The sequence below is a fragment of the Mycobacterium sp. UNC410CL29Cvi84 genome (assembly GCF_000686745.1).
Taxonomy (GTDB): domain Bacteria; phylum Actinomycetota; class Actinomycetes; order Mycobacteriales; family Mycobacteriaceae; genus Mycobacterium; species Mycobacterium mucogenicum_B.
The window spans coordinates 370556-427168 of sequence record NZ_KK366011.1 but is presented as its reverse complement, the minus strand read 5'-3'; the positions used below and the strand labels follow the sequence as shown (position 1 = coordinate 427168).

General features: G+C 68.0%; 55 protein-coding genes (1 of these 55 running past the window's edge). 25 read left to right on the top strand and 30 right to left on the bottom strand.

From position 1 onward, the window contains the following. Positions 1-74: 74 nt before the first annotated feature. Genes BR47_RS0129165 through BR47_RS0129155 form a run of 3 tightly spaced genes read right to left on the bottom strand, consistent with a single transcriptional unit; the run spans position 75 to position 3234 of the window. Positions 75-1355: a GAF domain-containing protein gene (locus BR47_RS0129165; protein ID WP_029121640.1), complete on the bottom strand. Its 1281-nt coding sequence runs from the start codon at positions 1353-1355 to the stop codon at positions 75-77. 23 nt (positions 1356-1378) lie between these two features. Then, positions 1379-2173 carry an acetoin reductase gene (locus BR47_RS0129160; RefSeq protein ID WP_020099337.1) on the bottom strand — a complete coding sequence of 265 codons (795 nt, stop codon included), beginning with the start codon at positions 2171-2173 and terminating at the stop codon, positions 1379-1381. Positions 2174-2187: 14 nt separating this feature from the next. Further along, on the bottom strand, positions 2188-3234 hold the full coding sequence (locus BR47_RS0129155; protein ID WP_029121639.1) for a 2,3-butanediol dehydrogenase: 1047 nt from the start codon (positions 3232-3234) through the stop codon (positions 2188-2190). Positions 3235-3348: 114 nt separating this feature from the next. Here BR47_RS0129155 and BR47_RS0129150 point away from each other — a divergent pair, with 114 nt between their 5' ends. Both BR47_RS0129150 and dapD read left to right on the top strand, forming a co-directional pair. Next, a complete protein-coding gene (locus tag BR47_RS0129150; RefSeq protein ID WP_029121638.1) occupies positions 3349-5163 on the top strand; it encodes an NAD(P)/FAD-dependent oxidoreductase in 1815 nt (604 codons plus the stop codon). Between the two features lie 123 nt (positions 5164-5286). Then, a complete protein-coding gene (gene dapD, locus BR47_RS0129145) occupies positions 5287-6210 on the top strand; it encodes a 2,3,4,5-tetrahydropyridine-2,6-dicarboxylate N-succinyltransferase (protein ID WP_020099334.1) in 924 nt (307 codons plus the stop codon). Positions 6211-6258: 48 nt separating this feature from the next. Here dapD and BR47_RS0129140 read toward each other — a convergent pair whose 3' ends face one another. Beyond that, entirely contained in the window at positions 6259-6672 is a 414-nt protein-coding gene (locus BR47_RS0129140) for a PPOX class F420-dependent oxidoreductase (RefSeq protein ID WP_029121637.1), read from the bottom strand. A 158-nt stretch (positions 6673-6830) separates the two neighbouring features. Here BR47_RS0129140 and BR47_RS0129135 point away from each other — a divergent pair, with 158 nt between their 5' ends. After that, on the top strand, positions 6831-8174 hold the full coding sequence (locus BR47_RS0129135) for a hypothetical protein (protein ID WP_502685837.1): 1344 nt from the start codon (positions 6831-6833) through the stop codon (positions 8172-8174). On the opposite strand, the gene BR47_RS0129130 is transcribed toward BR47_RS0129135, so the two are convergent. Beyond that, positions 8171-9568 (bottom strand): acyl-CoA synthetase, encoded by a 1398-nt coding sequence (locus BR47_RS0129130; protein WP_029121635.1) that lies wholly within the window; start codon positions 9566-9568, stop codon positions 8171-8173. The genes BR47_RS0129135 and BR47_RS0129130 overlap by 4 nt on opposite strands. Positions 9569-9709: 141 nt before the next feature. Here BR47_RS0129130 and BR47_RS0129125 point away from each other — a divergent pair, with 141 nt between their 5' ends. The 4 genes from BR47_RS0129125 (at position 9710) to BR47_RS0129110 (ending at position 12705) form a co-directional block, all read left to right on the top strand. Further along, complete coding sequence (locus BR47_RS0129125) at positions 9710-10693, top strand: NAD-dependent epimerase/dehydratase family protein (RefSeq protein WP_029121634.1); 984 nt, start codon at positions 9710-9712, stop codon at positions 10691-10693. A 23-nt stretch (positions 10694-10716) separates the two neighbouring features. Beyond that, a complete protein-coding gene (locus BR47_RS0129120) occupies positions 10717-11259 on the top strand; it encodes an NUDIX domain-containing protein (protein ID WP_029121633.1) in 543 nt (180 codons plus the stop codon). Between the two features lie 106 nt (positions 11260-11365). Then, a complete protein-coding gene (locus BR47_RS31805; RefSeq protein WP_138158331.1) occupies positions 11366-11602 on the top strand; it encodes a hypothetical protein in 237 nt (78 codons plus the stop codon). Positions 11603-11685: 83 nt separating this feature from the next. Then, on the top strand, positions 11686-12705 hold the full coding sequence (locus tag BR47_RS0129110) for an isopenicillin N synthase family dioxygenase (protein ID WP_051128366.1): 1020 nt from the start codon (positions 11686-11688) through the stop codon (positions 12703-12705). Here BR47_RS0129110 and BR47_RS0129105 read toward each other — a convergent pair. Further along, positions 12693-16148: a bifunctional proline dehydrogenase/L-glutamate gamma-semialdehyde dehydrogenase gene (locus tag BR47_RS0129105; RefSeq protein WP_029121632.1), complete on the bottom strand. Its 3456-nt coding sequence runs from the start codon at positions 16146-16148 to the stop codon at positions 12693-12695. The genes BR47_RS0129110 and BR47_RS0129105 overlap by 13 nt on opposite strands. A 69-nt stretch (positions 16149-16217) precedes the next feature. Here BR47_RS0129105 and BR47_RS0129100 point away from each other — a divergent pair, with 69 nt between their 5' ends. Then, on the top strand, positions 16218-17144 hold the full coding sequence (locus BR47_RS0129100) for a LysR family transcriptional regulator (protein ID WP_029121631.1): 927 nt from the start codon (positions 16218-16220) through the stop codon (positions 17142-17144). A gap of 8 nt (positions 17145-17152) precedes the next feature. Here BR47_RS0129100 and BR47_RS0129095 read toward each other — a convergent pair whose 3' ends face one another. From BR47_RS0129095 to fdxA, 3 genes are read right to left on the bottom strand one after another with little or no spacing between them, the layout of a single operon-like run. Further along, on the bottom strand, positions 17153-18193 hold the full coding sequence (locus tag BR47_RS0129095; RefSeq protein ID WP_029121630.1) for a TIGR03617 family F420-dependent LLM class oxidoreductase: 1041 nt from the start codon (positions 18191-18193) through the stop codon (positions 17153-17155). Positions 18194-18218: 25 nt separating this feature from the next. After that, positions 18219-19322 carry a succinyldiaminopimelate transaminase gene (gene dapC / locus BR47_RS0129090; protein ID WP_036428080.1) on the bottom strand — a complete coding sequence of 368 codons (1104 nt, stop codon included), beginning with the start codon at positions 19320-19322 and terminating at the stop codon, positions 18219-18221. Positions 19323-19324: 2 nt separating this feature from the next. After that, positions 19325-19645, bottom strand: coding sequence for a ferredoxin (gene fdxA / locus BR47_RS0129085; RefSeq protein WP_029121628.1), 321 nt, complete (start codon positions 19643-19645; stop codon positions 19325-19327). Positions 19646-19902: 257 nt separating this feature from the next. On the opposite strand from fdxA, the gene BR47_RS0129080 reads away from it, so the two are divergent. Both BR47_RS0129080 and BR47_RS0129075 read left to right on the top strand, forming a co-directional pair. Then, entirely contained in the window at positions 19903-20469 is a 567-nt protein-coding gene (locus tag BR47_RS0129080) for a PadR family transcriptional regulator (protein ID WP_029121627.1), read from the top strand. Next, positions 20466-22481 (top strand): NADPH-dependent 2,4-dienoyl-CoA reductase, encoded by a 2016-nt coding sequence (locus BR47_RS0129075; RefSeq protein ID WP_029121626.1) that lies wholly within the window; start codon positions 20466-20468, stop codon positions 22479-22481. The genes BR47_RS0129080 and BR47_RS0129075 overlap by 4 nt, the downstream gene beginning before the upstream one ends. Positions 22482-22600: 119 nt before the next feature. Here BR47_RS0129075 and BR47_RS0129070 read toward each other — a convergent pair whose 3' ends face one another. Further along, on the bottom strand, positions 22601-23062 hold the full coding sequence (locus BR47_RS0129070; RefSeq protein ID WP_029121625.1) for a DUF2231 domain-containing protein: 462 nt from the start codon (positions 23060-23062) through the stop codon (positions 22601-22603). 95 nt (positions 23063-23157) lie between these two features. After that, the gene (locus BR47_RS0129065) at positions 23158-25737 is read right to left on the bottom strand and encodes a bifunctional FO biosynthesis protein CofGH (protein WP_029121624.1); all 2580 of its coding nucleotides are present in this window, start codon (positions 25735-25737) and stop codon (positions 23158-23160) included. A 213-nt stretch (positions 25738-25950) separates the two neighbouring features. Here BR47_RS0129065 and BR47_RS32355 point away from each other — a divergent pair, with 213 nt between their 5' ends. Then, a complete protein-coding gene (locus tag BR47_RS32355) occupies positions 25951-27336 on the top strand; it encodes a prolipoprotein diacylglyceryl transferase (protein WP_141772207.1) in 1386 nt (461 codons plus the stop codon). 114 nt (positions 27337-27450) lie between these two features. Here the strand turns inward: BR47_RS32355 and BR47_RS0129055 are convergent, their stop codons facing one another. Beyond that, the gene (locus tag BR47_RS0129055) at positions 27451-27903 is read right to left on the bottom strand and encodes a hypothetical protein (protein ID WP_081633287.1); all 453 of its coding nucleotides are present in this window, start codon (positions 27901-27903) and stop codon (positions 27451-27453) included. A gap of 90 nt (positions 27904-27993) precedes the next feature. Then, positions 27994-28872 (bottom strand): N-acetyl-1-D-myo-inositol-2-amino-2-deoxy-alpha-D-glucopyranoside deacetylase, encoded by an 879-nt coding sequence (gene mshB, locus BR47_RS0129045; protein WP_029121623.1) that lies wholly within the window; start codon positions 28870-28872, stop codon positions 27994-27996. 28 nt (positions 28873-28900) lie between these two features. Here mshB and BR47_RS0129040 point away from each other — a divergent pair, with 28 nt between their 5' ends. Next, positions 28901-30199, top strand: coding sequence for a chloride channel protein (locus BR47_RS0129040; protein ID WP_029121622.1), 1299 nt, complete (start codon positions 28901-28903; stop codon positions 30197-30199). On the opposite strand, the gene BR47_RS0129035 is transcribed toward BR47_RS0129040, so the two are convergent. Next, entirely contained in the window at positions 30186-32108 is a 1923-nt protein-coding gene (locus tag BR47_RS0129035) for an ABC transporter family substrate-binding protein (RefSeq protein WP_090562620.1), read from the bottom strand. The two genes, BR47_RS0129040 and BR47_RS0129035, sit on opposite strands and share 14 nt — an antisense overlap. 64 nt (positions 32109-32172) lie before the next feature. On the opposite strand from BR47_RS0129035, the gene BR47_RS31795 reads away from it, so the two are divergent. After that, complete coding sequence (locus BR47_RS31795; protein WP_051635073.1) at positions 32173-33060, top strand: hypothetical protein; 888 nt, start codon at positions 32173-32175, stop codon at positions 33058-33060. Between the two features lie 46 nt (positions 33061-33106). Here BR47_RS31795 and typA read toward each other — a convergent pair whose 3' ends face one another. After that, positions 33107-35011, bottom strand: coding sequence for a translational GTPase TypA (typA, locus tag BR47_RS0129025; protein ID WP_020099310.1), 1905 nt, complete (start codon positions 35009-35011; stop codon positions 33107-33109). 68 nt (positions 35012-35079) lie between these two features. Here typA and BR47_RS33410 point away from each other — a divergent pair, with 68 nt between their 5' ends. Together BR47_RS33410 and BR47_RS0129015 are read left to right on the top strand one after the other, a co-directional pair. Then, positions 35080-35247 carry a hypothetical protein gene (locus BR47_RS33410; RefSeq protein ID WP_020099309.1) on the top strand — a complete coding sequence of 56 codons (168 nt, stop codon included), beginning with the start codon at positions 35080-35082 and terminating at the stop codon, positions 35245-35247. A 93-nt stretch (positions 35248-35340) separates the two neighbouring features. After that, on the top strand, positions 35341-35613 hold the full coding sequence (locus BR47_RS0129015; protein WP_020099308.1) for a hypothetical protein: 273 nt from the start codon (positions 35341-35343) through the stop codon (positions 35611-35613). On the opposite strand, the gene BR47_RS0129010 is transcribed toward BR47_RS0129015, so the two are convergent. Together BR47_RS0129010 and BR47_RS31790 are read right to left on the bottom strand one after the other, a co-directional pair. After that, positions 35607-36005 carry a (deoxy)nucleoside triphosphate pyrophosphohydrolase gene (locus BR47_RS0129010; protein WP_231506801.1) on the bottom strand — a complete coding sequence of 133 codons (399 nt, stop codon included), beginning with the start codon at positions 36003-36005 and terminating at the stop codon, positions 35607-35609. The two genes, BR47_RS0129015 and BR47_RS0129010, sit on opposite strands and share 7 nt — an antisense overlap. 52 nt (positions 36006-36057) lie before the next feature. After that, entirely contained in the window at positions 36058-36945 is an 888-nt protein-coding gene (locus BR47_RS31790; protein ID WP_020099306.1) for a hypothetical protein, read from the bottom strand. A 196-nt stretch (positions 36946-37141) separates the two neighbouring features. Here BR47_RS31790 and BR47_RS0129000 point away from each other — a divergent pair, with 196 nt between their 5' ends. Continuing rightward, a complete protein-coding gene (locus tag BR47_RS0129000; protein WP_020099305.1) occupies positions 37142-37417 on the top strand; it encodes a 4a-hydroxytetrahydrobiopterin dehydratase in 276 nt (91 codons plus the stop codon). Here BR47_RS0129000 and BR47_RS0128995 read toward each other — a convergent pair. Continuing rightward, positions 37398-38531, bottom strand: a complete 1134-nt coding sequence (locus BR47_RS0128995) for a mannosyltransferase (RefSeq protein ID WP_036427990.1) — start codon at positions 38529-38531, stop codon at positions 37398-37400. The two genes, BR47_RS0129000 and BR47_RS0128995, sit on opposite strands and share 20 nt — an antisense overlap. Positions 38532-38715: 184 nt before the next feature. Here BR47_RS0128995 and BR47_RS0128990 point away from each other — a divergent pair, with 184 nt between their 5' ends. Together BR47_RS0128990 and BR47_RS0128985 are read left to right on the top strand one after the other, a co-directional pair. Further along, positions 38716-39501, top strand: a complete 786-nt coding sequence (locus BR47_RS0128990; RefSeq protein ID WP_353583010.1) for a hypothetical protein — start codon at positions 38716-38718, stop codon at positions 39499-39501. Positions 39502-39546: 45 nt separating this feature from the next. After that, positions 39547-40575, top strand: coding sequence for an Rv1157c family protein (locus BR47_RS0128985; RefSeq protein ID WP_029121618.1), 1029 nt, complete (start codon positions 39547-39549; stop codon positions 40573-40575). Here BR47_RS0128985 and BR47_RS0128980 read toward each other — a convergent pair whose 3' ends face one another. From BR47_RS0128980 to BR47_RS32890, 5 genes are all read right to left on the bottom strand, one after another. Continuing rightward, the gene (locus BR47_RS0128980) at positions 40576-42000 is read right to left on the bottom strand and encodes a CYTH and CHAD domain-containing protein (protein WP_029121617.1); all 1425 of its coding nucleotides are present in this window, start codon (positions 41998-42000) and stop codon (positions 40576-40578) included. A gap of 98 nt (positions 42001-42098) precedes the next feature. Continuing rightward, positions 42099-42839, bottom strand: coding sequence for an SDR family NAD(P)-dependent oxidoreductase (locus BR47_RS0128975; RefSeq protein ID WP_029121616.1), 741 nt, complete (start codon positions 42837-42839; stop codon positions 42099-42101). Between the two features lie 58 nt (positions 42840-42897). After that, entirely contained in the window at positions 42898-43260 is a 363-nt protein-coding gene (locus BR47_RS0128970) for a nuclear transport factor 2 family protein (protein ID WP_029121615.1), read from the bottom strand. Between the two features lie 32 nt (positions 43261-43292). Further along, a complete protein-coding gene (locus tag BR47_RS0128965; RefSeq protein ID WP_502685836.1) occupies positions 43293-43721 on the bottom strand; it encodes a MarR family winged helix-turn-helix transcriptional regulator in 429 nt (142 codons plus the stop codon). Positions 43722-43893: 172 nt separating this feature from the next. Then, positions 43894-44043 (bottom strand): DUF1059 domain-containing protein, encoded by a 150-nt coding sequence (locus BR47_RS32890; protein WP_081831433.1) that lies wholly within the window; start codon positions 44041-44043, stop codon positions 43894-43896. Between the two features lie 33 nt (positions 44044-44076). Here BR47_RS32890 and BR47_RS0128955 point away from each other — a divergent pair, with 33 nt between their 5' ends. Then, positions 44077-44739 (top strand): nitroreductase family protein, encoded by a 663-nt coding sequence (locus BR47_RS0128955; RefSeq protein ID WP_029121613.1) that lies wholly within the window; start codon positions 44077-44079, stop codon positions 44737-44739. Between the two features lie 13 nt (positions 44740-44752). On the opposite strand, the gene BR47_RS0128950 is transcribed toward BR47_RS0128955, so the two are convergent. Further along, positions 44753-45331 (bottom strand): HhH-GPD-type base excision DNA repair protein, encoded by a 579-nt coding sequence (locus tag BR47_RS0128950; protein ID WP_029121612.1) that lies wholly within the window; start codon positions 45329-45331, stop codon positions 44753-44755. Between the two features lie 120 nt (positions 45332-45451). Between BR47_RS0128950 and BR47_RS0128945 the strand changes: the two genes are divergently transcribed. Continuing rightward, entirely contained in the window at positions 45452-45748 is a 297-nt protein-coding gene (locus BR47_RS0128945; RefSeq protein WP_020099294.1) for a hypothetical protein, read from the top strand. Between the two features lie 6 nt (positions 45749-45754). Here the strand turns inward: BR47_RS0128945 and BR47_RS0128940 are convergent, their stop codons facing one another. Then, positions 45755-46642, bottom strand: coding sequence for a dihydrodipicolinate synthase family protein (locus tag BR47_RS0128940; protein WP_029121611.1), 888 nt, complete (start codon positions 46640-46642; stop codon positions 45755-45757). Between the two features lie 24 nt (positions 46643-46666). After that, positions 46667-47452 (bottom strand): aldolase, encoded by a 786-nt coding sequence (locus BR47_RS0128935; RefSeq protein ID WP_029121610.1) that lies wholly within the window; start codon positions 47450-47452, stop codon positions 46667-46669. 100 nt (positions 47453-47552) lie between these two features. Here BR47_RS0128935 and BR47_RS0128930 point away from each other — a divergent pair, with 100 nt between their 5' ends. From BR47_RS0128930 to BR47_RS0128920, 3 genes are read left to right on the top strand one after another with little or no spacing between them, the layout of a single operon-like run. Next, positions 47553-48083: a helix-turn-helix domain-containing protein gene (locus BR47_RS0128930; RefSeq protein ID WP_029121609.1), complete on the top strand. Its 531-nt coding sequence runs from the start codon at positions 47553-47555 to the stop codon at positions 48081-48083. Between the two features lie 10 nt (positions 48084-48093). After that, entirely contained in the window at positions 48094-49314 is a 1221-nt protein-coding gene (locus BR47_RS0128925; protein WP_051635072.1) for an MFS transporter, read from the top strand. 44 nt (positions 49315-49358) lie between these two features. Further along, positions 49359-50648, top strand: coding sequence for an acyltransferase family protein (locus tag BR47_RS0128920; RefSeq protein WP_029121607.1), 1290 nt, complete (start codon positions 49359-49361; stop codon positions 50646-50648). A 147-nt stretch (positions 50649-50795) separates the two neighbouring features. On the opposite strand, the gene BR47_RS0128915 is transcribed toward BR47_RS0128920, so the two are convergent. After that, on the bottom strand, positions 50796-50984 hold the full coding sequence (locus tag BR47_RS0128915) for a DUF5302 domain-containing protein (RefSeq protein WP_020099288.1): 189 nt from the start codon (positions 50982-50984) through the stop codon (positions 50796-50798). An 18-nt stretch (positions 50985-51002) separates the two neighbouring features. Continuing rightward, entirely contained in the window at positions 51003-51446 is a 444-nt protein-coding gene (locus BR47_RS0128910) for a PPOX class F420-dependent oxidoreductase (protein WP_020099287.1), read from the bottom strand. A 54-nt stretch (positions 51447-51500) separates the two neighbouring features. Here BR47_RS0128910 and BR47_RS0128905 point away from each other — a divergent pair, with 54 nt between their 5' ends. Together BR47_RS0128905 and BR47_RS0128900 are read left to right on the top strand one after the other, a co-directional pair. Continuing rightward, on the top strand, positions 51501-52025 hold the full coding sequence (locus BR47_RS0128905) for a DUF1697 domain-containing protein (protein ID WP_029121606.1): 525 nt from the start codon (positions 51501-51503) through the stop codon (positions 52023-52025). A gap of 63 nt (positions 52026-52088) precedes the next feature. Next, positions 52089-53360: a uracil-xanthine permease family protein gene (locus BR47_RS0128900; protein WP_029121605.1), complete on the top strand. Its 1272-nt coding sequence runs from the start codon at positions 52089-52091 to the stop codon at positions 53358-53360. Here BR47_RS0128900 and BR47_RS0128895 read toward each other — a convergent pair. Both BR47_RS0128895 and BR47_RS0128890 read right to left on the bottom strand, forming a co-directional pair. Further along, positions 53333-56476 (bottom strand): bifunctional cytochrome P450/NADPH--P450 reductase, encoded by a 3144-nt coding sequence (locus tag BR47_RS0128895; RefSeq protein WP_029121604.1) that lies wholly within the window; start codon positions 56474-56476, stop codon positions 53333-53335. The two genes, BR47_RS0128900 and BR47_RS0128895, sit on opposite strands and share 28 nt — an antisense overlap. Before the next feature lie 34 nt (positions 56477-56510). After that, positions 56511-56613, bottom strand: the 3' portion of a protein-coding gene (locus BR47_RS0128890; RefSeq protein WP_029121603.1) for a flavin-containing monooxygenase. The gene runs 1403 nt beyond the window's last position; 103 of the gene's 1506 nt are visible here — the last part of the coding sequence; the start codon falls outside the window, past its right edge; the stop codon is at positions 56511-56513.

Here is a 56613-nt window from a genome sequence, read left to right as displayed (position 1 = left end):
GCAGACGTAAAACTGTCGTTTTCCCGACGAAAACGACAGTTTTGCGTCTGCTCGCGAGGTGAAGGTGCCCCGGTTCAGGCGACGGCGCGCAGGGCCCGGATGGCGGGTGCCGTCGAGGCGCCGAGCAGCGTCGAGCGGTCGGCGGGGTAGCGCACGTCGATGACGGCATCGTCGCCGAACCGGTAGGGCTTGCCAAGAATCAAGCCCGCCAACTGCTTTCGCATCCGGGACAGCTCGGCTCGCACCGTCACCACTCGGCTTCGGTCGCCGTAGAGGTCCTCGGCGAGCTCCGAAGCCGACCTCCCATTCCGGTGGATCGCGAGCACCAGCAGGATTTCGGCGTGCCGCAGCGAGATGTCATGGCGCCACCCACCGAACTGCCCGGCCATCTCCAGGACCGGAGCACCGCGCAGGTCCAGGACGACGCGGGTGGCGGTCGCGTCGTCGTCGGCCGCGGCGATCGATGGCCGGACCAGCCAACCGCCGGGCAGCATCTCGACGTCGCAGCGCCCGAGGGTCGGGATCCACGCCCGCCCCGGGGCCAGTTCGTCGGGCAGCAGTATCCGGTTGTGCAGCGGCATCTGGTCGACGGCGGCCACCCAGCCGTCGGCGTCGACCGCCAGCGCCGGACTGCCGATGCGGGCCAGGATGGGCGCGGCGACCATCCGCAACCGATTCAGCGTCCCCTCGTGCTGCTCGCGCAGGTGCGCTTCGGCCAGGCGGGCGACAGCGTCGACGAGCGCGACGGTGGTCGGATGCACCGTCGCGGCCGGGCCGGAGACATCGACGACGCCGATGACCTGGCCGGTGCGCGGGTCGCGGACCGGGGCGCCCGCGCAGGTCCAGGCGTGGTGGCTGCGCAGGAAATGCTCGGCGGAGAACACCTGCACGGCCCGGTTGGACGCCAGCGCGGTCCCGATGGCGTTGGTGCCGACGGCACCCTCACCCCAGTTGGCGCCCTCGACGAATCCGAGCCGGTCGGCCTTACCGAGCACCGCCGCGGACCCGGACCGCCACAGCACGCGGCCCCTCGCGTCGGCCAGCACGAGGATGTTGTCCCCTTCGGCGACAATGGATTCCAGGCCGCGGGACACATCGTCGAGCACGGCGAGCAGACCCGACGACTTGCGCAGCGCATCCAGCCCGGACGATTCGATGACCGGCGGAATGTGGGTGTCGGGGTTGACGCCGCGGGCCAGCATCCGCTGCCACGACTCGCCGATCACGTCGCGGGGCCGCGCCGGGGCACGCCCGCCGGACATGGTCGCGTCGTAGACAGCCGACATCAACCGCGCGTAACTGCGCGGGTCCTCGCCAACAGCTACCGCTGGTTCAGGCACGGCCGGACTCTGCATCAACGCCGATTGTGCTCCGCATGTCAGCGATAAACCAGGCCGCCGTCGATCAGACCGGCCTGCCCGGTCATGTAGTCGGCGTCAGGTCCGGCCAGGTACGACACGAACCCGGCGACGTCATCCGGGGTTTCCGCACGGCCCAGGGCGATTCCGCCGACGAACTTCGCGTACGTTTCGCCGACCGGGGCGCCGGTGAGTTCGGCGAACCGCTTGTCGATCTCCACCCACATGTCGGTGCCCACGACGCCGGGGCAGTAGGCGTTGACGGTGATGCCGTCGGCGGCGTGTTCCTTGGCGGCGGCCTGGGTCAGGGCGCGCACGGCGAATTTGGTGGCGCTGTACGGCCCGAGCATGGCGAAGCCGTCGTGCCCGGCGATCGACGAGGCGTTGATGATCTTGCTGATCTTGCCTTGCGCCTGGTTCCCGAGTTCCTTGAATTTCGCGACCGCGGCCTGAATGCCCCACAGCACGCCGTCGACGTTGATCGACCACAACCGCTGCAGGTCCTCCGGTGTGACGTCGGCAAGCGGGCCGACCAGCGCGACACCGGCGTTGTTGACCATGATGTCGAGCCCGCCGAGTTCGGTCGCCACGTAGTCGACGGCAGCGAACACCTGGTCCCGATCACTGACATCGGCGACGAAAGTGGTGAACTTGCAGCCGATTTCGGATACCTCGGCGGCCACCTCCGCCAACGGATCGGCTTCGACGTCGACGAGCGCGACGTCGGCGCCGTCCCGTGCCAGCCGCAGCGCGATACCGCGCCCGATGCCACGTCCGGCCCCGGTGACCAGGGCTACCTTCCCCGCCAATGCCATTGCTGTTTCTCCGCTCATCGTGTCGGGTCGACCAGAACCTTCATCTTGTTCCCCGCATGCAGGGCCTCGAATCCTTCGGCAACCACGTCACCGATCGGAATCTGGGCCACCCAGCCGGTGGTGTCGTAGGCACCTCGTGCCATCAATGCGATGACGGCCTCGAAGTCGGCGCCCGTGTAGCACAGCGAGCCCTGGATGCGGGACTCGTTCATCACCAGGTTCAAAAGCGGTGTCTGCAGCGGCTTTTCGTAGATCGCGACGCTCACCATCGGCTTGCGGGATCCGACACAGGCCAGTGCCGTCTCCACGGCGGGAGTGACGCCGGCGGCGTCGAACACCGCGTCGGCACCGGCGCCGTAGGTGTGGTCGGCGATGAAGCCGGGCACGTCGACAACCGTCGGGTCGAGTGTGACGGCACCGAGCGCTTCGATGGCGGCCCGCCGCGTGGGCGACGGCTCGACGACGAAGACTTCCTGAAGTCCCTTGCCGCGCAAGGCGAACCACAATCCGATGCCGATCGGACCGGCGCCGAACACCATCGCGGTATCACCGGGCTTGACGTCGCCGAGGGTCGCCGCATGGTAGGCCACCGACATCGGTTCGACGAGCGCCCCGAGTTCCAGCGAGACGTTGTCGGGCAACCGGTGCAGCATGTTCGTCGGCACCACGGTGTACTCGGCCATGCCGCCGTCGGACATCAGGCCGTGGAAGCCGATCTGCTGGCAGACGTTGTAGTTGCCGGCCGCACACGGGCCGCAGTGGCCGCATTTGTAGATCGGTTCGACGGCCACCCGGTCGCCCTCGCGCCAGTCCGTGACGCCGGCGCCGACGGCGGTGATGGTGCCGGAGAACTCGTGCCCCAGCGTGAGCGGCAGTTCCTGGTGAGTCAGCGGATGCGGTTGTGTGGGGACGAAGATGGGGCCGGCGTAGTACTCGTGCAGGTCGGTGCCGCAGATGCCGTTGAAGCCGACCTGCAGTTGCACCTGGCCCGGCCCGGGAGCCGGGATGGCGACGTCCTCGACCGAGACTTTGTTGGGTCCGTAGTAGACAGCTGCTCTCATGCGACCAGTTGTATGTGACCGCGGCCACACTCCAACAGAGTTGCAGAAGGTTGCAACGCTGCAACGTGGTGCAACTCTTGTCGGGAGTTGCGCCGTGGCTGTGTCCTGAGTCACATGACCGCAACACTGGAACCCACCACCGCCATCTCGCCGCAGCAGCGCGTCGAGGCCTGGCTCGCCAACTTCGAAGCGGCACTGGCCGCACAGGACATCGACGGCGTTGTCGGAATGTTCGCCGTCGACAGCTTCTGGCGCGACCTCGTCGCCTTCACCTGGAACATCAAGACCGTCGAGGGTCGCGACCAGATCGCCGGCATGCTGCGCGCCCGGCTCACCGACACCACCCCGTCCGGCTTCCGTACGCGTGAACCCGCCACCGCCGACGGCGACGTGACGTCGGCGTTCATCGAGTTCGAGACGGCCACTGGGCGCGGCTCGGGCCACCTGCGGCTGCGCGGCGACGAAGGTTGGACGCTGCTGACCACGCTGCAGGAACTCAAGGGCCACGAGGAGCGCAAGGGCGCGACGCGGGTGCTCGGCGCGGTGCACGGGTCCGACCCCGATCCGCGCTCGTGGGCCGAGAAGCGCGCCGAGGAAGAGGCGACGCTCGGGCGCGAGAAGCAGCCCTATGTGCTGGTGATCGGCGGTGGCCAGGGCGGTATCGCACTCGGTGCCCGGCTGCGTCAGCTCGGGGTGCCGTCCATCGTCGTCGACAAGCACGAGCGGCCCGGCGACCAGTGGCGCAAGCGGTACAAGTCGCTGTGCCTGCACGACCCCGTCTGGTACGACCACCTGCCCTACCTGCCGTTCCCGGCTAACTGGCCGGTGTTCGCGCCGAAGGACAAAGTCGGCGACTGGCTGGAGTTCTACACCAAGGTGATGGAGGTGCCGTACTGGTCGCGCACCGAATGCCTCTCGGCCACTTACGATTCCGCTGCCGGCCGGTGGACGGTCGAGGTGAATCGCGACGGCGAGCGCCTGACTCTGCACCCGACGCAACTGGTGCTGGCGACCGGCATGTCCGGAAAACCCAGCGTGCCAACACTTCCGGGCCAGGACATCTTCGCCGGCGAACAGCACCACTCGAGTCAGCACCCGGGTCCGGATCGGTACGTCGGTAAGAAGGTCGTCGTCGTGGGGTCGAACAACTCCGCGCACGACATCTGCAAAGCGCTGTACGAGAACGGCGTCGACGTGACGATGCTGCAGCGCTCGTCGACGCACGTCGTCAAGTCGGATTCGCTGATGGAGCTGGGCCTCGGCGACCTGTACTCGGAGCGCGCGGTGGCCGCCGGCATGACGACCGAGAAGGCCGACCTGACCTTCGCATCACTGCCCTACGCCATCATGGCCGACTTCCAGCGACCGATCTACGACGCAATCCGGGAGCGGGACAAGGACTTCTACGCACGACTGGAGGCCGCCGGCTTCGAGCTGGACTTCGGCGACGACGACTCCGGCCTGTTCATGAAGTACCTGCGGCGCGGCTCGGGCTACTACATCGACGTCGGCGCGTGCGAGCTGGTGGCCGACGGTTCGATCAAGCTGGCACACGGCCAGGTGTCGCACCTCACCGAGAACTCCGTGGTGCTGGCGGACGGCATCGAACTGCCGGCCGACGTCGTCGTCTATGCGACCGGCTACGGCTCGATGAACGGCTGGGCCGCCGACCTCATGGGCCAGGAGATCGCCGACCGGGTCGGCAAGGTGTGGGGCCTGGGCAGCGGGACCGCCAAGGACCCCGGACCGTGGGAGGGCGAGCAGCGCAACATGTGGAAGCCGACGCAGCAGGAGAACCTGTGGTTCCACGGCGGCAACCTGCACCAGTCGCGGCACTACTCGCTGTACCTGGCACTGCAGCTCAAGGCCCGGTACGAAGGCATCCCGACGCCGGTATACGGCCTGCAGGAGGTCCACCACCTGCAGTGAGCCCTGTTTCTCCCCGCGAGCAGACGCAAAACTGTCGATTTCACGGCGTCAACGACAGTTTTGTGTCTGCTCGCGAGTGGGTGGTGACCCCAACTCGGCGAGGGGTCAGTAGCCTTTAGCAACGTGACTTCTGCATCTGGCATCGGCATCGCCACCATCACCGCCGACGGAACCGTTCTCGACACTTGGTTCCCGGCACCCGAACTGAACGCCGACGCCGCGGCCGGCCCGGTCCCCGCTGAGCTGGAAGCCCTCGTCGGCACCGACGAGGACCGCGGCGTGCGCACCGAGATCGTGCGCACCACCATCGCCTCGCTCGACGACAAGCCCGCCGACACGCACGATGTCTGGCTGCGCCTGCACCTGCTGTCGCACCGTCTGATCGCGCCGCACGGCGCCAACATGGACGGCATCTTCGGCCTGCTGACCAACGTGGTGTGGACCAACTTCGGCCCCTGCGCCGTCGAGGGCTTCGAGACCGTCCGCGCCAAGCTGCGTCGCCGCGGCACCGTCACCGTGTTCGGTGTCGACAAGTTCCCCCGCATGGTCGACTACGTGCTGCCGTCGGGCGTGCGCATCGCCGACGCCGACCGCGTCCGGCTGGGTGCGCACCTGGCGTCGGGCACCACCGTCATGCACGAGGGCTTCGTGAACTTCAACGCCGGCACGCTGGGCACGTCGATGGTCGAGGGCCGCATCTCGGCGGGCGTCGTCGTCGATGACGGCAGCGACGTCGGTGGCGGCGCGTCGATCATGGGCACGCTGTCGGGTGGCGGCAAGGAGGTCATCTCGGTGGGCAAGCGCTGCCTGCTGGGTGCCAACGCGGGCCTGGGCATCTCGCTGGGCGACGACTGCGTCATCGAGGCCGGCCTGTACGTCACCGGCGGTACCAAGGTGACCACCGCCGACGGTCAGACCGTCAAGGCCAAGGAGCTGTCCGGCTCGAACAACCTGCTGTTCCGCCGGAACTCGGTCAGCGGCGCGGTCGAGGTGGTCAAGCGCGACGGCACCGGCATCACGCTCAACGAGGCGCTGCACGCCAACTAGTTCTGCACGCCGATCCTGAGCCGGTATTCCGGCTCGGGCTCGGCTTTTTCATGCCCAGGGGCCGACGCCCGTCACCTTCTCGATGGTGATGCGAGTGAGGTATCCGGGCGGCGCGCCCGCCGGCGGGAACTTGCCGTTGAACTCCGGCGCCATCACGTTGGTCAGCCTGGTCAGCACTTCAGGTGCCCCACCCTCGACGATGCGGGCGGTACCGCTGATCGCGAGGTACGGATTCACCGATGCAGCACCCCGGTCGGTGCCGATGATGGTGACCGCGACGCGCGGGTCGCGGCGCATGTTGCGCAGCTTCTTGTAGTCGCCGAGGTGCGCACTGACCAGTTCGTCGCCCTGCAGTTCGACCCACACCACCGAAACCTGCGGGCTGCCATCGGCATTCAGAGTCACGAGCGTCGCGTTGGCCCCGTCGCCGATGAGGGCACGGGCTTCGTCTGTGAGTTGCATGGGATCTACAAGGCCGCGGCGGCGTGTGGCATTCCCGCCGAGAATGAGCTGGTGCGCGTGGATCCGCACGCCGCGTACGGAACCGCACAGTCGGCGCCATCGGGGATATCGTCGCCGGGAAGTTGGAGGTTTTCCCCCAGGGACATCGGCGCACATTCATCACTAGCGTCAATCCGGTGAGCACGACGACCGGCGACGCGGACACCTTGACACCTACCGACCCCGACGAGATCTCGGCACCCGAATGGACCGGCGCGCAGAAGCTGGCGTTCCGGCTGTTCTTCACCATCGGCGGCGGAATCCTGATCCTCTCGGTGTACGGCAATCTGGGCCTGAGCGTATTGATGGCCCCGCTTCTTCAAGGGCTCGCAAACCTGGGCAGTTTCGTGACCCGGGGCGAGGGCGCGTACCTGAACATCAACGGCGGCGCCGATTCCATGGCGGAGTGGTGCCTGCACCTCGGCTGGATCCTGGTGGCTCTGGTGATCACCGCGGTGTGGACTGCGCTGGACCGGCATCGGCCGAACTACCGCAGCCTTGCCGCACTGCTGCTGGTGTTCGCCCGGTTCGGTCTGGCCGTCTCGATGCTGCTCTACGGTCTGGCCAAGCTCATTCCGACGCAGATGGCCTACATGATGCTGCCCGGCTACCAGATCCAGATGGTCGGCGACGTCAGCATGATGAACACACTGTGGGGTTTCATGGGCGCCTCGGACCCCTACTCGATGGCCGCCGGTCTGGTCGAATTCGTCGCCGGTGTCCTATTGCTGTGGCGGCGAACGTGGCTGCTGGGCGCACTGATCGCGATCGTGGCCATGGGCCAGGTGTTCCTGCTCAACCTCTTCTACGACGTCCCGGTGAAGCTGGTGTCCGGCCAGCTGTTGTTCATCGCCGTCGCGATCACCACGCCGTACTGGAAAAGCCTGGCTCGAACGGTATTCCAGCTTGGCACTCCCGAACCCGTCGCGCTGTGGCCGGCGTTGGGTTCCGGCAGTCGGTGGTTGCGCCGGACCGGCACCGTGGCGAAGTTCACCATCGCAGGCGTCGTCACCGTGCTGGTCGCGACGTTCAGCGTCGTTACCTACCAGCAAATTCGGCACCCGGAATCGGACATCGACGGAGTCTGGCGCGCAACGTCATTCACCGTGGCAGGCGAACAGGCGACGCTGCAGCAGACCTCGCCGGCGCCATGGACGAATGTCGCGATCGCCGACCGGGTCGACGACTACTCGAGCTTCGTCACCCAGGTCCCGGCGGGCTACGTGACCGTCTATCAGTTCGAGATCCGCGACGACCGACTGGAGATCAAGAGGCACGAATCGGATCCGCCCATCGTGCTGCACTTTCGTCTGGATGGTCCCGACCGGCTGATGTTGACCGGCATGGTCGACGGCAAGCGCATCGACGGCGACTACCAGCGACGGCACATGCAGCGCAGCGAATCTCACTTCCGGCTGATCCAGCCGGAGACCGAGGGTGGACCGGCCAGTCGTCTGCCCTAGACGAGGAGCTTCTTCTGCACCTTGCCCATGGCGTTACGCGGCAGGCTGTCGACGAGGCGCACCTCGCGCGGCCGCTTGTGCACCGAAAGCTGTTGCGCGACAAAGTCGATGAGTTCCTGCGACGACGCCGACCCGACCACGAACGCGACGATGCGCTGCCCCAGGTCATCGTCGGGCACACCGACCACCGCGGCCTCCGATACACCCGGGTGGCCCAGCAGGACGGTCTCGATCTCACCGGCGCCGACCCGGAAACCACCGGATTTGATCAGGTCCACCGATTCGCGGCCGACGATGCGGTGCATGCCCTCGGCGTCGATGACCGCGACGTCGCCCGTGCGGTACCAGCCGTCGTCGCCCAGCACCTCGGCCGTCGCCTCGGGCCGGTTCAGATAGCCACTGAAGATCGTCGGCGCCGAGACCTCCAGGCGGCCAATGGTTTCCCCGTCGTGACGCACCGCCGACCCGTCGTCGGAGACCAGCCGGGTCTGCACCCCATCGAGCGGTAGTCCGACCCAACCGGGCCGACGTTCGCCGTCGACGCGCGTGGACAGGGTGATGAGGGACTCGGTGCTGCCGTAGCGTTCCACCGGCGCATGCCCGGTGAGGCGCACGAGATCGTCGAACACCGGCACCGGCAGCGCCGCGCTGCCGGACACCAGCAGGCGGGCACCCCGCAGCGCTTCAGCGGCCGCGGCGTCGGCCACTACCCGCGACCACACCGTCGGTACCCCGAAGTACAGCGAGCCGCCCGCCTCGGCGTACGCGGCCGCCGTGGGTTTTCCGGTGTGTACGAAGCGGTTTCCGATCCGCAGCGAGCCCAGCAAGCCGAGGATCAGGCCGTGCACGTGGAACAGCGGCAGTCCGTGCACCAGGGTGTCGGCCGGGGTCCAGGCCCAGGCCTTGGCCAGCGCGTCGATGTCGGCGGCGATGGCGCGACGGCTGATCACGACGCCCTTGGGCAGCCCAGTGGTACCGGAGGTGTACATCACCATGGCGGTCGAATCCGGCGACGGCTCGGCGTAGCGATGCCAGGACCGGGCGTGCAGCCGCACCGGAATGTGTGGCAGCCCTTCGTTTTCGTCAGGCACCTCGCCCAGCCACGCCTGCGCGCCGGAATCGGTGATCATGTGCCGGCGTTCGGCCGCACCGACATCGGCCGGCACCGGAACCACCGGCACCCCCGCGATGAGGCAGCCGGCGATCGCCAGCACCGTCTTGGCGGTGGGCCGCGCCAGGACGGCGACCCGCGACGCCCCCGCGACCCGCTCGGCGACCGATGTCGCAGCCCCGACCAGATCGCTGCGTGACAGCACCGCGCCGTCGATCCGTACCGCGTCTTCGAGGTCGTGTCCGGCAGCGACGACGGCGGGGTTCAAAGAGGTCAGCAGCACATCGCGAGGCTACTCGCCTATCCGATTCCAGCGAAGGACCCGCGTCATAAATGACTCGCGCTCGGCCGCCGACGCCAATAGGTTCGATGCCGTGAGGGCGGGACATCGTCCGTTCGGCAGGGCAACCGGGGACCAGCGACAATGAAGATTCTCGTGACCGGCAGTTCGGGTCACCTGGGTGAAGCGCTGATGCTGCGCTTGCAGCAGACGAACCACGAGGTAGTCGGCCTCGATACGACAGCGTCGGTCTTCACCCGCCACCAGGCATCGGTCACCGACCCGGTGGCCGTCGCCGAAGCGATACGCGGGGTCGATGCCGTTGTGCACACCGCGACGCTGCACAAGCCGCACGTCGCGACCCACACCCGGCAGGAATTCGTCGATACGAACATCACCGGCACGCTCAACCTGCTCGAGCACTCGGTCGCGGCCGGGGTGACCCGATTCGTCTACACCAGCACGACGAGCGCATTCGGGGACGCACTGGTTCCTGCCGCGCACGAACCCGCCGCGTGGATCACCGAGGACGTCGCGGACAGACCCAAGAACATCTACGGCGTCACCAAGGCGGCCGCCGAAGACCTGTGTGAACTCTTCGCCCGCCGACAGGGACTTCCCTGCGTGGTGTTGCGGACATCGAGGTTCTTCCCGGAGGCGGATGACAACAAGGACATCCGCGACCGCTACGACGACAGCAACGCGAAGGTCAACGAGTTCCTTTACCGCCGTGTCGATCTCGAAGACGTGGTGGAAGCCCATCTGCGTGCCATCGAACGCGCGCCAGACATCGGCTTCGGGCGCTACATCATCAGCGCAACCTCGCCCTTCACCGTGGCCGATCTGCCGCAGCTGCGGCTGGACGCGCCGGCGGTCGTGGCGCGTCACCTGCCTCGGTACGTCGACGAATACCGGCGCCGCGGCTGGACCATGTTCCCGTCGATTGATCGGGTCTACGTCAACGACCGCGCCAGGCACGATCTGGGTTGGCACCCGCGCCACACCTTCGCCGAGCTGATCGAGCGACTCGAACAGGATCGCGAATTCCGCAGTGCTCTCACCCAGTCCGTCGGCTCGAAGGGTTACCACGCGGAGGTCTTCTCCGATGGCCCATACCCGGTCGAATAGCGGCACTCCGCGATACTGGAGTTGTGATCGAACGCGTCGGCTCCCGTGAGGTCTATCGCAACGCCTGGATGTCGGTGCGCGAAGACGACATCCGCCGCCCCGACGGCACCACCGGCATCTACGGGGTGGTGGACAAACCCACATACGCGCTGGTGATCGCCCGCGACGGCGACCGGTACCGCATGGTGGAACAGTTCCGCTATCCAATCGGGTTGCGGCGCTGGGAATTTGTGCAGGGCACCGCGCCGGGCACCTTGGCTGGGGACGAGCCCGCGCCCGCTGATCTGGCCGCGCAGGAACTCCGCGAGGAGACGGGACTGCGCGCCGAGACGTGGCAGGTGCTGGGCCAGCTCGACGTCGCCCCCGGAATGTGCAGCCAACGCGGCTGGGCCTACCTCGCGACCGGCATCACCGAAGGTGAGCACGAACGCGAGCACGAAGAGCAGGACATGCACAGCGAGTGGTTCACCGCTGCGCAGATCGAGGACATGATCCGCCGCGGCGAGATCACCGATGCACAATCGTTGGCGGCGTGGACATTGTTGCGGTTGCATACGGGTCGATAAGCGATCCTGCCAACTCCGGTAAACATCGCGCCACCTGGGATGACGCCGTTTCGGGCGCCTGTTGATCTGGGCATGGCACCCAGCAGGAGGCAACGGCATGAAAACGATGAGTAGTAGTAGACGGCAGGCGGTGGGCCGTTACGTTCTCGCGGGCGCACTCGGAGTCGGAGTCCTGGTGTCTCCGATCGTGTGGTCGTTCGCCGAGGACACGCAGAAGGCGCTGCCGGAAACCGTTGTGGCATCGCACAACAACCACGGCATCGATCAGCTGCAGTGGCTCCAGGACATCCAGCCGCACGCGCAGGCGCCACGGGTCGACACCACGGTGCACCAGAGCCAGTAATCGGCTTCCCCAACCGACGACGTTGCGCGAGAAGAATTTTCGGACTTGATCTCAACCTAAGTTGAGGTTCTAGCGTCGACAGCATGACCCAACCAGAAGTGATTGTCGACCGCGTCGTTCTGCAGGACGGCTTCGTCCCCGTGATAGACATCAGCAGCGCCCGCAGCGGCGACGCGACCCGGCGCCAGGCGGTGGCCGACGCGATCGGCCGCTGCTGCGAGACCAGTGGCTTCCTGCTCCTGGTCGGGCACGGCGTGCCGTACAAGGCCATCAGCGACGTCAATCACGCCCTGCGCGACTTCTTCGCGCTGCCGCAGGCCGAAAAGGACCGGGTCCGGGCACTTCCCGGCGACCCGCTGGCCCGGGGATTCAGCAGCGCGGGCAAGCTCGCGGCCACCAACGACGGCGCGGACGTCGAGGCCGAACATCAAGCGCCGGACCGGGTCGAGAAGTTCGTCCACTTCCCGCTGGGCAACCCAGAGGGACTGGGCGGCCACGGCTGGACCGACGAGCGGGTGGCCGTCGCCGAGCGGTGGCCCGACCTCCCGGGATTCCGCGCGGCCTACGAGCGCTACTACGCCGAAATGGAATTGCTGGCGACCGAACTCTCCCGGCTGTTCGCGCTCGCCCTCGGCCTGCGTGAGGACTGGTTCGACGCGTCGATCGACCGCCACAACTCCAACCTGATGGCCAACTACTACCCGGCCGACAATCGGCCGGCCGGCGAAATCCGGCTGAGCCAGCACACCGACTGGGGCAATCTCACGATCCTGCTGCAGGACGAATCCCAGCGCGGGCTACAGGTTCGGGGTGATCGCGGCGAATGGATCGATGTGCCCATTGTCCCCGGCTCGTTTGTCATCAACATCGGTGACCTGCTGGCCCGGTGGACCAATGACCGCTGGGTCAGCACCGTGCACCGCGTGGTGAGCAACGGCGCGGGCGGCGAGCGGTTCAGCCTGCCTTTCTTCCATCAGCCCAACTTCGACGCCGTCATCGAGTGCATCCCCACGTGCGCGACGGCCGACAATCCGCCGCGCTACGAGCCGGTGGTGTCGGGGCCGTATCTGCTCGACAAGTTCAAGCTCGCCTACGCGCTCTGAGGCACGGCGTCACCGAAGAGGTTCTCGGACAACGGCGTCGGAGAACCGAATCGGTGCGCCGTCACGGCGATCGCCTGCTCGTGCAGGAACGTCAGCAGCTCGATCCGCCCGGCTTCGACAACCGGCCCCGCGTAGAGCGCGATGCCGACATCGCCGGCACTGTCGTGAGCGAACTGTTCGCGGCTGCCGCCGAGTAGGCGAACCCGTCCAGGGGCGTTGTCGCGCAACGTCTTCCGCCACGACACCGAATCTTCCACTCGGTAGACGACGCCTGCGGTAGCCAACGTGCCGGCGATCGCCGCAGCGAGCGGCGCCGGGGTGGAGACGGTCACGCGGGAGCCGGCCAGAATGCCCGCCCCGACCACGCGCAGCAGGGCTACCGGATCCGCATCCTCGGCGCGCACCGTGACCGGCACGGGCAGGTACCGGAAGACGTTCTTCTCCGCCATCAGGCCGGAGACATCGCGCGCGACGCCGAACTCAGTCGCCCAGGCATGTGCGTCGGATCCGAAGGACCGTTCGAGGAAATCGAGTTCCCCGGAATCCAGCGCGAAAGTCCGTGCGGCGTCCAGGATCGCGCGCACCGGCGGTGCCAGCGGGGCCGTCTGGCGCGCCGGCGCGGAACGCCAATCGCTGAGCCCGATAAGGTAATTCGGACCGCCGGCCTTCGCGCCCGCACCGACCGCCGACTTCTTCCACCCGCCGAAGGGCTGCCGCCGCACGATCGCCCCGACGGTCGAGCGGTTCACATAGGCGTTGCCCGCCTCGACCCGGTCGAGCCAGCGTTCGATCTCATCGCGGTCCAGGCTGTACAGGCCGGCCGTCAGGCCGTAGTCGACCTGGTTCTGGATGGCGATCGCCTCATCGAGGTCGGTGGCGGCGATGAGGCCCAGAACCGGCCCGAAGTACTCGGTGAGGTGGAACTCCGAGCCGCGCCGGACGCCGGTCTTGACTCCCGGCGACCAGAGCCGGCCGGTGTCATCGAGCCGGCGGGGTTCCACCAGCCACTGCTCCCCCGGCGCCAGCTGCGTGAGCGCCCGCAGCAGTTTGCCGTGCGCGGGTTCGATGATGGGCCCCACCTGTGCGGTCGGGTCCGACGGGTAGCCGACCTTCAGGGACGTGACGGCGTCGACGAGCTGGTCGCGGAACCGCGCGGACCGGGCGACGGAGCCCACGAGAATGCCGAGCGACGCTGCCGAACACTTCTGGCCGGCATGCCCGAAGGCCGAGTACACCAGGTCTTTCACCGCGAGATCGAGATCGGCATGCGGGGTGACGATGATGGAGTTCTTACCGCTGGTCTCGGCCAGCAGCGGCAGGTCGGGCCGGAAGCTGCGGAACAGTTCGGCGGTTTCGAATGCACCGGTGAGGATGAGCCGCGCGACCCTCGGGTCGGACACCAACTGGGTGCCGAGCTCGCCCTCGTCGAGGTGCACCAACCGCAGCACGTCGCGCGGCACCCCGGCATCCCAAAGCGCTTGCACCATAACGGATCCGCAGCGCCTGGCCTGTGTGGCCGGTTTGATGACGACGGGGCTGCCCGCGGCCAGCGCGGCCAGGACCGATCCGGCGGGGATCGCGACCGGGAAGTTCCATGGCGGCGTGACCACCGTCAACCCGGCCGGCACCGCGCCGGCACCGTCGACGGAGTCCAGTTGTTCTGCTTGTGCCGCATAGTAGTTCGCGAAATCGATGGCCTCGGAAACCTCCGGATCACCCTGATCCAGCGTCTTGCCGCACTCGGATGCCATCACCTCGAGCAACTCCGCCCGCGCCGCCTGCAGCGTCGCCGCCGCACGCCGAAGGACTTCCGCCCGTTGGGCACCGGTCAGCGCCGCCCACGTCGCACCCGCGGTCACGGCGTCGGCGATGATCCCGTCGAGCGCGTCCGCACTCGACACGGTGTACTCGGCCACCAGCTCCACGCCGGTCGACGACGCGGCGATCCGCTCGGTGATCGCCCGCCCCCACAGCCGATTTCCCGGCAGCGCCGGATCGGTGTCGGCGACATTCGCGAAGCCCCCGGCCGGACACTGCGCTGCGCGCGGATCATCGGTACGGCGATCCTGACGACGGTTGGGCACCGGAATGACGGTCTCCCCCACGAGATCCGCGAGCGACGCGACGAACCGGTCCTTCTCGCGCTGGAACAGCGACTGGTCGTCGTGCAGCTCGAACACCGCGGACATGAAGTTGTCCTGGCTGGCGCCTTCTTCCAGCCGCCGTACGAGGTAGGCGATCGCAACGTCAAAGTCCTTGGGGTGCACCACCGGTACGTACAGCAGCAGACCGCCGACGGTGCGCCGGACGGCTTCGGCCTGTGCCTCTGCCATCCCCAGCAGCATCTCGAACTCCACCCGGTCCCGGACGCCGCGACGCCCCGCGAGCGTCCACGCGTACGCGATGTCGAAGAGGTTGTGTCCCGCGACGCCGATACGCACATTTGCGGTGTGCTCGGGCCGCAGTGCGTAATCCAGCACCCGCTTGTAATTGGTGTCGGTGTCCCGTTTGGTCGGTAGGGTCGCCGCGGGCCAGCCGTGCAGCGAGGCTTCTACGTGTTCCATGGGCAGGTTGGCGCCCTTGACCAACCGGACTTTGATACCCGCGCCACCCCGCTCGCGGCGCGCGCGGGCCCAATCCTGCAGGCGCATCATCGCGCTCAGCGCATCGGGCAGGTAGGCCTGCAGCACGATCCCGGCTTCGAGGTCCAGTAGGTCGGCCCGGTCGAGCAGCTTGGTGAACACCGCGATGGTCAGCTCCAGGTCGCGGTACTCCTCCATGTCGAGGTTGATGAACTTCTTCGTCGGCGCGGTCGCCGCCTGGGTGAACAGCGGCAGCAGGTTCTGCGCGATGTGGTCGACGGCTTCGTCGAACGCCCACGGCGAGTGCGGCGGCACGGTGGCCGAGACCTTGATCGACACGTAGTCGACGTCGGGACGGGCGAGCAGTCGTTCGGTGCCCTGCAGCCGTCGGGCCGCCTCGGCCTGGCCGAGTACGGCCTCACCGAGCAGGTTGATGTTGAGCCCGACACCACGATTGCGGATCCGTGCGATGGATCGGCCGAGACGGGCATCGGTCGCGTCGACGAGGAGGTGACCGACCATCTGGCGCAACGCCTTCCGGGCGACCGGGATGACCAGGCCGGGCGCGATCACCGACACCAGGGCGCCGAGCTTGATCAGCAGCCGTTCGTGCAGCGGCAGGAAGGCCGGAGCGTTACGCGCGAGGGCCCGGAGGTTGGCCGCCGCGACCCGATGGTCTTCGGGCCGGATCACGCGGTCGACGAAGCCGACGGTGAAATCCAGGCCGTGTGGATCGCGCAGGACGTCGGCCAATCGTCGGCCGGCCGGGGCGACGGGCAGGCGGGCGGCGTCGTCGAGCCAGGACCGGACCTGGCTCACGACATCGGTCAGCAGATCTTCGTCACTGCCTAGCTGGGTCATCTGCCCATCATGAGCGCGCCAGACACTTAAAATAAAGCGATGTTTTCTGACAGAAAAGATTAAACAAAAATGAAACATCAGCGTGCTGACCTGCTCGATACCCGGCGGCTGCGTCTGCTGCACGAGCTGAGCCTGCGCGGGACGTTGTCCGAGGTCGCCGAGGCGCTGCACCAAAGCCCGTCGTCGATATCGCAGGCGCTGAGCCAACTCGAGCGCGAGGTGGGCGTGCCGCTGTTGGAGAAGGTGGGACGCCGGCTGCGGCTCACCCCCGCGGCAGAGGTGCTCGTCGAGCACACCGCGGTCATCTTGGCGCGGCTCGAGCAGGCCGCCTCCGATGTCGCGGTGCAGAGCGACGAGGCGTCCGGCACCGTTCGGCTGGCCGTCTTCCAATCGGCGGCCTCGGCCTTCATGCCACAGATGCTGACGGAATTGGCGACGCGTCACCCACGGCTGCGGGTGACGATGTCGCAACGCGAACCGGAGCAGGCGCTCTACGAGACCTGGTTGCGCGAGTTCGATCTGGTGATCGCCGAGGAGTATCCGGGGCATGCCGCGCGCGCGTATCCCGATCTGCACCGGGCTCCGCTGACCACCGACCTGCTGCGGCTGGCCGTCCCACCGAGCGGAGATCCGTGGGACCGCATCGCCTCGGTCGAGGATGCCGCCGATCTGCCGTGGACGATGGAGCCCGAAGGCACCGCCTCCCGGCACTGGGCCGAACAGCTCTGCCGGAAAGCAGGTTTCGAGCCCGACGTCCGCTTCGAGACCGACGACCTCGAAGCCCAGATCGCTCTGATCGAGAACGGCAATGCGGTCGCCATCCTGCCCGACCTGATGCGCGTCCGGCGTCGTCCGGAGGTACGCGTCATCGACGTCGATCCGCGTCGGCGTGTGGTGTTCACAGCGACGCGGACCGCCATCAGCAAGACGCCGGCCATCGTGGCGTGCCGGGCGGCGCTGGCTTCGGCCGTGCCGCCGCAGCTTGATGTGGACTGAGCGCCCGCCTAGTCGCGGCGACCGTGCGCTCCGGTCTGCAGGTCCCGGACACAGGCCCGCACCGGCTCATCCTCATTCGCGTCAGCACTGACCGGCGGCAGCACAACCCCGTCCGCGATGCCGTCGTACTTGGCGCGCAACAGATCCGGCAACTGGTCGTATCGCCCGGTCGTCACCAGCTGATCGAGCACGCCATCGCCGAGCACTGTGGGCAGACAGTCCCACTGCTGTTGCTTGATGAGGTCACGGAGGTCATCAGCCAAAGAGTGCCAGCCGCGTCGTTTCAGCGTCGTCGCGTAGGCAGGCGTTGAGAGCAGGAAAGCCAGCATCCGGCGTTGCCGCTCGCGTTCCTGCTCGACCCGCAGGTCGGTGCTGCCGGTCGCCACCGCGGTCGACGCCACGAGCTCCGGGATCGCGGACCGGCCGGCGGCCTGCGCGCCGCGCTGAAGTGCCGGGCGCACAACATCTCTCAGATATTCCGGATCGGAATTGGTCGAGTGTGTGACGACGCCGTCGGCCTTCCCGCCGGCCAGTTCGCACATCCCGGCGTTCACCGCACCCAGCCAGATGCGCGGCGGCGCAAGGTTGTTCGGCCCCGGGTTGAAGTATGGCTGCAGGCGCGTGATGCGATAGACATCGCCTTCATGGTGCACCGACTCGCCGGTGCGGAACGCTTCGAATATCGCGGTCAGGGCGCCGAGGTACTCGCCCATCCGTGCGCACGGTTCGCTCCACGGCATACCGAATCGGTCTTCGATGTTCTGCCGAATCTGGGTGCCGAGACCCAATTCGAATCGCCCGTTCGAGAACGTCTGAAGGTCCCAGGCCGCGTAGGCGGTCAGCATGGGGCTGCGGACGAAAGCCAGAGTGACGGCCGTGCGGATGGTCAGCCGCTCGGTGTGTTCGGCGGCCAGCAGTGCCACGGCGAGTGAATCGTGCGTCGTCTCAGCGATGTGCAATCCGTCGAACCCGAGCCGCTCGACGCGGCGCACGCAGGCCGGCACCTGTGTCAGGGGCAGCTCAGGCGACAAGGCAGCGAATACCTGCATGCCCGAGGACAGTAGCGGGAAGGAACTAAGCCAATCGCGAGACCGCGGCGGCGATGCGTTCGTCTGTCGCGGTGAGTGCGATGCGGACGAACTGCTCGCCGGCCGGGCCGTAGAACTCGCCAGGGGCGACGAGGATGCCGCGTTCGGCCAGCCAGGCGAGCGTCGCGCGGCCGGACTCACCACGGGTGGCCCATAGATACAGGCCGGCCTCGGAGTGCTCGACGGTGAAGCCGGCGCCCCGGACCGCCGCCAGCAGCGCGTCGCGGCGCTTGGCGTACCGGTCGCGCTGGACGCGTTCGTGCTCGTCGTCGTCGAGGGCGGCGACCATCGCGGACTGCACGGGCGTCGGGACGATCATCCCGGCGTGCTTGCGCACCGCCAGCAGTTCCGCGACCAGTTCCGGGTCACCGGCGACGAAGCCGGCGCGGTAGCCGGCCAGCGAGGAGGTCTTGGAGAGTGAGTGGACGGCCAGCAGACCGGTGTGGTCACCGTCGCAGACGTCGGGGTGCAGCACCGACAGCGGCTGAGCGTCCCACGACAGGCCGAGGTAGCACTCGTCGGACGCGATGACGACGCCGCGCTCGCGCGCCCAGCCGACAACCTTGCGCAGGTGGTCGACGCCGAGCACCTTGCCGGTCGGGTTGCTGGGCGAGTTCAGGTACACCAGCGCGGGCGCCTGGGGCCCGATCTGGGTCAGCGAATCGGCCCGCAGCACCTGCGCACCGGCCAGCCGGGCGCCGACGTCATAGGTCGGGTAGGCGAGCTCGGGCACCACGACGGTGTCGGCGGCCCCCAACCCGAGCAGTGTCGGCAGCCAGGCGATGACCTCTTTGGTGCCGATGACCGGCAGCACCGCCTGCTCCGGCAGTCCCGTGATGCCATAGCGACGCTGCAGGGCAGCCACCGCCGATGCGCGCAGGGCAGGCGTACCGGCCGTCGTCGGGTAGCCCGGTGAGGCACTGGCAGCGGCCAGCGCCTCCCGGATGACGTCGGCCACCGGATCCACCGGCGTGCCGACGGACAGATCGACGATGCCGTCCGGATGGGCACGAGCGGTCGCGGTCGCCTCCGCCAGGGTGTCCCAGGGGAACACCGGCAGAGCGGCCGAGACCTTGGCTCTAGCGGACAGGGTCACTCGCCCTGCGGCGCGAGATCCTTGACCGCCTGCGGGTCGTTGTCGGTCTGGCCGACCTTCGACGCACCACCCGGCGAGCCGAGCTCGGCGAAGAAGTCGGCGTTGTTCTGGGTGTACCCGCTCCACTGATCGGGGACGTCGTCCTCGTAGTAGATGGCCTCGACGGGGCAGACGGGCTCGCACGCGCCGCAGTCCACGCACTCATCGGGGTGGATGTACAGCATGCGTGCACCCTCGTAGATGCAATCGACCGGGCATTCTTCGATACATGCCTTGTCTTTGACGTCGACGCAGGGTTCGGCAATGACGTACGTCACCGGTGGTTCTCCTGTTCCAGTGGGCTGCTGGCTCGTCAGGAATACAACGAGCAGACGTCAGTATGGTGCGCCCGTACCGAAGCGTCTGGCTCAGTGTCACCTAACTTTACGCGCCGCCCGGGAAGGGTGGCGCGTGGTTACTGATACTAGACGTTGCACATACCGTCCGACTAGTTCCCGACACAGCTTTTTACGCGTGTCATTTTCGCCTTTGCAATTTGTTGCATAGGACCGCCGGTAGCACCTAAGCTCGTGCCGTGGCCCTCCCCCACGCCATCCTCGTGGCGTTGTGCGAACAAGCCGGTTCGGGTTACGAACTGGCCAACCGATTCGACCGCTCGATCGGCTACTTCTGGGCCGCCACCCACCAGCAGATCTACAAGACGCTGCGCACCATGGGCGCCGACGGCTGGGTCAGTGTCGAGGTCGTCGCGCAGCACGGCCGGCCGGACAAGAAGGTCTATTCGGTGACCGCCGCCGGCCGGGCCGAACTCGAACGCTGGATCGCCGAACCGCTCACCGGCCGCGGCAGTTCCGTGACCGACGCCCGCACCCGCGAACTCGCGGTGAAGCTGCGCGGCGCGACCTACGGATCCGTGGACAGCACCGCCGCCCTGCGCGAGCAGATTCGCGCGCTGCGCGCCGAACGCGCCACGCTGCTCGACACCTACCGCGGCTATGAAAAACGTCAGTTCCCCGACCCTTCCGCGCTCACCGGCAGCGCGCTGCACCAATACCTGGTGCTGCGCGGCGGTATCCGCGCCGAGCAGGGATCGGTGGACTGGTTGGACGAAATTCTGCTCGCCCTAGAAGGAACACCATGACCAACCCCTATCCGAACCTGTTGTCGCCGTTGGACCTTGGCTTCACCACGCTGCGCAATCGGGTGATCATGGGCTCGATGCACACCGGCCTCGAGGACCGCGCCCGCGACACCGGCAAGCTGGCCGAGTACTTCGCCGAGCGGGCCCGCGGTCGGGTCGGTCTGATCATCACCGGCGGATACGCGCCCAACCGCACCGGTTGGCTGCTGCCGTTCGCCGCCGAGATGCTGTCATCGAGCGACGCCCGCCGGCACCGCCGAATCACGGGCGCGGTGCATGCCGAAGGCGGCAAGATCCTGCTGCAGGTATTGCACGCGGGACGTTATGCGTACCATCCGCTTTCGGTCAGCGCGTCGTCGATCAAGGCCCCGATCAACCCCTTCCGGCCGCGGGCTCTGCGCGACGTCAAGGGCACCATCAACGACTTCGTGAAATGCGCACTGCTGGCCCGCGAAGCCGGGTACGACGGCGTCGAGATCATGGGCAGCGAAGGCTATCTGCTGAACCAGTTCCTGGCGCCGCGCACCAACAAACGCACCGACGCCTGGGGCGGCACACCCGAGAGGCGCCGCCGCTTCCCGGTCGAGATCGTCCGCCGCACGCGCGAGGCCGTCGGCCACGACTTCATCATCTGCTACCGGCTGTCCATGGCCGACTACGTCGAAGACGGCCAGACGTGGGAGGAAATCCTCACGCTGGCAACTGAAATCGAAGCCGCTGGGGCGACGATCATCAACACCGGCATCGGTTGGCACGAAGCGCGGGTGCCGACCATCGTCACGTCGGTACCCAACAGCGCGTTCGCGGACATCAGCAACGCGGTGGCGCAGCACGTCACCATCCCCGTGGTGGCGTCAAACCGCATCAACATGCCCCAGTCCGCCGAGCAGATCCTGGCCGACGGTGCGGTGCAACTGATCTCGATGGCGCGGCCGCTGCTGAGCGACCCGGACTGGGTCCGCAAAGCGCAGCACGACGCCGCCGACGAGATCAACACCTGCATCGCCTGCAACCAGGCCTGCCTGGATCACGCGTTCGTGCACAAGACGGTGTCGTGCCTGTTGAACCCGCGGGCCGGGCACGAAACCACGTTGGTGCTGGGCAAGACCCGGGTGACGAAGCGGGTCGCGGTGGTCGGCGCCGGACCCGCAGGCCTGGCGGCCGCCGTCACCGCCGCCCAGCGTGGACACGACGTGACGCTGTTCGAGGCCGGCGACCACATCGGTGGCCAATTCGATTTGGCCCGAAGGATTCCCGGCAAGGAAGAGTTCAACGAGACCCTCCGGTACTACACCACGATGCTCGCCAAGCACCGTGTGGATGTCCGGCTGAACACCCGGGCGTCCGCCGACGAGCTCGCCGGCTACGACGACGTCGTGCTCGCCACCGGCGTCGCACCGCGCATGCCCGCGATCCCGGGCATCGACCATCCGATGGTGCTGTCGTACGCGGAAGCCCTGACGGGAGCGGCAGTCGGCAAGCGAGTCGCCGTGATCGGCGCCGGCGGCATCGGTTTCGACGTCAGCGAATTCCTCACGGTCGACGAATCCCCCACCCTGAACCTCAAGGAATGGCGTGCCGAGTGGGGCATCGCCGACGGCGGCGACTCCCGCGGCGGGTTGGCCACGCCGATCCCGCTGCCCCCGGCCCGCGAGGTCTACCTGCTGCAGCGCACCAAGGGCGCCCAAGGACGCGGGCTCGGCAAGACCAGCGGCTGGGTGCACCGCGCGTCGGTCAAAGCCAAAGGCGTGCAGCAGCTTTCCGGGGTGAACTACGAGAAGATCGACGACGCCGGCCTGCACATCAGTTTCGGTCCGGACCGGTCCGGAGCCCGCGTCCTCGAGGTCGACAACGTGGTGATCTGCGCCGGCCAGGAGTCGGTCCGAGATCTCGAAGTGGGGCTGCGCGCGGCCGGCATCGAGCCGCACGTCATCGGCGGCGCTGCCGTGGCAGCCGAGCTGGACGCCAAGCGGGCCATCCGTCAGGGGACCGAGCTGGCGGCCAAGCTCTAGTCAGTCACTGCGCGGGTCGCGGTCCTACGTCGAGCATGGGCGTTGCCGCGCTCCGTGCGGTGTGTCGTCACCGGCAAGCGCCACGCTCGGCGGAAAAGGCCGCCACTGCCTGGCCCGAGCTACAGGCTGAAGTCGCCCCAGACCGCGCGGGCACCGGTGTGCCCGATCCGCACGATCTGATAGATCGAGGCCAGGCCGACGACCACGGCCAGCACCGCCACCACGATGCGGGCCAGCGTCTCTTTGCTCCCGAGTCGCGCTCCCCAGCGGTGCAGAAAAGCCACGGCCAGCGACACCACGAGCAGGCCGATGACGAAAAAGATTGCGGTATCGCCGAGTTCGGCGTGCTCACGCAGGACCGGATTCTTGGGCAGCTGATGAATCAGCGCCTCACCGGCCTCGATGGCGAACGGCGTCAGAATGACCGTCACCACGGACAGCGCCAGCGTCAGCCACACCAGCCGCTCCCGAGCAGCCGTCCACACGGCACACATGATCGTCAGGACCGCCGTCAGCGGTGTCAGGACGACGATCGCGTGGACAAGCAACGGATGCGCGGGCAGGTCACCGATCGTGTTCACGCATCACAGCGTGACACTCGCAGCCCGCGAGCGCGCGCAAAGTGCACGCGACACACCGCGAAAGCCCGTACAGACACGGCCGCTCGCGGGAGAAGCTAGGCAGCCAGTGGCGAGTAGTCGGTGCTGCGTTGGCGGGCCGGGCGGCCGATGCCTTCGGCGATGGCGACCAGCTCGGCGACGGTCTTGGCCGACCCGTTCTCCGAACCGGCCATGCGGGAGATCGTCTCCTCCATCAACGTGCCACCGAGATCATTGGCACCGCCCTGAAGCATCACCTGCGTGCGCTCCACACCGAGCTTGACCCACGAGGTCTGGATACTCGGAATCCGGCCGTGCAACATGATCCGCGCCAGCGCGTGCACCGCACGGTTGTCACGGTGCGTCGGCCCCGGCCGCGCCCCACCGGCCAGATACAGCGGCGAGGACTGGTGCACGAACGGCAGCGGCACGAACTCGGTGAAACCGCCTGTGCGGTCCTGGATTCCGCGCAGCACGTTGAGGTGCCCCACCCAATGCTTCGGGGTGTCCACATGCCCGTACATCATCGTCGACGACGACCGCAGCCCCACCTCGTGCGCCGTGGTCACCACATTTATCCACTCGGCGGTCGGCAGCTTGCCCTTGGTCAGCACCCAGCGGACCTCGTCGTCGAGAATCTCGGCGGCGGTGCCCGGGATGGTGTCCAGGCCGGCTTCCCGCAGCGAGGTCAGCCACTCCCGCACCGACAACCCGCTGCGCGTGACACCGTTGGCAATCTCCATGGGCGAGAAGGCATGCACGTGCATCGACGGCACCCGCTTCTTCACCGCCCGCACCAGATCGGCGTACCCGGTCACCGGCAACTCCGGATCGATGCCGCCCTGCATGCACACCTCGGTGGCCCCGGCGACATGCGCCTCCCAGGCCCGGTCGGCGACCTCGTCGGTCGACAGCGAGTAGGCGTCGGCGTCACCCTTGCGCTGCGCGAACGCGCAGAACCGGCAGCCCGTGTAGCAGATGTTGGTGAAGTTGATGTTCCGGTTCACCACGAACGTGACGTCATCACCCACGACATCCCGCCGCAGCGAATCCGCCAGCGCTGCAACGGCATCCAGCGCCGGACCGTCAGCGGTGGCCAGTGCCAGGTACTCGTCGTCGGAGCAACCGCCCGGGTCGCGCTCGGCCGACCGCAACGCCGCCAGCACATCGGTATCGATGCGCTCCGGGGCACGGGCCGCCAGCTCGGAGACCTTCTCCCGGATGGACTCCCAGTCACCGAACGCGCTACCGAGGTCGCTGCGCGTCTCGGTCAGCCGGCCCTCGGTGTCGATCGCGGTGTGCAGATCGGTGCGGCCCAACGACTCTGACGCCTCGTCGGGTTCCTGCCACGGCAGGCCGACGGGGTTCACCTCACGCGCCCAACCCGTCTCCGGGTCGGCCAGCGCATCGACATGCCCGCGCACGCGCGGGTCGATCCACGCCGCCCCGGCCTGCACGTACGACGGCTGCGCCGTCAACCGCTGCACCAGGTCATAACCCGCTTCAGCAGTCACCTCGGCCAGATCGTCCAGCGCCGGCCACGGGCGTTCCGGGTTGACGTGATCGGGCGTCAGCGGCGACACGCCGCCCCAGTCGTCCACGCCGGCGCCGATCAGCGCCAGGCATTCCTCGCGGGACACCAGGTTCGGCGGCGCCTGAATCCGCATCTTGGGGCCCAGCACCAGGCGGGTCACCGCGATGGTGGCCAGGAAATCATCGATCCCGGCATCGGGGGTGGCCGCCATGGCCGTGTGGTCCTTGGCCCGGAAGTTCTGCACGATCACTTCCTGCACGTGCCCGAATTCCTTGTGCGACTTGCGAATCGCATGCATGGTCTCGGCCCGTTCGGTGAGCGTCTCACCGATACCGACCAGCAGGCCCGTGGTGAACGGGATCGACAGCCGGCCCGCGTCATCCAGCGTGCGCAGCCGCACCGCCGGGTCCTTGTCGGGGCTGCCGTAGTGCGCCAGGCCCTTGGTCTCGAACAACCGCCGCGACGTCGTCTCGAGCATCATGCCCATCGACGGCGCCACCGGCTTGAGCCGAGACAGTTCCGACCAGCTCATGACACCGGGATTCAGGTGCGGCAGCAGACCCGTTTCCTCGAGGACACGGATGGCCATGGCCCGCACGTAGTCGAGCGTGGAGTCATAGCCGCGCTCGTCGAGCCACTGCTTGGCCTCGTCCCAGCGGTCTTCCGGACGGTCACCGAGAGTGAAAAGGGCCTCCTGGCATCCCAACTCGGCGCCGCGGCGAGCCACGTCGAGAATCTCGTCGGGCTCCATGTACATGCCCATGCCCTGGGCGCGCAGCTTGCCCGGCACCGTCACGAACGTGCAGTAATGGCAGGTGTCGCGGCACAGATGAGTGACGGGGATGAACACCTTGCGCGAATACGACACCGGCAACCGGCCGGTCGCGCCGCGCCGTCCCGCCGCTTCCAGCCCAGCGTCACGCACCCGGGCGGCACTCGCACAGAGATCCACGAGATCGTCGCCGCGGGCCGTCATCGCGATCGCAGCCTCGTCCACATTCAGCGCCACACCGTCACGAGCGCGGCGCAGCACGCGACGTAAGGCGGACGACGATGCGGGGGCGGCGAGCGGTGGGACCACGGGAAGAGGCAGGTCTGCGCCGTTCTGGGGGTTCAGAGCCACTTCCGTGTAACCCCGATGAAGTCGACGTTCATCCGCGCGTCTCACATTCTGAAACCACTGCGCCTGGCATACCGGCCACAGTAGCGCCAGCTCGTCGGCGCGGCGCGCGCCCCATGCCTCGACACCCACAGCAAACGCCCAGACTATTAGCCGAATTTGGTGACGAGCGCGTAAGTTCAGTGGGTCGGGACGCGATCAGTTCAAGGAGTCATGGTGTCCGTTTCTGTCCGCTCGTATGTGATGGCGGGCGCCGCCGCTGCGACCGCCACAGCTCTCGCACTGACCCCCATCCAGGTGGTTCCCGCCGACGTCGCGGTCCCGGCCCACCCGACCACAGCCCAACCGCATCTGACCGAGGCCATGGTCAAGCTGCTGGCCGCGGCGAGCAACATGACGCCGCCGGCACCGCCCAAGCTGCCTGCCGCGGGCGTCGTCCCCAAGGTCGGGCCGAACCCGTTGGCGGCCGCACCGTCGGCAGCCGGGCCGGTCGTCACCCCGACGAACGCGGCCAGTGACTGGCTGACCAACGCGTACACCGGCATTCAGGCCTGGGTGGACTGGGGCGTCGACTACGCCACCGACGTTCTCTACTGGCTGAACTGGTTCGTGCCGTTCGCGGGCACGGTCGCCGCCCAGACCGACATCTTCTACTGGACGCTGATCCGGCCGGTCTCGGACAACATCTTCTACCAGGCGGTCGTGCCGATCGTGAACAATCCGCTCAACCTGGGTGTGTGGGTCAACGGCATCGGTAACGCCATCCGTTACTCGGTCAACGACGTCATCAACTTCGGTATCGCGGAGTTCAACTACTTCTTCGGGTGGCTCATCCCGCCGATTCCGCCGCTGCCGCCCATCGGATCGCTGGCCGCCACACAGACGACGCTCGAGTCGATCGCCAAGACGGTCCAGACCACGCTGACCAGCCTGGCCGCCGGTCTGATGCCCGCCAAGGTCGCCGCCGACAAGGTCGCCGCGGAGACCGACCCGGCGAGCAAGCTCGCGCCGACCGCCGCGCAGACCCCGGCCGACAAGGCCGCTGACAACCCTGCGGACAAGACCGCCGAGAAGACTGCCGAGACGCCGGCTGTGACGCCGACGAAGGCGGACGACAAGGCCAAGTCCGACGACAAGAGCACGCAGACCACGGGCACCGAAGCCGGGCAGCAGCCGACCGACCCACAGGCCGAGCCCAAGGCGGACCCGAAGGCGGATCCGAAAGCCGCCGACCCGAAGACCGAGCCCAAGACCGACCCCAAGGCCGACCCGACGACCGAGCCCAAGACCGAGCCGAAAACCGACGAGCCCAAGTCGGGCACTCCGGCAACCGGCGACTCCGAAGGGCCGGCCAAGCCGCAGGACGAGGTCAAGGCACCCAAGCCCGTCAAGAAGCCCGGCAAGAAGGCGGGCGAAAAGACCGAGGCCACGAACACCAACGCCGCCACGGATCACCCGACCGGCACCACCGGAACGACGAAGCCCGGCAAGGGCGACAAGGCCGCAAGCGGCAAGGCCAAGGGCGACAAGGGCGCCGGCCAGTCGCAGGGCGCGGCCGGCGGCCAGAGCGCCGGTTCGGCAAGCCACGCGGCCAAGAGCTGAACCCGGGCCGGGTCAGCCGTCTCTGGTCACACAGTCGACCAGGAGTCGTCAACTTTCCTTGACGTCAAGGAAAGTTGACGACTCCGGACGCGAGTTGTGCAGAGAGCCCGGGCGCTAATCCGGCAATGCGGCGCGCCGCTGGGCATTTCGCCACAACACCACGCCGGGCGGCGTCGCACCGAGCAGCAAGAAGATCAACGGTGAGGCCTGCATGATTCCGCGGCCGCCGAACACCACGTCATCGCCGGGCCCACCGAGCAGCAGAAGCACGACCGTCGACAACCAGGCCCACATCGGGAGCGCGGCCAGGCGCGGACGGGACGTCCACTGCAGGCCGGCCCAGACCAGGGCCGCGTTAACGAGACCACTGAGCAGGCCACTGATCGGGAACGGCACGGGGCCGAGATAGAGCGGCAGGAACAGTGCGCCGGCAATGGCGGACAAGACGCCGTCGAGCGCCAGCACACCGAGCATCAACGAACGCGCCCGACCGGAGTCGGCGCGCACCGGGACAGACGTCAGGTCGGGATGCTGTCGAGCAGCGAAACCAGCGAACCGACGACCCACTGATAGTTGTCGCCGAGGCCCTGCAGGTGCTGCAAGTTGGGGTCCAGATCCGAGTCCATGGCGGCTACCCTACTCCCCCGCTTCCCGGTGTCACGCCAGGTTTATCCCGCTGAGTAGGTCAGTTTCCACACCACGGTCGTCACGCTCGCCTGGCTTGCCGTCGACCAACACGTAGTGCTCGACGGCGCTGATCGGCAGCGCGATGTTGTTGGACAGGGCAAAGACCCGGCCGGTCGGCTCGACCGTCACCTGCGTCTCATGGGCGCGCATGGCGGCGACCTTGGCCGGCAGGCTGTCCTGCGCGTCGATGATGGCGTCGATGCGGTGGCCGAGGTCGAAGGGCAGCGCGGTGGCCGGGATCCGCACCCAGCTCTCGGGCAGCTCGATGCCGTTGAGCGATTCGAGGGCTTCGGCCATCGACTCGCCGTCCATCACGGTCCAGTAGAACTTCGGGACCTGCCACGGCTCGCCCGGATGACCGTCGCCCGCCGACGCGGCGACCGCGGCCGTCGTCACCCGGTGCGCCTGGATGTGGTCGGGATGCCCGTACCCGCCGTTGGGGTCGTAGGTGACGACGACGTGCGGGCGGAAGTCCCGCAGCACCGCCACCAGTTCGGCGACGGCCTCGTCCATGTCGGCGTCGGCGAACCGCTGGCGGTGCCGTGCCGGGCTGCCTTCCATGCCGGAGTCGCGCCAACGCCCGGCGCCGCCCAGATACCGCGGCCGGTCGACGCCCAATTCCCGCAGCGCCGAGGTCAATTCGCCGATGCGGTAGCCACCGAGCTGGTCGGCTCCGTCGACCGCCAGCTGCGCCCACTGCGAACCGATGACCTCACCCTCTTCGCCCAGGGTGCACGTGAGCACCCGTACGTCGGCGCCGCGGGCCGCGTAGTGCGCGATGGTCGCTCCGGTAGTCAGTGTCTCGTCATCCGGATGGGCATGGACGAACAGCAGCCGTGGGGTCTCCATATCCCCCAGGCTGGCATACATTCACCGGGTGACGCGACGTGCACTGGAGTTCGGCAGTGCGGTGCTGCTCACCGGCCTGCTCGCCGGAGTCGCCGGGGCACTGACGGTCTCACTGCTGCACGCCGTCGAACATCTCGCCTACCACTATTCGTACGGCCTCCTGCTCGACGGCATCGGCGCCAGTTCGCCGGTTCGGCGCGCGCTGGCACCGGCGATCGGCGGGGCGCTCGCGGGGCTCGGCTGGTGGATCCTGCGGCGCCGCAGCGGGACTCCGTCGTTGTCGGCGACCATCGCCGGCACGAAGCCGATGCAGCATCTACCGATGGCGGCCGACGCGGCGCTGCAGGCACTGGCCGTCGGCACGGGTGCCTCGCTCGGCCGGGAGACGGCGCCGCGCCAATTGGCCGCGGTGCTCAGCAGCTACGGGACGACGTGGCTCGGGCGGCTCACGTCGTCGACGCTCGGGACGTTGACGGCCCGCGACCGCGAGATTCTGCTGTCGTGCGCCGCGGGCGCCGGCCTGGGCGCGGTGTACAGCGTGCCGCTGGGCGGGGCGTTCTTCGCGGCGCGCGTCATGATGGGCACCTGGCATCCCAAGGTCATCGGCACGGCGCTCATCACGTCGAGCCTGGCGGTCGCGGTGTCGCACCCCGTCACGCATTTCGAGCGCGATCTCATCTGGCCGGATCCGGCACTGTCGTACCAATTCGCCATGCTGGCGCTGGCCATCGCACCGCTTGCGGTGGTGATCGGCCTGGTCTTCAACAAGCTGATGGCAGTCGCTGGGCCCAAGCCACAGCTGACGTCCTGGGTGCTCATCCCGGGCGTCGCCCTGGCCGGGCTGGTGACCGGCATCTGCTCGATCTACCGGCCCGAGCTGCCCGGCAACGGCCGCAGCGTGCTGATCGTCAGCGTCGACGCGCAACTGAGCCTCGCCGCCGCCGCGGTACTCCTGATACTCAAGCCATTGCTCACCGCGCTGTATCTGCGGGTCGGCGCCGTCGGCGGCCTGATCACCCCTGCGCTGGCCACCGGCGCGGCCGCGGGCACCGTCGCGACGTTCGCGCTCAACGGCCTGGCCGATACGCACCTGCACGTACCCGCGGTGGCCCTGACATGTGCGGCGGGCGTCCTCGCCATCACGCAGCGCGCGCCGGCGTTCGCGGCGTTGTTCGTCTGGGAACTGGCGCATCCGCCGATCTGGCTGCTGCTGGTCTTCGCGGTGGCCGCGTACTCGTCGCACGGCATCCGGCTGCTGCGGGAACAGTCAGCCAAGCGGGCGGCCGCTACTGCGGCGCCGGCTCACGAACCGCTCAGGGGACCTTGACCCACTTGCCGGCGTCGCCCACGATCCCGACCGGGACGGCGCCGGTGAGGCTGACGTTCTGCACCGTCGGCCCGGCCGCGACAATTGTGGTGTCCTGCAGGATCGGCAGCACCGTCTCCATCGCCCAGAGCTTGGGCTCCAACTCGTTCAGCACGTCACCGATCTTCTCGGTGCCGGCCAGCGCCGCATCGATCCGCGGCTGGATCGCGTGGTCGCAGATGCCCGTCAAGTTACTGGGCGCCTGCACCAGCTGATCTCCGCCGAGCGGCTTGGGCAGCGGGAGGGTCGGCGCCGTCGACGTCACCGTCGGTGTCGACGGCTGCGGCACCGCGGTTTTCGAGGTCGACGTCGACGTCGGCTGCTGAGTCGGCTGCTGGGTCGATGCCGGCGGCGTCGCGGTGGACACGGCCGTCGCGTCCAATCCCGGGCAGCCGTAGCGCGACGCCAGCACGGTCGCCAGGTCGCCGCCGGCATGGCGCCAGCCGACGATCGCGTCGACGCGCTCCAGACCGTCGGCGTACAGGGCCACGGGATCCATGGCCAGCACGGTGGCCTCGATGCCGACGCTGCGCAGTTGGTCAGCGGCGGTGTTGGCCACCGCGACCGACGTCGGGTCGTTGGCGGCGACGCCGATCGCCAGCCCCAGCGGCTTACCGTCCTTGACCAGCCGATCGTGGCCCGGTGGCGGTGGCATGCCGGGCGGCGACGGTGGCGCGACGTCGGGCTCGATGTTGTACCCGGCACGCACCAACAGGTCCATCGCGGCGTTGCGGTCCAGGGCCGGTGGCGCCGTCGGCACGTAGCCCGGGTCCGACGGTGTCCGGATCTGCGCCTGCGCCAGCGTCACGGTGTTGTCGCTGCCCGCGCCGACGGCGGCCAGCAGGCCGACGTCGAGGAGGCCCAGCAGTGCCTTGCGGACCTGGACGTCGGTCAGCGCGGGACGCTGCGCGCGCAGCGTCAGCTGCATGACCCGCGGGGTGACGATGCGTGCGGTCCGCACGCCCGGGATCGCCGCGAGTTGCGCGAACGTCGCCTGCCCACCGTGCACCTGGGCCACCTGGGTGTCCCGGTTGCGGATCGAATCAGCAAGGGCCGCAGGCGATCCCCCGCGCCGGAACAGCACCTGGTCGGGAACCGACGGCACGCTCCAGTACCGGTCGTTGCGCGCCAGCAGGATTTCGTCGCGCTGCGGGTCGATGCTCTCGACGCGGAACTGACCGCCGGTCACCGGCATGGCCCGCGCGAGGCCCGCACCGAAACCGCCCGGCACGTCCTTGACGATGTGCGCCGGCAGGATGTTGTTGAACAACTCCCGCCAGGCCGGGTAGGGCTTGGCGAACGTCACCACGGCCGTCTTACCGCCGTCGACCGACTGGACACCGGTCACCAGGTCGTAGCCGGCCGGGTCGACGACGCCGGGCTGACTGACCATCTGGCGCCACTGGTACCAGTAGTCGTCGGCGGCGATCGGCGCGTTGTCGGTCCACTGCGCCTCGGGACGGATCTTGTACGTGACGGTGAACGGGTTCTGATTGGTCACGTCGGCCGACAACAGCAACGACGGGTCCAGCTCCCAGCGCGAGCCCGACGGCGCCGCCGGATCGGCGATGGGCCGGAACGAGCTCGGCAGGACCAGCGCCGAGATGGCCGCGTTGACCGGCGACTGGTCGGACTGCAGATGCGGGTTGAACCCGGGGCCGATCCAGTCGATGGCCATGATGATCTGGCTCATCTTCGGTGGCGGCGGGACGACGGTCTTGGTCGTCTCGGTGCTGCGCGGCGCCGGCGGCGGGCTGACGGTGCAGCCCGCGAGCGCCAGAACCGACACCAGTGCGCCTGTCGTCATCAGCTGGCGGCGGGCGGTCGGCACGAGAGTCAGGGTATCGGCACCGTGAGCCCGAACCACCATCCGAGGCCACCGATGCAAATCCCCGTCGCTCCGCTCGCCCCTGATGTGGTCCACAATCTCCGGTATGGGCCTACTGCCGAAGCCGTACACCCCACTGTCCGACGCCGACGTCGCCGACGCGCTGAGCCGCGCCGTCGCCGTCATCAACCCCTTGCTCAATGTGCTGTCACAAGCCGACCCGATCGGGCTGCGTAAGCGCACCCACCGCCTGCTGCGTCCGCCGCGCGGGGTGGGTGACCTGGTCCGTCGGCTGCGGGTGGGGCACCGTCGCGCCGAGGCCGGTCGCAGCCCCAGCACCACGGACCGCGCGTTGAACGCGGGCGCCCATCTGCTGAACGCCGCCGACCTGCCCGGCACCGCCGCGTGGGAGCGGCTGAGCCGCGACGAGCGCATCCATTGGTGGGTGCACCGCGTCGGTGCGCTGAACACACTGCTGGTGGCCACACCGGGCGCCTTCGGTTGGCTGGCCCGCGTGCTGCCGGTGAGCGAGTTGGCCGGGTTCATCAACGACGCCATCGTGTTGTGCGCGGTGGCCCGCGAATACGGCGTCACCGATCGGCGTGAGCAGGTGCGGCTGCTGGCCGCGGTGTTGTGCGGGCGGCAGCTACCCGCTGACTTCGATGTGCCGCAGCCGCCGGAACCGGACCCGCTTCCCGAAACCCCACCGGACGGCTGGAAGCCCCTGGAGGCCATCACGTCGTCGCTGCCGGTCGTTGTCGTCAAGACCGTCTGGCAGCTGGCCGGCATCCTGCGCGCGACGTTCGACGAGATCGCCAAGCGGCCACAGCCGACGAAGTGGTGGCAGCGCTTGAGCGCGCTGCCGTGGGTCGGCGCGGTGTCGACGTACTTCGGTGAGCGCGGCGCGCTGATCAAGGCGGCCGAGGATGGCGTCGCCTGGCTGGACCAAAACCAGAAAAAGGCCTGGGGGCACCACCCGCTTGCGGGGGACTAGCACTCCGCGAAAACGCGTGCGCCAACCGGCCTTTCGGCTTGGATCGTTAGTTGCGGGCCTTCTCGCGGGCCTTGGCGCGAGCGCGCAGGCTGGCGGTCAGCTCGACCTTGCGCACGCGCACGACCTCGGGCGTGACCTCGACGCACTCGTCCTCGGCGCAGAACTCCATGGCCTGCTCCAGGCCGAGCTCCAGCGGGCGCGCCAGCGTCTCCATGACGTCGGCGGTCGAGCTGCGCATGTTCGTCAGCTTCTTCTCGCGGGTGACGTTGATGTCGAGGTCCTCGGCACGCGGGTTGATGCCCACGACCTGGCCCTCGTAGGTGTCCTGGCCCGGCTCGACGAAGAACTGACCACGGTCGGCCAGCTGGATCATCGCGAACGGGGTCACCGAGCCGCTGCGGTCGGAGACCAGCGAACCGGTGTGGCGGGCGCGGATCTCGCCGGCCCACGGGCGGTAGCCGTCGAACACGGCGTTGGCGATGCCGGTGCCGCGTGTCAGGGTCAGGAAGTCGGTGCGGAAGCCGATCAGGCCACGCGACGGCACGATGAAGTCCATGCGGACCCAGCCGGCGGCGTGGTTCGTCATCTCTTCCATGCGGCCCTTGCGGGCGGCCATCAGCTGGGTGATGGCGCCGACGAACTCGTCGGGACAGTCGATGGTCATGGCTTCGAACGGCTCGTGCAACTTGCCGTCGATCTGCCGGGTGACCACCTGCGGCTTGCCGACGGTCATCTCGAAGCCTTCGCGGCGCATCTGCTCGACGAGCACGGCCAGCGCCAGCTCACCACGGCCCTGGACCTCCCAGGCGTCCGGGCGGCCGATGTCGACAACGCGGATCGAGACGTTACCGATGAGCTCGGAATCCAAGCGGGACTTGACCATTCGCGCCGTCAGCTTGTGACCGGAGACCTTGCCGGCCAGCGGCGAGCTGTTGGTGCCGATGGTCACCGAGATGGCCGGCTCGTCGACGGTGATACGCGGCAGGGCGTGCGCGTGATCGGGGTCGGCGAGGGTGTCGCCGATCATGATCTCCGGCATACCCGCGACAGCGACGATGTCGCCGGCGACGGCTTCGGTGGTCGGGGTGCGCTCGACGCCGACGGTGACGAGCAGCTCGGTGATCTTGCCGGTGGTGATGACGGGCGCGCCGTCGACCTCACGCATCCAGGCCACCTGCTGGCCCTTCTTGAGCTTGCCGTTGTAAATCCGGACGAGCGCCAGACGGCCGAGGAAGGCCGACGCGTCGAGGTTGGTGACCAGGGCCTGCAGCGGGGCGTCCGGGTTGCCCTTGGGCGCCGGGATGTGCTCGAGCAGCACGTCGAACAGCGGGTCCAGGTTCTCGCTGTCGGGCACCTCGCCGTTGGCGGGCTGGACGGTCGAGGCCACGCCGGCGCGACCCGAGGCGTACAGGGTCGGCAGGTCCAGGGCCTTCTCGGCCGCGGCCTGGGCTTCTTCGTCCAGGTCGGAGGCGACGTCGAGCAGCAGGTCGTGGCTCTCCTCGACGACCTCGGCGATACGGGCGTCAGGCCGGTCGGTCTTGTTCACCACGAGGATGACGGGCAGGTGCGCGGCCAGTGCCTTGCGCAGCACGAAGCGGGTCTGCGGCAGCGGGCCCTCGGAGGCGTCGACCAGCAGCACGACACCGTCGACCATCGACAGACCGCGCTCGACCTCACCACCGAAGTCGGCGTGGCCGGGGGTGTCGATCACGTTGATGACCGTCACGGTGCCGTCGGCGTTGTGCCGGTGCACCGCGGTGTTCTTGGCCAGGATCGTGATGCCCTTTTCCTTCTCCAGGTCACCCGAGTCCATGATGCGTTCGGTGGAGTCGTCACCCCGGTCCAGGGCTCCGGACTGCCGCAGCATGGCGTCGACGAGGGTCGTCTTGCCGTGGTCGACGTGTGCGACGATGGCGACATTTCTGAATCCGGCACTGGCCTGCTCACTCACGCCCAAGATTGTCGCAGCGAGGGGGTCGGTTTGCGAAACCGCGAACGGCCTGGCAAAACTGCTAATCGATGAAGGCCAGCAAGCTCGCCGGGGCTAAACCGAAGAAGAAGTGCTGCCGCAGCAAGCCCCGGTGCAAGCGGTGTCCGCTGGTGTTGCACAAGGTCCAGAAGGCGGCGCACCACGGGGTTCACGGCAAGGATCTCGAGAAGGTTTACAAGCGCGCCCGCAAGGCTTGAGATATAGGTATTGACCTGCCTCGATGCCGGTTTCGCGAGTACCGTGGAAACGTCTCGTCAGTTCGGGGAAACCAGCGCGAGGAGGTCGCCGTCATGACCATCTACGAAGTGTTGACCGGAGTCATCGGGTTCGTGCTGGCGCTCGGCGCAACAGCCGCGATATTCGCCGGATTGGCCAATTGGGCGGGCGGATTCTTCGTGGTGAGGTGTGCTGCGTGTCACCATTTGGCGTTCTCCACGGTGAACAAGCCGAAGACCGACTGCCCGCATTGCAAGTACCCCGCGCTGCTGCACCCGCTGTACACCGCGCAGCACGGCACGGCGATGGCGTCGACGCGCGTCGTCGGCGACAAGCTGCACTACTGAGTCAGCGCGTCCTTCAGCTCCGCGAGCCAGGCGCGGTCCGCCGGCACCCAGGGCAGGTCTTCCAGGTCGGCTGCGCCCACCCAGCGCACGGCGTGGTGATCGTGGGCGTGGGGCGCGTCGTCGGTCGACACCCGATACGCCCGCAATGTGACGGTGTCGGACAACGGCACGTCCTCGCCCAGCTTCTCCCCGACGGCCACGGTGACGCCCAGCTCCTCGTGGAGTTCACGGACCAGCGCCTGCGCGTCGGTCTCCCCCGGCGCGACCTTCCCACCCGGCAGCTCCCAGAGGCCGGCAAGTTCCGGCGGCCGATTGCGCTGAGCGACCAGCAGTCTGGCGTCGGCGATGAGGGCTCCGGCGACGACGATCACGGCTCTGAACCTACTTGCCACCCGGCTTGCTACGTCGAGTGTGTGGACTACCGCGCCAACCATCCGCGTGTCGTCACCACCTAGCGCCACGTTCGGCGCCGCGATTCAGCGGAAGTCGACGGCGCGCGATTCGAACCGCATCGTTGACGCGCCACGCCACCATCCGTGGGTCGCGCATCATTGCTGCGGTCACCCACACATTGCGCCACCCGATTCGTTCCAGGTTCTCCGTGTACTCGAACTGCCACGATCGTCGTTCCAAGGTCCAGTCGAGATCCTCATCGCACTGGACGACCACCTGCCACTGTCGCCATCCCATGTGAGCTCGGGTGAACACCGGCCCGAGCTCGTCACCCACCAGAATTTGGGTTTCCAGGGGCGGCAGATTTGCTTTCGCCAACAGCGTGCGGACGCGCGACTGAAGCGCAGTCTCGGCGCCGCCGTCGGCAAGACCGACCGTGCCTCCCAGCCGTCGGACGCCACGCAGGCCGGGATGGGCAGCCGCAATATCCCAGACCTCCGATGTCTCCAACACCGTCGATCGGATCAGTGCATCGAGAATCGGAACCGCTTCCGGCGCCGGCAACAGCCGGCCTAGATCGAAGGCAGTACGCGCCGGTGTCGTGACAAGCATGCCGCGTACCGTGCAAACTTCTTGCGGCGCAAGGTCATACGAATGGACGACCATGCCCGATGGGCAGTGTCGATCGTTGCGCACGACGACGGCAGGAAGGTCTGGGTCAAGCCATTCGGCGCGATGCACCGCCGCCGCGGAGACACCGGCCAGGACCACGTCGGGTCCGACTGCCAGCCACGCGGCCCGCGCCTTGAGCGCAGCGGTCATCACCGTGTCGTTGGCGACATACACATCGCGAAACACCGGACGGAAGTAGTTGCGGAGTCGATGTTCGGTGAGCACGCCGGCGCGCAGCGCATCCGATCCGCGGAAAGGCTCGTCCATACCGCCACTTTGGAAGTCGGCACCGACAGAAATGCCGACGCGAACGCGGTTATCCACACGCAGATCGACAGACAGGTGTGGGCTGCCGGTCCGGCCGCACGTCGAGTGTGACGGCTACCGAGATGACGCGCCGAGGTCCACCACCGGTAGCCCGCACTCTCGGCGTAGGGGCGTGGGCCGGAGTACGTTCGAAACCATGGCCGTCCTCACCGATGAACAAGTAGACGCCGCACTGCCCGAAGGTTGGGAACGCGCCGACGGCGCACTACACAGGTCCGTGAAGTTCCCGGCGTTCCTCGACGGCATCGATGCCGTCCGCCGGGTGGCGATCCACGCGGAAGCCAAGGACCATCATCCGGACATCGACATCCGTTGGCGGACAGTGACTTTCACGCTGGTCACGCATTCCGAAGGTGGCATCACCGACAAGGACGTGGAGATGGCCACGGACATCAACGGACTCGTCGTCTAGCCATCCACGCGAGCGTCACCACCGTCATCACCGGGTAGATCAGCCCCGCCCACGCCAGGTACCACGGACGGCTGATCACCCAGATCGTCGGCTGCGCGAAACTCAGCAGCCACGGCACGCCGACGAGCAGCAGCACCAGCCAGGTCCAGCGCAAGACCCGCGCGGAAGCGAGCGCCGCGAACGGCCCGTGCCACAGCCACATCATCAGCGGGATCAGCCACACCCAGTGGTGGGTCCACGAGATCGGCGAGAAAAGCAGTCCGAACAACTGCACGACGAGCAGCGCACCCAGTCGGTCGGGCCGGTCGGGACCGTAGACGGCGCGCCAGGCGAACACCGCCAGCACGGCCGTCAGCACCACCGCGATCAGCACCGCGGGCTCGAAACCGGCGTCGTGGCCGACGATTCGTGAGATCGCGCCGCGCCAGGACTGGTTGAACGACGTCGCGACGGGACCGATCCGGTTGGCGTCGCCGAGCAGGTCGGTGAAGTAGTAGAGCGCCTGACCACGCAGTACCAGCCACGACACCAGCACAGTGCCGGCGAAGGTGACGGCCGCGAACACCGCAGCACCCCACCGGCGGACGCCCAGGAAATAGAGCCCCGTCACCGCGGGTGTCAGCTTCACCCCGGCGGCCAGACCGACCAGCAGACCGGACCACCACCAGCGGGTGCTGTAGACCGCGTAGAGAACGCCCAGTACGAGGATGACGTTGATCTGCCCGTAGTCGAACGTGCTGCGCAGCGGCTCGGTCCAGATGCCGACGGCCGTCCACGCCATGGCCAGCCGATGCGCGGGATCAGCAGAACCGATGAGCCGCAAGCTGATCCACACCACGCCGTAGAGCGCGCCGATGATGCCGACCTGCCAGCAGAACGCCAGCAAACCGAACGGCACGAAGTGCAGCGGATAGAACAGCACCGCCGCGAACGGCGGATAGGTGAACGGCAGCGGGAAGTCGGGCGTCTGGTCGGCGTAGACGTAGTCGTACAGCGGGTGGCCACTGCCGAGCGTCGCCGCGCCGCCGACGTACACGTGGAGGTCGACGAAGTTGGCTCCGTTGGGCACCAGGTAGGTCCAAGCGAAGCGCGCAGCGACGCTGAGCGCCAGCATCAGCGGCGCCCAGCGGAGAACTGATCGCGTGGCGGTGTTTATCGCATGACTGTAACGGTCGGTCACCCTTCGCCTTCCGATCAGTAACGGATCTATAAATGCCACACGTGTCACTTGAGTAACACCAGTAACTGAATAGCTTCGGTGATGACGCGCCACGACTTGGACCGGGAGGACCCCCAAAATGCGCACACGCACCACTGGAAAATTGCTGGCCACCAGCATGATTGCCGCCGCCGGAGCAGTGCCGGTGGCGATCGCGCTGAGCGCGGTCGCCGCCGCCGACCCGGCCCCCGCGGCCCCGGCCCCCGTCGTGCCCGGCACGCCGCTGGTCAACGAACTCGCCCAGGCTCCGGTCCAGGCGCTGTCGGGTGTCACCCAGGCCCTGACCTCGGGCGCGCCGGCCGCCGCACCGGCCGCTCCCGCCGCCACCGCGTCGGTGACCCTGCCCCAGAACCTGGTCCCCGGCGCCACCGCACCGGCGGCCGCTGCCCCGGCTGCCGCTGCTGCGCCGGCTCCGGCCCAGGGCCTGATCCCGTCGGCCAACATCAACCTGCCGCAGATTCCGGGCTCGCCCGTGCCGCTGCCGAAGCAGGTCGCCTTCCCCGGTGACCTGACCTCGCTGCTGCCGGCCGGTACCCCGCTGGCGAACCTGCTGCCGCAGCCCGCTGCTGCCGCCGCGCCGGCTGCGACCGCCGCAACCGCTGCGACCTCGCCGCTGACTGCACCGCTCGCCGCCGCGACCGCACCGCTGGCTGCCGCTGCTCCGGCCGCTGCCGCACCGCTGGCCGCCGCCACGGCTCCGCTCGCCGCTCCGTTGGCTGCCGCTCCGGCTGCGGCGTCGCCGCTCGCCACCGCACCCGCCGCGGTGGCGGCTGCCGCACCGGCAGCACAGGCCATCCCGGGCGTCGTGCCGGGACTCATGAGCCTGACCAGCCTCGCGCCGGTCATCACCTCCGGCTTGCCGTGATCCGCGCCGTAACCAGATAACCGATACGAAACCGGGGAGAGAGTCATGCAATCGAGGAAGCTGTTCGTCGCACTCGGCGCGTCCGTCGCACTCACGATCAGCGCGGCCACCGTCGCGCACGCTGATCCAGCGTCGCCACTGCCGTTGCCGCTGCCCATCGATGGCCTTCAGGCTCCTGGCCTGCCGGCCATGCAGACTCTCGCCCCGGTGATCCAGCAGGCCGCCGCTGACCCGGCGGGCGCCGCGGAGCTGCTCATGGCAGCAGCCCGGGCATTCGCCGGGAACAAGGCGGCACCGTCGGATTCGAAGAATCTGGCCAACGCCGTGAACCAGTTCGCCGCCGACCCGGCCGCGAACCACGTGCCGGCTCCCGGCGCGGTGCCGGGCGCCGAGGCCCACCTGCCCGCGGGCGTCGACCCGGTGCACGCCGTCGGCCCGGTGGCCGAGGCCGCACCGGCACCGGCCCCCGAAGCCGCACCCGCACCTGCGCCCGCCGCAGCCCCTGCTCCGGCGCCCGCTCCGGCACCCGCGCCGGCTCCGGCTCCGGCCCCTGAAGCCGTGCCGGCCGCCGCTCCGGTCACCCAGGCCGCCGCGACGGTCCCGGCTCCCGACGCCGCCCCGGCTGCGGCGCCGGCGCCCGCGCCGGCCGGCGCGTTCGGCCCGGGCACGCCCATCACGCAGGACTTCATGTACCCGTCGATCAGCAACGGCTGCGGCGCCGACGGCGGCAACATCCTGGCGACGGCCATCAGCGTCGCCGGTCCCGCGAAGATTCCGACCCCGGGCCCCGGCCCCGGCCAGACCGCCTACGTGTTCACCGCGGTGGGCACGCCCGGCCCCGCCGCCGAGCAGAAGCTGCCGCTGAACGTCACCTGGGTCAACCTGACCACCGGCAAGTCGGGCAGTGCGACCCTCAAGCCGCAGGCCGACATCAACCCGCAGGGCCCGACGACGCTGACCGCCATCGTCGACACCGGCTCGGGCAGCATCATGTCGACCATCTTCGGTCAGGTGACGACGACCGAGAAGCAGTGCCAGTTCATGCCCACCATCGGTTCGTCGGTGGTGCCGTAATCACAACATCTCTCGCGCCTGCTGTCGGCACGCGTCAGCTACCCGCTGTTCGCGGCCGTACAGCAGGCCGAAGGTGAAGCCGTTCTCGCCGGCCGTCGTGCCACTCGCCAGCGCCAAGCGGCGCAACAGGGCAGATGCGACCACGGTGTCCTGATGATCGCCCAGGACCGACTGAAACTGCTTGTAGTGCTTGACCGTTCGCTTCGTCTGCTTGGCGCCGCCGACATCCCGGCATAGCTCCGCGGCATACCGGGCGCGTTTGGCGGCCTTGCGGGCACGATGCAACAGTGCGGAGTCAAAATCATCGCCACCGAGCGCTGCGACGAGCCGTCGATCGGCTTTCCGCTGGGCCTTACGTGCCCGCTTGACGAGTTCGCCGATGCGCGTCTCGAGATCCACCGGCGGCGCAGTGCGCCATGACCGCAGCACCGTCATCATCGCCCGGTACCGCGGCGAGTCCATGGCCTCGGTGACGCGCACACGGGCGGGCAACTCGATCGCTTGCAACTCATTGCGAATGCGCGCCCGGACCGGACCCAGGACCAATTCCTCGGGCAACTCGTCGAGCGCTTCGGTGAATCTGCGCTGTTGCACCTGACAGTCGCGGACCTCGCCGAGCAGCCCGGCGAACCATCGCAGGTCCTCGTCGAGCTGCTCGACGGAGGTCTGATCCAGCAGCTTGCCGAACACCCGCAGCGTGCTCCGCAGCCGCCGGATCGCCACCCGCGTGTCGTGGATGGGATCCTGCCCACGCCGTAATTCGATGTCGCCCAACACGATCTGGTCGATCTGGGCGTCGAGGTAGCGGAGCAATGCGCGCGCCGCGGGCGACACGCGCTCGACGGACCGGATCTGCGGCAGGACGTGGGCGAGCTTCGACGGAAAGCGCGACGGCCGGGCGCCCGCGGCCTTCAGACGGCGGATGAGGCGCTTCGGAATCGACGGGGTGTGCGGCCCGAGTTCAACCTCGACCTCGCGCCAAGCGAGCAGCCGCTCGTTCGCCGATGCGCGCACCGAGTCGTCGGCAATTTCGGCATAGAGTTCGCCGGATCCGGGCTCGGCCAGCCGGTACCGATCTCGGACGGTGTGGATCGTGGCGATGCTCGCCAGTTGCTTGCCGAGGCTGATGCCACTGAGGAGTTCGGCGGCCGCATCGGGCAATTTCTCCGTGGACGTCCAGTGCAGTTCGACGCGCCCATCGGCCGCCGGGACCTTCAGCTGCCACCCCGTGTCAGCGTCGCCGGAGCGGCGACGCAACTGGACGCGGTGCGCGAGTAGGTCACGGTCGCTGGTGTCGTAGTAGTCGCTGGTGAGGTCGACGGTGTCGTGCTCGATGTCAGCGTCGGCGACGATGCCGCGTAGATCGGGCAACCGAAACCGGTCATCGACGTCCCACTTGCCTTCGCGTTCCAGAACCTCGTGCATACCCAGGGGCATAGCCGCGTACTCGGGCGATCAAACCAGCCGTGGCGTCGGGACGATACCGCGGTCAACCAGCCCACGGCATCGTCCCGACATGGCAGTCAGAGCTGAATCTGGCCACCGTCGACGGGCAATTCGGCACCGGTCATGAAGCTGCTCTGGTCCGAAGCCAGGAACAGCACCGCGGCCGCGATCTCCTCGGGGCGGCCCAACCGCTTCAGCGGTACCTGGGCAGCCAGGCCGTCAAGCAGATCCTGTTTCTGCTCGGCCGGTGCCAAGCCGGTCAGTCCAGGGGTCTCGATCGGGCCCGGGACGACGGTGTTGACCCGGATGTTGCGATCGGCGAGTTCGGCCGCCCACGTGCGACCAAGCGACCGGATGGCAGCTTTGGACGCGGCGTAGAGCCCGAACGCCGGAACACCTTCAGACGCGGCGGTGGAGCCGGCGAGGATGATCGACGCGCCGTCATTGAGCAGCGGCAGCGTCTTCTGCACGGTGAATACCGTGCCGGCCACGTTGCGGTCGAAGTTGTCGCGGTAGTGCTGCGGTGTCACATCGGCGAGGGTGGCGAAGTCGCCGCCGCCGGCATTGGCGAAGACGACGTCGAGCCCCGCGCCGTGCTCGGCGATCGCGGCGGCCAGGACGTCGAGTTCCTCGGGCTTGCTGATGTCGCTCTGGACACCGTGCGCACCGATGGCTGCAGCGGCCTCGTCGAGCCGCGCGCGGTCACGTCCCGTGATGAAGACGTACGCGCCCTCGTCCGCGAGGCGCTTTGCGGTCGCCAGGCCGATGCCCGACGTTCCTCCCGTGACCAGTGCCGTCTTGCCGTCGAGCTGTCCCATGATCGTTGTCCTCACTGTTGTGTGCTGTACGGCAGTCACAACATAGGTGATGTATCACCTATTCCACGGCATTCAGCACGGTCCACAGCCGAACGATACGCTCGTCGACGATCTCTGCGACGTCGAAACCCGATGCCACTGTGACACCGTCCGGCGCGCGAACCTCCCACGCCAGGAAACCCAGACCGCGTGTCTGGCGCACCGGGCCGGCCTTCACGAAGTGCAAGCCGGTCAGCTTTTCCTGCAGCTCAGCCGCCTTGGCATTCAACTGCTCGTGGCCGACGGTGATGCCGTCGTCATCGATCCACGTGACGTCGTCCGAGTAGGTCTCCGCGATCGCGGCGGCACGGAGCTGTGGATCGCGTTCATCGAACACGGCGAGCAGATTGGCTTCCATCAAACGGGCGATAACTTCGCTCATGAGGCTCCTTATAAGTGATTTATCACCTAAAATTAGCCCGGTGCGGGCGGGAGCGAGCTGTTGTGATCGAGGTTGACGTGAATGTGCTCCAGCGCCGCGGTGAACGGTCCGAGCAGGTTCTCCGGCAGCGGATCGAAGAACAGACTCCGCACCAGATCGACGTGCGCGGGTGCGGCTTCGGCGATCGCCCGCCGCCCGGCCACGGTCAGCACAACGTTGGTCGTGCGGCCGTCCTCGGTGCTCGGGCGGCGCTCGGTCAAGCCGCGTTCTTCCATGCGCCGCAATTGATGCGAGAGCCGGCTGCGTTCCCAGCCGATCTGCGCGGCCAGGTCACTGACCCGCAGGCCGCCGCCGTCGTCGCCGCTGAGCGCGACCAGCACGTCGTAGTCGGCGAGCGAGAGCCCCGAGTCGGCTTGCAGCTGCCGGTTCATCTCGTAGTTCATCCGAAGCTGTACCCGCATGTAGGCCACCCAGGCCCGCTGTTGCTTCGGCGTCAGCCAGCCCCGCTCGGGAGTCGGCTCCCCTGCCTTTCTCGGCGTCACGGTCGCCAGTATGACGGCCGGACACGACCCGACTACACAGCAGCGAGCGTGGCTACCCCCCAACGGCAGCCACGCTCGCTTTTTGGGTGGCTCAGTAAGCCATGAAGAGGATCATCTCGCGGTCGTACTCGCGACCGGGGTGCTGCTCGGCGAGGTGGGCCTGGGTCTTCTCGACCAGATCGTCCTCGTCGCTGCCGGAAATCGCCTCGCCGCAGGGGCAATTCAAGTGTGTCTTAGCCATACACATCACCATCCCATACGCATGATGGTCGGTATGGAGATTTACGACGTCATGCGCACGACCGGGGCTGTCCGCAAGTTCAGCGGCGAGCCCCTGCCCGACGAGGTGCTCGAGCGCATCCTCGACAACGCGCGCTTCGCCCCGAGTGGCGGCAACCGTCAGGGTGCGCGGGTGATCGCGGTCCGTGACGTCGAAACCCGCAAGAAGCTGGGCGAGCTGTCCAAGCCCGGCGCCCGGCAGTACATCGCGCAGATCGCCGCCGGCGAAGGACCGTGGAACCCGTTGCAGCCCTGTGGTGTTGACCCCGCGGTCGTCGAGGCCACGCCGGTCCCCGACGGCATGGTCACCGGGACGCTGCTGGGCGCCGAGGTCGTGCTCGTCGTGTGCCTGGATCTCGGTGTGGCGGCGGCGTTCGATCAGCACCTGGATCGCATCGGCGTGATCAGCGGCGCGTCGATCTACCCGTTCGTCTGGGGCATCCTGCTGGCCGCGCGCAACGAGGGCTACGGCGGCGTGCTGACGACCATGGTGGTCGCGCAGGAGCCCAAGGTGCGCGAACTGCTCGGCATCCCCGACAACTACGCCGTGGCGTGCATGCTGCCGCTGGGCAAGCCGGTCAAGCAGGTGACGAAGCTGACCCGGCGTCCGGTTTCGGAGTTCGCCACCCGCGAGCGGTTCGACGGTCCGCCGCTCTGATCGCGTCGAGCGCTCAGGCCTTGGCGGCCTTCGCCGCTGCCTTCATCTGCTTCTTGTAGGCACGAACCTGATCCAGTGAGCCCTTGTCGACGACGTCGGCGACGGACATGTGCGTGCCCTGCTTCCCGTAGTCGCCGGCCGCGGCGCGCCAGCCCTCGGGCGTGACGCCGTACTGCTTGCCGAGCAGCGCCAGGAAGATCTTGGCCTTCTGCTCGCCGAATCCGGGCAGCGCCTTGAGCCGGCGCAGCACCTCTTTACCGTCGGGGTCACCGGTGGTCCACAGGGCCGCGGCGTTACCGTCGTACTCGTCGACGATCACCTGCGACAGGGCCTGCACACGCTTGGCCATGGAGCCCGGAAAGCGGTGCACCGCAGGGGTTTGCGCGAACAGCTCGGCGAACTTGTCAGGGTTGTACTCGGCGATCTCGCGGGCGTCGAGCGAGCCCATCCGGTCCTCGAGCTTCTTCGGTCCGGCGAACGCGACTTCCATCGGAATCTGCTGATCCAAGAGCATCCCGACCAGCAGTGCGAACGGGTTGGACTCCAGCAGTGCGTCGGCGGACGGCTCCTGAACCAGCTGCAGCTTCGACATCACGTCAGTCTAGGACTCTGGTGAGCGCACCCCGATTACGACGGTTCGTAGTTTCTGCGTCGGCGCGATATGCGAACGTGTAAGCCGATAACCGGTGGACATGCCTGTAGGGGGACGGACATGAGACGTACAGTCGCGGCATTTTTCGCGGCGGTGGCTGCCGCAGTGGCGCTGGCCGGCGCGGCCAGCGCCATACCCGACCAGGGCACGCCGGAATTCGACCAGTACCTGCAGGGCCTGGAGCGCAACGGCTACAACCTCAACCCCGACACCGCCTGGCGCGTGGCGCACCAGGCGTGCATCGGCGGCATCCCCGGCTACATCAATCTCGAACTGGCCGCACAGGGCGTCATCGGGCCCGGCGCGCAGCAGCGCGTGATGGACGTGGCCCGCAAGTACGCCTGCCCGGTTCAGTAACCGCACTCACGCACTGGCCAGCAGGCCTTTGAGTTCGGCGCGGCCGTCCTCGTCGAGCGGCAACAGCGGCGGACGCGGATCACCGGCATTGCGCCCCAGCAGATCCAGCCCGGCTTTGACGGTCGTCGGCAGACCACCGGCGACGATGAAGCGCAGCAGCGGCGCGAGTTCGTCGTAGATCTCCTGGGCACGCACCCGATCACCGTTGCGCACCGCGTCGTACAGCTCGACGCAGGGCCGCGGGCGCAGATTCGGTGCGGCCGTGCACCATCCGGACGCACCGGCGAGTAGCGCGTCGAGCACCAATGGATTGCTTCCGTTGTAGAACGGCAGCGCCCCGCCGGAGAGCTCCTTGATGCGCAGCATCCGGGTCAGGTCGCCCGTCGATTCCTTGACCATGCGCACGTTGTCGATGTCGTTGAACATCCGCACCAGCAGTTCCGGCGCCATGTCGATGCCGCTGGTGGCGGGGTTGTTGTAGACCATGATCGGCAGGTCGACGGCGGCCGAGATGCTGGCGTAGTGCTGGAAAATCTCGCGCTCGTTCAGCTTCCAGTACGAGATCGGCAGCACCATCACCGCGTCGGCGCCGGCCTGCTGCGCGTACCGCGCGCGCCGAATGGTGTTGGCAGTGGTCAGGTCTGAGGCCCCGACGATGACGGGGACGCGGCCGGCGACGGTACGGACCGTGGTGTCGACGACGGCGTCGAACTCGTCCTCGGTGAGGTACGCCGATTCGCCGGTGCTGCCCAGCGGAGCGATGGCGTGCGCGCCGGTGCTGATGAGTTGTTCGACGACGGCGACCAGTGTCTCGGTGTCGACGGAGCCGCCGTCAGCGGTGAACGGGGTGATCGGGTAGGCGATGATGCCGTGAATCCTGGGTGTCTCGGTCATGGGTCAGGTCCTTTCCAGAGTTGGTCAGTGGTCGAGGGCGTCGGGGTGGCGCACCAGGGCACGGCGCGCGTAGTAGGCGAAGTTGGCGACGCTGCGTTTGGGCGTCAGCGTCCAGTCATGGGCCTCGCGGGCCAGCCGGTCGGGCAGCGGAGCGATGGTGCCGGCAGCCATGGCGGCCAGCTGGAGCTTGGCGCCGCGTTCGATGAGCATGGCCAGTGAGCAGGCTTCCTCGACGCTGGCGCCGGCGACGACCTGACCGTGGTGGGCCAGCAGGATCGCCTTCTTGTCCCCCAGCGCACCGGAGATGATCTCGCCTTCCTCGTTGCCGACGGGCACGCCCGGCCAGTCCGCCAGGAAGGCGCAGTCGTCGTACAGCGGCGCGATGTCCATCTGCGACACGACCAGGGGCACTTCGAGCATCGAGAGCGCCGCGACGTGGAACGGGTGCGTGTGCACGATGCAGTTCACATCTGGCCGGGCGCGGTAGATCCAGGAGTGAAAACGGTTGGCAGGGTTCGCCATTCCACCGCCGTCGAGGACGTTGAGATCTTCGTCGACGAGCAGCAGGTTGCCCGCGGTGATCTCGTCGAAGCCCAGCCCGAGCCGCTGCGTGTAGTACGTGCCGGGCTCCTCGGCGCGGGCGGTGATCTGCCCGGCCAGGCCCGAATCGTGGCCGGCATCGAACAGCGCCCGGCAGGTCAGCGCCAGCTTCTCGCGGACCGTCAGGTCGGACTCCGCGATATGGCGGTTCAGCCCGTCTTCGGCGCGCTGCATCAGTTCAATCTTGGAATCGTGCATGGTGTCGGTCATCGGAACCTCCCTCAGCCTCGGTGCGTGGCCGCACCTCAATGACACATTGCCGACCATAGGACACAAAGTGTCATGCAGTCAATGCGGTATCCTCATCGTCGTGAGTGGCCTGTTGCGTGCGGTGCGCCAGCAACGCGGGATGACGCTGGAGGAGCTGGCAGCCGGCACCGGGTTGACCAAGAGCTACCTGTCCAAGGTCGAGCGCGGCCAGAGCGTGCCGTCGATCGCCGCCGCGCTCAAAATCTCCCGGACCCTCGATGTCGATGTGGCACAACTCTTTTCCGATGACCCCGACGTCACCACCTTCGCCGTCGAGCGCGCGGCCGACCGCGGCACCGCCCGCAACCACGCGATCGCGGCGGGCATGCTCGGGAAAGCCATGTCGCCATTCGTCGTCCGCCCGGGCCGGCAGTTCACCGCCCATGTCCATCCGACGCATCCCGGTCAGGAGTTCGTGTTCGTGCACTCCGGGACCGTCGAACTCAACTACGACGGCCGCCTCGTCGAGCTGTCCACAGGTGACTGCGCCTACTTCGACGCGGCCACGCAGCACAAGCTCCGCCAGGTCGGCGACGAGACCGCCGAGGTGATCGTCGTGACGTCTCCCGCACCACCGCGCACCGTCCGATGAGCGCCACGGAATGCCAGCGGGTCTTGCCCGTGTTGCCTTACCCGTGCTCCAGACTCGAACCGTGACCTCGCGCCTTGGTTTTCCGCTGCTGGCCTACGCCTTCGCCGCCATCATGCTGGGCACCACGCTGCCGACGCCGATCTACGCGCTGTACGCCCACGAACTGCACTTCGCGGTCCTGACGACGACGGTCATCTTCTCGGCCTACGCCATCGGCGTGCTGGCCGCGCTGCTGCTGTTCGGCCGGTGGTCCGACGCCGTCGGCCGGCGTCCGGTGCTGATCGCGGGTGCGGTGGCCGCCATCGCGAGCGCCGTCGTCTTCCTCTATGCCGACAGCGTGCCGTTGCTGCTGGTGGGACGCCTGCTGTCCGGGTTGTCGGCGGGCATCTTCACCGGTACCGCGACGGCCGCCGTCGTCGAGTCCGTGCCGGAGGACCGGCGCGAGCAGGCCGCGGCCGGCGCCACCATCGCCAACATCGGCGGACTGGGCGCCGGGCCCGTCGTGGCCGGCCTGCTGGTGCAGTACGCGCCGCACCCGCTGCAACTGCCGTTCCTCGTGCACATCGTGCTGGCCGTGCTGGCCATCGCCGCGGTGTGGCTGGTCCCCGAAACGTCGAACCGCACCGGCCGAATCGGTTTCCAGCGGCTGTCGGTCCCCGCCGAGGTCCGGGCCACCTTCGTCCTCGCGGCCACTGCCGCCTTCGCCGGATTCGCGGTGATGGGCCTGTTCACGGCGGTGGCACCGTCGTTCGTCAGCAGCGTCATCGGCATCGACAACCACGCCGTCGGCGGTGCTGTCGCGGCATCGATCTTCGCCGCCTCCGCCGCCGCGCAACTGGCCGGGCGGCGCCTGCATCCCCCGCGGGCCGTCGCGCTGGGCTGCGCGATCCTGGTCGCGGGGATGGCGATTCTGGCTGTGGCCCTGCAATTTTCATCGCTGGCCGGCCTGCTGGTCGCCGCTGTCGTGGCCGGCATCGGGCAGGGCATCAGCTTCAGCCGGGGCTTGGCGGCCGTCGTGGAAGGCACCGCGACCGAGCGTCGCGCCGAAGTCAGTTCGACGTACTTCGTCGTGGCCTACGTGGCCATCTCGCTGCCGGTTGTCAGCCTGGGCTTCGCCGCGCAGCGGTGGGGTCTGCAGGCGGCCGGGGTCAGCTTCGCCGTCATCATCGCGGTCCTGGCAGCCGTCTGCCTGGCCGCCGTTCTCTGGCAGGAACGCCGCAGGTCAGCCTGATTTGAGTAGCAATACCTAGGGGTCGGGCCCTTACGTTCAAAGGCATGACCACCCGCGTCTTTCCTTCTGCTGCCGAGATCGCGCAGCGCACGCCGGCCGACCGTGACCGCGCCATCGACGTCATCCGCATCGTGTCGCTGGTCGGCGTCGTCGCCGGGCACACGATCATGGCGACCAGCATCATCGACGACGCGGTCTTCCGCTGGGGCAACCTGCTGACCACGTCCGTGGTGTTCCAGGCTCTGACCTGGGTGTTCCAGATCATGCCGCTGTTCTTCTTCGCCGGCGTCGCGGCCTCGGTCGGCTCGTACGGGAGCGGGACGAGCTGGGGCGGATGGCTGCTCAAGCGCTGCACCCGGCTGTACCGGCCGGTGTTCTACTACCTGGCCTTCTGGGCCGCGGCGTTGCTGATCCTCAAGCCGCTGCTGCCGATCCACGTCTACGAACCCGTCGCCGGCATCAGCACGCAGCTGTTGTGGTTCCTGGGTGCCTACGTGCTGGTGCTGGCCGCGGTGCCGCTGCTGGCGCGCATCACGACCCTCGGCCGGCTCATCGCCTCGGTGGCCGGCACCTACGCCCTGGTCGCGCTCGTAGACGCCATCCGCATCAACGACCACGCCTGGGCCGCGCTGGGCTACCTGAACTTCGTGGTGTGGCTCATCCCCGGCATGCTCGGGGTGGCGTATCGCCGTGGGCTGCTGACCACCACGGCCGCCCTGCGTGTGGGCCTCGGGATGCTGGCGGTCAACGTGGCGCTGGTCTGGATCGGCCCGTATGAGCTGAGCCTCGTCGGCATCGAGACGCAGCACATCAAGAACATGACGCCGCCGTCGCTGCTGCTGGCCGGCCACGCAATCATGATGTGCGCGTTCGCGATTGCGGCCGCCCCGGCCATCAGCCGCTGGGCCGCCCGACCGCAGGTGTGGCGCCTCGCGGTGATCGGCAACACCGGCGCCATGACGCTGTACCTGTGGCACATGCCCGCCCTGCTCGGCATGCACCTGGCCTTCGACCTCGCGGGCCTGCCCCGCTACCCCGGCCAGCCGCATTTCCTGGTCTTGAGCGTCTACCAGATGACGATCATGACGGCGCTGGTCGCCGGGCTGTTCCTGTTCCTGCGCCCGCTGGAGAACAACCCGCTGCCGCTGTGGGACGGCGGCCGGGTCTCGGCACCGGGTTGGCGCAGCGCGACCGTCGGCACACTGTTGGTCATCGCCGGCGCCGCCACCCTGGCGTCAGTCGGCTGGGGCCTGAAAGACACCGGCCTGCAGTGTGTTTCGGTGATGCTGGCGGCGCTGCTCGCGGCTCGGCTGCTGGCCCGACAAACGGCGTGACCGATGCCCATGCGGCGCCGGGGCACCGCTCTGAGATGGCCGACATGACTTCGGAACTCGATATCACTGGCGATACCGGGTTCCGAAGTCGTATGGGTCAAGACAGCCGGTGACTGCAGTGACGGCTGCGAACACCGTCACCCGGTACTATCCGCTCTTACGACGGAACTCCCGGCGCCCACCGCCGACCGCGCCGTGCGACTTCGATTGCTTGGCCCCGCCGTCCCGGTGGGCGGTGCCGCCGGCGGAACCGGCCTTCTTACGCTCGAGCGCCTCGCGGAACTTGCGCTTGGTCTCGTCGGACGATGCTGAACCTTCGGCGGAGTTCTCGGCCATGCACGCAGACTAGCGCGTTCAGCGCACGCCCGGAGGCAGCCCGTACAAGTGAGTGATGGGCATGGTGAGTAGGACCCGGCGGTCGGCCACCATCGCCCGGCGATAGTCGTCCCAGTCCGGGTGTTCGCCGGAGATGTTGCGGTACAAGGTAATCAGGCCTTCGACGGTGTCGTCGTCGGGTGCCGCGGCGGGCGGGCTCAGCACCGCGTCCCCCTCGGCCACCGCGTACGCCCACCCGTCGTCGGATCGGACGTAGATCGACGCCCGGGCGTCGCGCCGCAGATTGCGCGTCTTGGCCCGGGGTTCGGTGACCGACACCCCGATGGTGACGGCCCGTGGGTCGAAGTAATAGGACACGTTCGACAACTGCGGTCGACCGTCGCGCTTGATGGTGGCCAGTACGCCCAGCGAATTGTCGCTGATCAGCGCGAGCAGCTTGTCTTCGAAGACCTGACGGGTCATGGGACCCAGCGTACGGGGCAACTGCCTACCATTGGGTGTCATGACGGAGTTCGTATGACGCGCTACGCGGTGTTTCTGCGCGGCGTCAACGTCGGCGGCGTGAATCTGAAGATGGCGGAGGTCGCCGCCGCCTTCCGCGAGGCCGGCTTCGACGACGTCAAGACGCTGCTCGCCAGTGGCAACGTGGTGTTGTCCAGCGCCGCGAAGGCGGCGACGGTGCGCACGAAAGCCGAAGCGGCGCTTCGGGAATCGTTTGGCTACGACGCCTGGGTGCTGGTGTACCCCATCGAGGAACTCCGGACCATCTCGGCGGACTACCCCTTCGAGCGTGAGGTCGACGGCCACCATTCCTACATCACATTCGTCAGTGACCCCGCTGTCCTGGACGAGCTGGCGGCGCTCGAACCGGTGGGCAACGAATTGATCAGCCGCGGTCACGGTGTCGTGTATTGGCAGGTGGCGCGCGGCGACACCCTGAGCAGTGCGATCAGCAAAACCATGGGCAAGAAGCGCTACAAGTCGTCGACCACCACGCGCAATCTGCGGACGGTCGAGAAAGTGCTGGCTGCAGGCGGCTAGTTCATCCCGGTCCAAAGGCGGTGACAGACAGCGAAAGTGAACCCGGTCGGGCAGTATGGCCGGATGATTCCGCTCTCCTGGACGCCGGTCGGACCGGACGCCGCCGTCGTCGGCCCCGATGAACGGCTCAGCTGGCCCCGCACCATCGGTATCGGTGCCCAGCATGTGGTGGCGATGTTCGGCGCCACCTTCCTGGTGCCGGTGCTGACCGGTTTCCCGCCGGCCACGACGCTCTTGTTCTCCGGCATCGGGACGATCGCGTTCCTCCTGATTACCGGAAACCGACTGCCGAGCTATCTCGGCTCGAGCTTCTCGGTGATCGCACCGGTGACCGCCGCGACCGCGGCACACGGAACCGGCAGCGCGCTGGGCGGTCTGATCGCCGTGGGCCTGCTGCTGATCCTGGTCGGCGGGGTGGTGCATCTGGTGGGCACGCACTGGCTGGATGTGACGCTGCCGCCGGTGGTCACCGGCGCGATCGTCGCGCTGATCGGTTTCAATCTGGCGCCGGCGGCGAAACACAATTTCGAGAAGGGGCCGCTGGTCGGGCTGGTGACGCTGGTGCTGTTGGTCGCGACCCTGGCGTTCTTCCGCGGCATCATCGGCCGGCTGGCGATCTTCCTGGCCGTGGTCATCGGCTACCTGCTGGCGCTGGCGCTCGGCGATGTGGACACCGCGGCGATCGCCGCCGCGCCGTGGATCGGGTTACCCGAATTCCACGGTCCGTCATTCAGTCTGGCGGTCCTGCCGATGTTCCTGCCGGCGGTGATCGCGCTGATCGCCGAGAACATCGGGCACGTGAAGTCGGTGGGCCAGATGACCGGGAAGGATCTGGATCCACTGATGGGCCGGGCGCTGGCGGCCGACGGCGTGGCCACCGTGCTGGCCGGCGCGGGCGGTGGCTCGGCCACCACCACCTACGCCGAGAACATCGGAGTGATGGCCGCGACGCGCATCTATTCGACCGCCGCGTACTGGGTGGCTGCCGCCGTGGCCGTCGCACTGTCGTTGTGCCCCAAGGTCGGTGCCGCTATCTCCGCGATCCCGCCCGGCGTGCTCGGCGGGGCGACCATCGTGCTCTACGGTCTGGTCGGCATCCTCGGGGTGCGAATCTGGCTGACCAACCACGTGGACTTCTCCCAGCCGATCAACCAGATGACCGCCGCCATCCCGCTGATCATCGGCATCGCCGATTTCACCTGGCAGGCCGGGCCGTTGACGTTCACCGGCATCGCGCTCGGATCCGTTGCCGCGCTGGTGATCTACCACAGCATGCGTGGGCTGACCGCCCTTCGCGGCAGGACGGGTCAGCCGGCCCAGACGTCCTCGACGTAACGGTCGGTGTTGACCAGTCCGGCCAGCCAGGCGCGAGCGGCGTCGTCGTCGGCGCCGGTCTTGCTGCGGTAGATGTCCTGGAACGCCGCGCGTACCGCGGGGGCCATCCGGGCGCCGTCGCCGCATACATAGACGTGGGTGTCGTTGTCCGGGTTTCCGAGCATGTCCCAGACCTCGTCGGCGTCCGCGGCGATCCGGTCCTGCACATACTTGACCTCATCACCGGCCCGCGAGAACGCCGGGCGCATCCGCACGACGCCGAGACGTTCGGCGTCCTCGGCCTCGTCGCGGAACAGGTAGTCCACGTCGGGGTGCCGCACGCCGAAGAAGCACAGCGCGGCGGTGAACGGCTCCCCGGCTTCCAATGCGCCGAGCCGGTCTCCGATGAATCCCCGGAACGGGGCCACACCCGTCCCGGCGCTGACCAGGATGACGTTGCGCATCGGATCGGCACCGGCACGGAAGGCCTGCCGAGCCGGATCGACCCGCATCCGGATCTGCTGTCCCGGAACGGCACCCGCGAGATAGCTGGATGAGACGCCACGGAAGACACCGGAGCCCGACCGGGCCGGCCCTTCCAGCACCCCGACGACCAACTCGACTTCCCGGACCCGGCGGCGAGACGAGGTGGCGATCGAATAGTGCCGCGGGGACATGGGTTCGAAGAGCTCCAACAACTCTTGGCGGCTCAGCTTGGTGGCCGGGAACTCTGCCAGGCAATCGGTGATGCTCAACGCGCGGGCCTCGGGGTCGTCGGCCAGGGCGGTCAACGCGGCACGTTCCGGTGGACACGGGTTGGCGGCCGCGAGCCGCAGCAGCTGACTGCGGGTCGCCGGCTTGCGGAGTTCGAGGAAGTGCGTAAGCAGTTCGCGCACAGTGACTTCCCGGTCAATCGGGATGGCCCGCCGCGTACTGCGCCGTGGATTGATCGAGATGCGGCGATCCAGGCGCAGGTCCAGCAGCTCACCGACCTCGTCCACCAGGGCGGGGCTGTTGTCCGGCAATACGGTCAGGTGGTCGCCGGTCTGGTAGTCGACGCCGTCGGGCAGCGCGATCCGGATCAGCCTCTTGTCCTGTCCGAATTCGGACCCGGTGTCCACCAACGGAATGTTGTCCAGCACCGTCGCCGGCTGGACTTGATGGCGGGCATCGATCGCGGCCGTGACCGGCCCGTCGATGGCACGCAGATCGTAGAGCGACTCGTCGGCCACAGGCTCGTCGGCGACGAGGGCGCCGAAGACACCGCCGAGCGCATTCCACAGTGCGACCGAGAAATCCTCCACCACACCGGCGAAGTCGCCCGAAGTATCGGCTTCGGCCATCGGAATCAGTTGTGTGGCACCGAGTTCCGCGAGCCGGGCGTCGATCCGTCGTGGTATCGCCATGTACGTCTCGGCCCAGTTGCGATCTCCGACACCGAGAACCGCGTACGGCACCGCCGGTACTTGATCCGTCGATCCATCCAGCCAGTCCACGAAGGCCCGGGCATCGTCGGTCGGCATCCCGTTGTACGACGCCGCGACGATCACCACGGCGCCCTGGTCCGGCAGTGCCGCGGTTGCGGAATCCAGTGCGGCGACGGTCGTTTCGTAGCCGAGGTCGACGGCCTCATCGCCGAGTTGCTGCGCCAACGACCGGCAGTTTCCGAGGTTCGAACCATGCAGCACAAGCAGTTTCGTGCCGGGCGGCACCGCCGCACGGGACTGCGTCACCGGCGCGGCCGCGACGGCCGCCGGAGCCTGCCGCCGCTCCTCCGGGGTTCGGCGGACGAGCCGCACGTGAAAGCCCTCCGGCTTGCGCAACACGTCGCTGTGAGTTCGCAAGGTGTAGTGCCCGACGTCGACGAACCGGTAGCGGTGCACCAGGGTCGCGATCGCCATGGTCGCTTCGTGCAGCGCGAACTGGCGGCCGATGCACGACCGCGCGCCGGTGCCGAACGGCTTGAACAGGTTGACCGGTCGCTGCCCGGCCCGTTCAGGCCCGAACCGGTCCGGATCGAAGATCTCGACGTTGTCGCCCCACTCTGGTTGCCGATGTAGCGACGACGTCAGCACCGTCACGGCTTCACCCTGCCGCACCGGGTACTGGCCTCCGATGACGGTGTCTGCCAAGGCCATTCGATCGAATTCCCGCACCGGCGGGGACAGACGCAGCGCTTCGTCGATGATCTGGCGGATGTAGGTGAGCTTGCCGATCTCGTCGAACGCCGGCACATGGTCGTCGTCGGGGCCGAACACCGCGTCCGCCTCGGCTTGCGCCCGGTGCAGCACCGCCGGGTTCTTGACGATGCTGTACAGCGCCGTCGGCATCAGGATCGACGTCGTGTCCTGGCCGGCGACCAGGAACGTGGCGATCTGGTTGCGGATGCTGTTGTCGTCCAGGATCGGCTTGCCGTCCGGACCGGGCTGCAGCATCAGGGCCAGGAGGTCGTCGAGGTCCACCTCCCCCGCGCGATGCCGGCCGATGAGGTCGGTGATGAAGCTGAACAGCTTGCCGCGCTCGGTCTCGAACACCGCCTGGTCGGCGTTGGGTCCGAGCAGGACCTGGTTCAGCGTGGCCGCGAAACTCGCTGGGATGTCGGCGAGCCCTTCGTGCTGGTAGGAGTCGAAGCGGGCCCCGAAGCCGGCCAGGCCGACGGTGTCCATGGCCAGCTTGGCGAGGTCCCCCGCGACGTCGACGGTGCGGGTGCCGACGGCCGCGTCCCACTGCGCGAGGAGCTGCCGGTTGATGTCCAGCATGGCCGGGTGGTAGCTGCGCAGGCCGCTGAAGCTGAAGCCGGGGATCAGGACGTCGTGGGCTTCCTGCCAGCCTTCCTCGCCGGGGTAGGCGGTGAAGAGTCCGTTGCCGACCACGGGACGGAACCGGGCCAACCGGCCCGTCAGCGCTTTGGTGAACCGGGTCTCGTCGCAGAGCTCGTCGACCAGGGCCAGCGAGCACGCATAGAGCCGCCTGCCGGGCCCGAGGTCGGCGTAGAACAGCGGGCCGTACTGCTCGGTGAGCAGATCCAGCGGCAACGAATACGGCCGCCCGGGCACCGGCCCGGGCGGCAACTCGACACCGACAGCCGAAGGGACACCGGGAATCTCGGGCGGCACCGCTGGCGAGAAGCTCTCCATTCACGCCAGCGTAAACGGCCGCCCTGAGTGCCGATCAGGAAACCGGCACGACCTCCCGGGTTTTCGTGGGTGCGACGGCCGAGAACCGCAGGTTCGGGTCCGTGACTGCGCCGTGCCTCAGCACCTCGCGGTCGAAG

Coding starts and splice junctions, on each gene's coding strand:
- BR47_RS0129165 (WP_029121640.1), bottom strand. CDS start 1,355: ATGCAGAGTCCGGCCGTGCCTGAACCAGCGGTAGCTGTTGGCGAGGAC.
- BR47_RS0129160 (WP_020099337.1), bottom strand. CDS start 2,173: ATGGCATTGGCGGGGAAGGTAGCCCTGGTCACCGGGGCCGGACGTGGC.
- BR47_RS0129155 (WP_029121639.1), bottom strand. CDS start 3,234: ATGAGAGCAGCTGTCTACTACGGACCCAACAAAGTCTCGGTCGAGGAC.
- BR47_RS0129150 (WP_029121638.1), top strand. CDS start 3,349: ATGACCGCAACACTGGAACCCACCACCGCCATCTCGCCGCAGCAGCGC.
- BR47_RS0129140 (WP_029121637.1), bottom strand. CDS start 6,672: ATGCAACTCACAGACGAAGCCCGTGCCCTCATCGGCGACGGGGCCAAC.
- BR47_RS0129125 (WP_029121634.1), top strand. CDS start 9,710: ATGAAGATTCTCGTGACCGGCAGTTCGGGTCACCTGGGTGAAGCGCTG.
- BR47_RS31805 (WP_138158331.1), top strand. CDS start 11,366: ATGAGTAGTAGTAGACGGCAGGCGGTGGGCCGTTACGTTCTCGCGGGC.
- BR47_RS0129110 (WP_051128366.1), top strand. CDS start 11,686: ATGACCCAACCAGAAGTGATTGTCGACCGCGTCGTTCTGCAGGACGGC.
- BR47_RS0129105 (WP_029121632.1), bottom strand. CDS start 16,148: ATGACCCAGCTAGGCAGTGACGAAGATCTGCTGACCGATGTCGTGAGC.
- BR47_RS0129100 (WP_029121631.1), top strand. CDS start 16,218: ATGAAACATCAGCGTGCTGACCTGCTCGATACCCGGCGGCTGCGTCTG.
- BR47_RS0129095 (WP_029121630.1), bottom strand. CDS start 18,193: ATGCAGGTATTCGCTGCCTTGTCGCCTGAGCTGCCCCTGACACAGGTG.
- BR47_RS0129075 (WP_029121626.1), top strand. CDS start 20,466: ATGACCAACCCCTATCCGAACCTGTTGTCGCCGTTGGACCTTGGCTTC.
- mshB (WP_029121623.1), bottom strand. CDS start 28,872: ATGGAGACCCCACGGCTGCTGTTCGTCCATGCCCATCCGGATGACGAG.
- BR47_RS0129035 (WP_090562620.1), bottom strand. CDS start 32,108: ATGGTGGTTCGGGCTCACGGTGCCGATACCCTGACTCTCGTGCCGACC.
- BR47_RS31795 (WP_051635073.1), top strand. CDS start 32,173: ATGGGCCTACTGCCGAAGCCGTACACCCCACTGTCCGACGCCGACGTC.
- BR47_RS33410 (WP_020099309.1), top strand. CDS start 35,080: ATGAAGGCCAGCAAGCTCGCCGGGGCTAAACCGAAGAAGAAGTGCTGC.
- BR47_RS0129015 (WP_020099308.1), top strand. CDS start 35,341: ATGACCATCTACGAAGTGTTGACCGGAGTCATCGGGTTCGTGCTGGCG.
- BR47_RS31790 (WP_020099306.1), bottom strand. CDS start 36,945: ATGGACGAGCCTTTCCGCGGATCGGATGCGCTGCGCGCCGGCGTGCTC.
- BR47_RS0129000 (WP_020099305.1), top strand. CDS start 37,142: ATGGCCGTCCTCACCGATGAACAAGTAGACGCCGCACTGCCCGAAGGT.
- BR47_RS0128995 (WP_036427990.1), bottom strand. CDS start 38,531: ATGCTGGCGCTCAGCGTCGCTGCGCGCTTCGCTTGGACCTACCTGGTG.
- BR47_RS0128990 (WP_353583010.1), top strand. CDS start 38,716: ATGCGCACACGCACCACTGGAAAATTGCTGGCCACCAGCATGATTGCC.
- BR47_RS0128985 (WP_029121618.1), top strand. CDS start 39,547: ATGCAATCGAGGAAGCTGTTCGTCGCACTCGGCGCGTCCGTCGCACTC.
- BR47_RS0128980 (WP_029121617.1), bottom strand. CDS start 42,000: ATGCACGAGGTTCTGGAACGCGAAGGCAAGTGGGACGTCGATGACCGG.
- BR47_RS0128975 (WP_029121616.1), bottom strand. CDS start 42,839: ATGGGACAGCTCGACGGCAAGACGGCACTGGTCACGGGAGGAACGTCG.
- BR47_RS0128970 (WP_029121615.1), bottom strand. CDS start 43,260: ATGAGCGAAGTTATCGCCCGTTTGATGGAAGCCAATCTGCTCGCCGTG.
- BR47_RS0128965 (WP_502685836.1), bottom strand. CDS start 43,721: ATGCGGGTACAGCTTCGGATGAACTACGAGATGAACCGGCAGCTGCAA.
- BR47_RS32890 (WP_081831433.1), bottom strand. CDS start 44,043: ATGGCTAAGACACACTTGAATTGCCCCTGCGGCGAGGCGATTTCCGGC.
- BR47_RS0128955 (WP_029121613.1), top strand. CDS start 44,077: ATGGAGATTTACGACGTCATGCGCACGACCGGGGCTGTCCGCAAGTTC.
- BR47_RS0128950 (WP_029121612.1), bottom strand. CDS start 45,331: ATGTCGAAGCTGCAGCTGGTTCAGGAGCCGTCCGCCGACGCACTGCTG.
- BR47_RS0128945 (WP_020099294.1), top strand. CDS start 45,452: ATGAGACGTACAGTCGCGGCATTTTTCGCGGCGGTGGCTGCCGCAGTG.
- BR47_RS0128940 (WP_029121611.1), bottom strand. CDS start 46,642: ATGACCGAGACACCCAGGATTCACGGCATCATCGCCTACCCGATCACC.
- BR47_RS0128935 (WP_029121610.1), bottom strand. CDS start 47,452: ATGACCGACACCATGCACGATTCCAAGATTGAACTGATGCAGCGCGCC.
- BR47_RS0128925 (WP_051635072.1), top strand. CDS start 48,094: ATGCCAGCGGGTCTTGCCCGTGTTGCCTTACCCGTGCTCCAGACTCGA.
- BR47_RS0128920 (WP_029121607.1), top strand. CDS start 49,359: ATGACCACCCGCGTCTTTCCTTCTGCTGCCGAGATCGCGCAGCGCACG.
- BR47_RS0128915 (WP_020099288.1), bottom strand. CDS start 50,984: ATGGCCGAGAACTCCGCCGAAGGTTCAGCATCGTCCGACGAGACCAAG.
- BR47_RS0128910 (WP_020099287.1), bottom strand. CDS start 51,446: ATGACCCGTCAGGTCTTCGAAGACAAGCTGCTCGCGCTGATCAGCGAC.
- BR47_RS0128905 (WP_029121606.1), top strand. CDS start 51,501: ATGACGCGCTACGCGGTGTTTCTGCGCGGCGTCAACGTCGGCGGCGTG.
- BR47_RS0128900 (WP_029121605.1), top strand. CDS start 52,089: ATGATTCCGCTCTCCTGGACGCCGGTCGGACCGGACGCCGCCGTCGTC.
- BR47_RS0128895 (WP_029121604.1), bottom strand. CDS start 56,476: ATGGAGAGCTTCTCGCCAGCGGTGCCGCCCGAGATTCCCGGTGTCCCT.